Source organism: Novosphingobium sp. ST904 (assembly GCF_001298105.1).
In the GTDB taxonomy this organism is placed as follows: domain Bacteria; phylum Pseudomonadota; class Alphaproteobacteria; order Sphingomonadales; family Sphingomonadaceae; genus Novosphingobium.
Genome location: NZ_LGJH01000125.1, coordinates 1 through 49270, shown reverse-complemented (window position 1 = coordinate 49270; position 49270 = coordinate 1). Strand labels below are relative to the sequence as shown.

Below are 49270 nucleotides of genomic sequence, written 5' to 3'. Positions count from 1 at the left end.
AGTCCCATCAAGGACCCGCCGACAAAACAACCGGACAACCATCCGTCCCCGATCTTTACCTCGAGGAGCAAGTTGCCCGTAGCTGGTGGCGACCGCTGCAAAACTGTGTGGTCCGCTGCGGTGAGAGGCCCTCTAAGTCCCACCCTCGATTCGGTCAAACACATTCTTCAGAAAGTTATGCACAGCCCGAAGTTTGCGATGCCGACCTCAGCGCACGCCTGTCCCGGCGACGGATCTCCAGACTTCCATCGACGGGCCGAGATCGAGCCCCTGCCCCGTGATCGCCTGGATGCACGCATGGTCCGCACCTGCCGACCAATGTTCTTCCAGCCGCGCCGTGATCGCCGCCAGGTCTCCGCAGGCGAAGAGGCTGTCCACGAGGCGGTCGCTCATCGCGTCGATCTCCTCGACGGTAAAGCCGAGCCGCAGCCAGTTGTTGCGGTAGTTCGGATACTGGACGTAGCCCGCCAGCGCGCCCCGCGCCTTTTCGCGCGCACTGGCAAGATCGCTGTCCAGAACGATCCCCTGCTCCGGAGCGAGGAGCTTTCCCGGCCCCAGCACCTCACGCGCGGATCGTGTGTGATCGGGCGATACGAGATAGGGATGCACACCGCAGGAACGCTCCCGCGCGAGTTCCTGCATCTTCGGACCGAGCGCGGCGAGGCAGCGGGCCTCGGCGGGAAGACCTTCCTCGTCGAGCCGGTCGAGATAGGACGCCATTTTCGCGAGCGGCCGTTCGTATGCTTCGCCCACCAGATGGGAATGGCTCACACCGAGCCCGAGAAGAACCCGCTGCTGCCGGTCATCCGGCAGGCGCTTCCACCAGGACGCGATTTCGGCGGGATCATGCATCCAGATATTGAGGATGCCGGTCGCGATGGTCGCATGCGTGGTGCGCCGAGCAGCCGGTCGATGTCGCCGGTGATGTCTCCGCCGATACCGCCCGGAATCCACAAGGTGCCGTAGCCCAGCTCGTCCAGCTCCGCGGCGGCCAGTTCCGCCTGCGCGCGGTCTCCGAAGCGCAGTTCCATCGACCATATGCCGATGCGTCCGAGCGATGGCATCCCTTACTCTCCCTGTCTGCACGGAATTCGTCTGCGCGAATTCGGAATTTCGCAGCATAGGGGAGTTTATGCGGCGGTGCAGGCCAGGCGCCAACGCCCCGGCGGTATCGCGCCGGGACGAAGCAACGAGGGGGCCGGGCCCCGCTAGAAGAGGCCGTCGTCGAAATCGTCGTCGTCATCGAACATATCGGCGGAATCCGGGGCCGATGCGCCGGCTTCCCCTTCCGGCAGGAAGCCGCGATGGATTTCACGTTCCCGGGCCATGGTATAGCGCGCCGCGATCCGGTCGAGCAGTTCCGCGGATGGAGCGAGGCCCTCTTCCGGGATTTCCGCGCATATCCGGCCAAGGCCCGAGAGCCGTTCTGCCACCGCCATCAGCGGGCCGCCGACTTCGTCCTCGCAATCGATCTTGCCGGTCGTATCCTCAAGGATTTCAGCAACGGCCAGGGCGCTGCGGTCCAGCTCTGACAGGCCCGCGCCCATTCGCTGCCCGCCTTCGCGGATGCAGGTGAGCGATTCTGCCAGCGCCTGCCCCGCGTCCGCCGGTTCGTCTTCCTGTGAACCGCGAATGACGCCCGCAGCCGACGTCAGACCGTCGAAGGACAGCGCGATGGCGGAGGCGATCGTCTCCAGCGTGGCGGCAAAACCGCGAATCTCGGAGGCGACCACGGCCAGGCCCCGCCCCTCGGTTCCCATCCTGTAGCAGCGCAAGTCGGTATTCCACGCCATCTGCTGCACATCGCCGGTGATGCGGTGCACCGTGGCGAGGCGCAGCGCGAGATTTTCGGCGGTGGACGAGGCCCGGTTGCTCAGGCGGTTGGAGCGGGCATCGGCCTCGCGCAGTTGTTCGGTCACTGCGGCGACTTCGGCCACGCTGCGTTCGAGCACGTGAAGGAACACGCCCTCCTCATCGCCTTGTGGGCTATCGCCTGTCCCGCGCATTTCGAGCAGCATTACCGCGCTCGGCCCGATGCCGCGCAGGCTGCTCGCCAGCAGGCGGGATTCGCGCTGGAACGCCTCGAGCGTATCGAGGGCCTGCGCCGCAAGCAGCGCCAAGGCATGGCCGCCGACCGCTTCCGCCACTTCGGCACCGAACGCCGGGCCCTGTTCCAGAAATGCATCGACGTCGCTGAGCCCGTCGGCGACGTGTTCCAGCCGCTGGCGGGTGCTGTCGCCGACCTGCAGGGCGCCCAGCGCAGTCCCCACCTGCGTGCGGATATCCCTTGCCGCCGCAGAAATCCGCACGGCGCGGTCCGCCTGTTCGATCTGGTCGCGCTGCAAGGCCACGGCATCTTCGGCCAGCTTGCGCGGAATATGCGGAACGACCAGCGCGCATTCGGCCGCAAGCTGGCGTTCGACCTCGAACATGCCGGGAACGGCTTCGGCCAGCCAGGCGATCTCGCGCGAGATACTCTCCATCTCCTGCTCGCCAAGGTCGAGCTTGGTGAACATCATGTCCGCGAAGCTCGAAAAGTCGCCGGAACCGGCTGCGGCCACCTTGATGTTGAGGCCGCAGATGCGCAGGAAGCTAAGCGTGCGGTTGACCTGTTCGATCTGCACCGCCAGCGCCGCGCTGGCCTGTTCGATCATCTTCAGGGCATCGCGCCGCGCCGCCTGGATCGCGGGCAGGCACGTGAGACGGTCGGCGGTGCGGCGCATGTTGCCCACCGCGACATCGGCAGCGTCCCGCTCGAAGGCGTTGGTCACGCTTTCCAGCGCTCCGATCAGCCCTTCGACGATCTCGTAGGCGCGGCCGAGCGCCGTGCCCGCCGATACGAAGCGCGCGTCAAGACCGCTGGCGATCCCGGCCAGCGCATCGCGCAGTTCCGCCAGCGACGGAGCCGCGAAATCGGGCGCGGGATCGGCAGGGAGCGCGGCGAGCGGCAATCCGTCTGCCAGAGGGGCACCCTCCAGAAGGGCGCCTTCAGGCGCGCCGGGCACGGGTTCGGGGAAATGGGCGGTTGTCGTCATCGGGCGGTCGTTTCTATCGATTGGTGGCCGCGAGCATGTCGCGGGCAATGGCGCCAAGCGGGATCACGCGGTCTGCCGCACCGCGCGCAATGGCTTCCCTGGGCATGCCGAAGACGATCGAGGTCGCCTCGTCCTGCGCGAAAGTGCGGGCCCCGGCTTGCTTCATTTCCAGCAGGCCGCGCGCACCGTCATCGCCCATGCCGGTCATGATGACGCCGACCGCGTTCGATCCGGCCGCACGCGCGGCGGAGCGGAACAACACGTCCACCGAGGGGCGATGGCGCGAGACCAGCGGTCCGTCCTTCACCGAGACGTGATAGCGCGCGCCCTGCCGTTCGAGCATGAGGTGCTTGCCCCCCGGCGCGATCAGCACATGGCCGCGCAGCACCGGGTCGCCGTCGGCAGCTTCCTTCACGTCGACCTCGCAGAGACCGTCGAGCCGCCGCGCGAAGGCACGGGTGAAGTTTTCCGGCATGTGCTGCACCACCACCACGCCCGGCGCATTGGCGGGAAGCGCTTCCAGCACTTCGCGCAAGGCCTCGGTTCCGCCGGTGGAGGCGCCGAGGCAGACGACCATTTCGGTGGTACGGCTCATGGCGCGGCCGCTGGGCGGCGGCAGCACGGCATCGGCGGTGAGCTTCTTGGCCGGGCCTTCCGGCTTCGCCTCGCGCAGGGCCGGGCGGCCGCGAACGCGGGCGCGTGACGCGCCCTTCACGACATCGCGGATCTGCAGATGATGCTCGGCCAGATGGTCCGCCACGCCGATGCGGGGCTTGAGGATCACGTCCACCGCGCCGGCCTCCATCGCCTGGAGCAGCGTTTCCGAGCCTTCCTCGGTCAGCGACGAACACATGACCACCGGGATGGGGCACTGCACCATCAGCTTGCGCAGGAAGGTGATGCCGTCCATGCGCGGCATCTCGACATCAAGGGTGATGACGTCGGGCACTTCCTCCTGAATCCGGCGCGCGGCGCTGAACGGATCGGGCGCGGCGCCGATCACCTCGATCTCCGGGTCTTCCTGGAGGATCGCGGTCATCGTCTGGCGGACGCTGGCGGAATCGTCGATGACGAGGACGCGGATCTTCTTGGCCGCAAGCATGGGTCAGGCCTTCCGGAACACGGTGTTGGCGACTTGCGTGAGCGGCAGGTCATGGCCGGTGATCGATTCCGAATGCCCGAGGAACAGGTGCCCCCCCGGCTTCAGGCAATCGACGAGCTGCGAAACGACCTTGCGCTGGGTCGGTTTGTCGAAATATATCAGCACGTTGCGGCAGAATATCAGGTGCATCGGCTCGCCCACGGGGTAGCGGTCGTCCATGAGGTTGAGCCGCGCGAAGCCGATCGCGCTGCGCAGGGCGGGCACCATGCGCACGTCGCGCCGGGCCGGATCGCGCGAGGACATCACGTATTTGCGCTGGAGGGCATCGGGAACCGGATCGACCAGTTCGCGCGGATAGATGCCGCTGCGCGCCGTTTCGAGCACGTCGGTATCGAGGTCGGTGGCGAGGATGCCGTAAGCCGGGCCGTCATGGGTCTCGGCGTGATCGTCGAGCACCATGGCCAGCGTATAGGGTTCCGGCCCGGTCGAGCAGGCCGCGCTCCACGCCCGGATGGTGCGGACGCCGCGTGCGCCCAGTTCGGGAAGGACCACCTTGCTCAGGTATTCGAAATGGCCCGGCTCGCGGAAGAAATCGGTCTTGTTGGTGGTAACCGCGTTGATGAGCGACAGCCCTTCCCGCGCCAGGTTCTCGTCCGCGAAGATGTAGTCGCAATATTCGTCGAGCGTGCGCGCGCCCGTCGCCCGCTGGCGGCGCGCAGGCGCCCTTCGAGCATGGTCTTCTTGCTATCGGGCATCTTGATGCCGGAATAGTCGAAGATATAGGCCGCCAGCCGCGCGAAATTGCGCTTGCTCATCGGATCGCCGGCATGGGGCTGTGCGGGGGACGAACTGCGGATTGCGGGGGCGGCTGCTGACATCTGCGCGGTTCCGGGTCGTGAGGAGGGGAAAGGCGCGTCCCCGAAGGGACGCCGGGCTCAGGCGGCGGCCTGCGAGGACAGGCGCGTGGCTTCCTCGGCCGTGAAGATGCGCGCCATGTCCACCAGCACGGTGAAGCCCTCGTCGCGCTTCACCACGCCGCCGATATATTCGGAAGGCCAGCGCACGCCCACGTCCGGGGCGCCGCCGATCTGGTTCGCGCGGAAGCTGGTGACCTCGATCACGCGGTCCACCACCAGCCCGAGCACCAGCACGCGGTCCTCCAGCGGGATGTCGATCACCAGGATGCGCGTCGCCGGGGTCGGTTCCACCGGCGGCAGGCCGAGCCGCAGGCGGAAATCGATCGTGGTAATGCCCTCGCCGCGCATGTCTGTAAGGCCGAGCAGGTAATCCGGGCCGCCCGGAATACGGAAGGTTTCGCGGTAGTCGAGGATCTCGCGGACCAGTGTCACCGGCACCGCGAAGATCTCCGCCCCCAGACCGAAGGTCACGGCCTGGATTTCCTGCCCGTCCGTCATGCCGCGTGCATCCCGAAAGCGTCGTCGTGGTCGTCCGGGCCGCCCATGGCGAGGTCCAGCGCGAAGCCGTTGGGACGCGCCTGCCCGTTGCCGCTGGAAGGACGCTTCGCGCCGATCTTGAGCGGGGCCTTGATCGGCGCCGCCTTGCGCACCGGCGCAGCGGTCCGGCCCGGCGCCTTGCCGACGTTGTCGACGCGGAAGTAGGCGATGCTGGCCTGGAGTTCCTCGGCCTGCGCCGCCAGTTCTTCCGAAGTGGAGGAGATCTGCTCCGAAGCGCCGGCGTTCTGCTGCGTCACCTGGTCCAGCTGCTGGATCGCCTGGTTGATCTGGCCCGCGCCGATGTCCTGCTCGCGGCAGGCGGCGCTGATCTCCGAGATGAGTTCGGCGGTACGGCGAATATCGGGCACCAGCCTGGAGAGCATCTCGCCCGCTTCGGTCGCCGCGTCCACCGTATTGGCCGAAACCGCGCTGATCTCGGCGGCCGCGCCCTGGCTGCGTTCGGCCAGCTTGCGCACTTCCGAGGCAACCACCGCAAAGCCGCGTCCATGTTCGCCGGCACGCGCCGCCTCGACGGCCGCGTTAAGGGCCAGCAGGTCGGTCTGGCGGGCGATTTCCTGGACGATGCCGATCTTCTCGGCGATCGTGCGCATCGCGCCCACCGCACGGTCCACCGCGATACCGCTGGCTTCGGCGTCCTGGGCGGACTGGCGGGCGATCTTCTCGGTCTGGGCCGCGTTCTCGGCGTTCTGCTTGATGTTGGCGGACATCTCTTCCATCGATGCCGAAGCCTGTTCGGCGGCGGCGGCCTGTTCGGTCGCCCCCTGCGAGACCTGCTCGGACGTCGAGGAAAGCTCCTGGCTGCCGCTGGCGACATTGTTCGCCGCAACCGTGGAATCGCCGACGACACCGCGCAGGCGCTCGATCATGCGGACAAGGGCATGGCCCAGCTTGTCCTGCTCGGACAGCGGCTTGTGGCTGACAGTCAGGTCGCCGTCGGCGATCTTGTCGGCCAGACCCGCGCTGACGCGCAGGTTCGCGGTCATCTTGTTGACGGTATCGACAAGATCCCTGATCTCGTCGTTCGAGGTCACTTCCACGTCATTGTCGAGATCGCCGATTGCCACCGCGTTGATCGCGGTGCCGACCCGGGCAAGCCCGCGCGAGACGATCAGCGAAATCCACACCGCGCCCACCAGCGCGCCAAGGATGGCGACGATGGCAACCGTCAGCAGCGTGGCGCGCGCCGAGGAATAGAGCGCATCGGTCTGCCGGTCGACCTGCTGCATGTCTTCCCGCGCACGGGCGACCAGATCGTCGGTCTGCTTGGTCACGCGGTCCAGCACGTCGCGGGCGCTGCCCAGCGCCAGTGCGGCCGCTTCCTCGTTCTGGTTGGCCCGCGCAAGGGTGCGGATGCGCGTGTCCAGCGGCTTGAAGTTCTCGAACGAGGACCGCATTTCGCGCCAGGTCTGCTTGGTTTCGGGCAAGGCATTCGCATCGCCCTCGTCCAGCAGGCGCTCGAACTCGGACATCGACCGCGTGGCCTTGTCGTCGAATTCCTTCACCAGTTCCGGATCGTTCGTCATCGTCATGTTGCGCTCGTTGCGCGCAAGGGTGCCGAACACGACCTGCACCTGCTGGGCCCGGTCGAGCCGGGCGGCGGGGCCGCTGATGAGATCGCTGATCGCGGTGTTGAGCGTGCTCAGACGCGTCAGGCTGACGCCGACCACGACGGCCAGCAGGATCAGGATTATGGCGAATGTCACGCCCAGCTTCATTTTAATCGTAGCGCGCATGGGAAATGGAACCTTGGGACCCGGATGGGGGGAAAGAAACGGTAATCGGCGTCGGCGCGTCAGGCCGCGTGAGTGCTGAACGCCTCGTCCTCGCTGTCAGGCCCGCCGGTCGAGAGGTCGAGCGCAAAGCCGCGGGCGCGGGCCTGCTGGTCGGCGACCGAGAGCGAACGGGTATTGCGCGTGGGAGCGGCTGCCTTGCGGGCGGCGGCCACCGGCTGGCGGAATGTCACCGGCGCGGCCTTGCGGCGCGTGCCGTTCCCGTCGGTGCGGAAGTAGGCGATCGAAGCCTGAAGCTCCTCCGCCTGCGCGGCGAGTTCTTCCGACGTCGTGGAGATCTGCTCCGAGGCGCCGGCGTTCTGCTGCGTCACCTGGTCGAGCTGCTGGATCGCCTCGTTGATCTGCCCCGCGCCGATATCCTGTTCGCGGCAGGCCACGCTGATCTCCGAGACCAGTTCGGCGGTACGGCGGATGTCGGGCACCAGCTTCGAGAGCATGTCGCCGGCTTCGGCAGCAGCCTGCACGGTCTCGGTCGAGACGGCGCTGATTTCGGCTGAAGCCTGCTGACTGCGCTCGGCAAGCTTGCGCACTTCGGATGCGACGACGGCGAAACCGCGCCCGTGCTCGCCCGCTCGCGCGGCCTCCACCGCCGCGTTAAGGGCGAGAAGGTCGGTCTGGCGGGCGATTTCCTGGACGATGCCGATCTTCTCGGCGATCGTGCGCATCGCGCCGACCGCACGGTTCACCGCCACGCCGCTGGCTTCGGCATCCCTGGAGGACTGGCGGGCGATCTTCTCGGTCTGCGCCGCATTGTCGGCGTTCTGCTTGATGTTGGCGGCCATCTCTTCCATCGAGGCCGAGGCCTGCTCGGCAGCGGCCGCCTGTTCGGTGGCGCCCTGCGAGACCTGCTCGGAATTGGCCGAAAGCTCCTGGCTGCCCGCCGAAACGTTCTCCGCCGCGACCGTGGCATCGCCGACCACGCCGCGCAGGCGCTCGATCATCGTGTTCACATGGCCCAGCAGGTCGCTGATCTCGTCGTTCGAACGGATCTGGGCCGTGCGGGTAAGGTCGCCCTCGGCCACCTGGCTCATGGCATCCCCCGCCGACTTCAGGCCCCGCGAGATCAGCAGCGCGAGATAGGCCGCGGCGGCCACGGTGATGATGAACCCGGCAACACCCATGCCGATCATGAGCGAGCGCGCCGACCCGTAAGTGATCTCGGTGTCCGCGTCGGCCTTGGCCATCTTCTCCTGCTGGAGCTGGACGAGGTTTTCGACCGTCTTGGTCACGGCCTGGGCCCGGTCGCGCGATTCGCCCATGGTGAGAGCGGTGGCGGCGGCCTTGTCGCTGCGGCTGAGCTCGCTGACGTGCTGGTTCACCGGCTTGAACGCGTTCCACTGGTCGCGCAATTGCGCCCACGATGCCCGCGTCTCTTCCGAAGCGTTGGCATTGGCCTGTTCGACCTGTTCCTCCACCCGGTCGCGCCAGGTGACGATGCGGGTTTCGAGTTCGCGGATCTGCACCGGATCGTCCGTCAGGACGAGGTTCTTCTCGGAACGGACCATCATACTCACCCCGCCGTCGATGGCGCGGGCGCGGTCAAGCTGCTTTGCCGGCCCGGCCACGAGATCGCCGACCGAATCGTTCAGCGTCGACAGTCGGGAAATGCCGATCCCGATGATCGCTGCCATGATGATGAGGAGGAGGACGAAAGTACCTCCGAGCTTCAGCTTGATGGTTGCACGCATGATGGCCCCCCGGCTCAATGAAGTGTGGATGGCTGGATCGCGGCGGAATCGGTTCCGCCGACCAGTGAACGAAAGATGGCGGCAAGATCGGGCAGGACGACCACGCCGTCCTGCCGGCGAACCAGTTCGCGCACGAAGTCGCGCCGCCAGCGCAGGCCCACGGCGGGCGGGCTCTCGCTCGCGCTCTGCCGGAGCGTCGTCACCTCGTGGACCTTGTCCGTGCGGATGCCGATCTGGAACGTCTCGCCTTCGGCCTCGGTCTCGATCACGACGATGCGGCTGTCCACCGTGGCTTCGGCCGCGGGCATGGCGAAGGCCAGCCGCAAGTCGGCGATCGGGATGATCTTGCCGCGAAAGTTCACCACGCTGCCCAGCAGCGGCGCCGCGCCGGGAACGCGGGTTTCGGGCAGGAGATCAAGGATCTCGCGAACCAGCGTGGCCTCCAGCGCGAAAGTCTCCTCGCCGAGGTTGAAGGTCAGCACTTCGAGCTGGCCGGCGGCATCCCACCGGGTGGCTGCCTGGTCTTGGAACGGGTCGCTCATGGCTTATCCGGCGGCGCGAAGCCGCTCCTCCTGGTTCTGGCCCAGCATGACGAGCTGGACGACATCGAGGATCAGGGCGACACCGCCGTCGCCGAGGATGGTGGCCCCCGCGAAAGTGGCGACGTCCCGGTGCAGCGGCGACATCGACTTGATGACGGTCTGGTGGCTGCCGATGATCTGGTCCACCACCAGCCCGACGCGCTCGGCGCCAGTGGCGATGACGACGATCTTCTGATGCGGATCGGGCCGGGTGCCGGTGTCGAAGATCTCCCGCAGGCGCAGAAACGGCACCAGCCGGTCGCGCAGGGTGATGAAGCTGCGGCCGCGCGAACGCAGGTCTTCCTCAAGGCTGAGTTCGAGGCATTCCTCGACCGCGCCGAGCGGGATCACGTAGCGGCCGTTGCCCACCCGCACGAGCAGCCCGTCGATGATCGCCAGCGTCAGCGGGATGCGCAGCACCACGGTGGAACCCTCGCCCGGCGCCGACGTGATGTCGATCGCGCCGCGCAGGCTCTCGATGGTGCGCTTCACCACGTCCATGCCCACGCCGCGCCCGGACAGGCTGGTGACCTGCGCCGCCGTGGAGAAGCCGGGATGGAAGATCATCTGGAGCAGTTCGTGATCGGAAATCTGCTGGCCGGGCTGGATCAGCCCCTGCGCCTCGGCCTTGGCGCGAACGCGCACGCGGTCGATCCCGCGCCCGTCGTCGCGGATGGTGATGAGCACTTCGCCGCCCGCCTGATGGGCGGAGAGGCGAACCTGCCCAGCGGCAGGCTTTCCGGCGGCGATCCGGTCTTCCGGCGTTTCCAGGCCGTGATCGCAGGCATTGCGGATCAGGTGGACCATGGGATCGGCCAGACGCTCGATCATGGTCTTGTCGACTTCGGTGGTCTCGCCCTCGGTCGAAAGCTCGATGGTCTTGCCGGTCTCGCGCGCAAGATCGTGGACGAGGCGGCGGAAGCGGCTGAACAGGCTGGCCACGGGAACCATGCGCAGCACCATCATGGTATCGCGCAGTTCACCCGCGAGCCGCTCGATTTCCTCGGAGATCGAGCGCAGCGCCAGTTCGTTGCCGACCGCCGAACCGCTGCCGGCGGCAAGCTGCGAAAGGCGGCTCTGGACGATCACGAGTTCGCCCACCCGGTCCATCAGCTCGTCCAGACGCTCGGCGGGAACGCGCACGCTTTCGCCCGCCTTGGCCGCCGGACGGCCGGCGGGATTCGCGCCGTCCTGCGCCGGTGCGGCCTGAGGCGCAGGTGCAGCCTCCACGGCGGCGGGGAGCGCGGCGGGCGCCTGATCTGCCGGTAATTGGGCAACCGCCTCGGCAGGAACATCGTCCAGCGGCTCGATGGTGAGTTCCATGTCGTCCATCACGAAGATGAACACGTCATCGATGTCATCGCGCGAGATGTCGCCGCGAAGTTCGACATCCCAGCCGATGTGGCACTCGGTCGGCACCAGATCGGCCAGCGGCGGCACGGCATCGGTGCGCGCGGCGATCCGGCAATCGCCAAGATCGCGCAGCTCGTCCAGCAACATCAGCGGGTTGGTGCCGTTGGCCATGGCATCGGCGGGAAGCCGGAAGAACAGCCGCCAGCCGTTCCGGGCGGCGGAAGCGGCCGCAGGAACCGCACCGGCAGCGGCAGTGGCAGTGGCAGTGGCAGTGGCGGGCACCGTGTCCGCGCCGTCGATCGCGGCCTGGAGCTGGGCGAGGATCGCCGTGCCTGCGGCCTCCAGCCCGGCGCCGTCGCCTTCGATCAGCGCGCGCATGTGGTCCCGCGCCGAGAGGATCACCGCGACCAGTTCCTGCGTCGCCGGGGCCAGCCCCTTGCGCACGCGGTCGAACGCGGTCTCGCAGTGGTGAGTGAAATCGGCCAGCGCATCGAAGCCGAACATCGCGCCCGAGCCCTTGAGCGTGTGCAGCCCCCGGAACACTTCGTCGATGAGCGCGCGGTCCTCCAGCCGGTGGCCGAGGTCCAGCAGGCCCTGCTCGATCTGGTCGAGCAGGTCGCCCGCCTCGACGCGGAACGCCGCGACCGGATCCTGCGTATTCAACGGCCCAGCACCTTGCGGGAGACCTTGATGAGCTGCTCCGGCACGAAGGGCTTCACCAGCCAGCCGGTGGCGCCGGCCGCCTTGGCCTGCTGCTTCATCGCGTCATCGCTCTCGGTGGTGAGGAAGATGATCGGAATTCCGGCCTGCTCCGGCGCCTTGCGCAGTTCGCGGATCATCGTCAGCCCGTCCATGTTGGGCATGTTGAGATCGGTGATGATAAGGTCGAACCGCTTGGCGCCGGCCGCGTTCAGCCCCTCGACGCCGTCTCCCGCTTCGGTGACGTCGTAGCCCGCGCCGGTCAGCGCGATGCGGATCGCCATGCGCAGGCTGGGGGAATCGTCGACGGTAAGGATCGAGGCAGTCATTGCGGCAGTTCTCCGTGGAACCAGAATTCGAGGTCCTGGGGGGTGGGGTCCGTCAGGAAGCCCGCGCGTTCGAGCAGCGCGGCAACCGGACCGCCGGCAGGATGCGCCAGACGCAGTTCACGGCCCGCGCGCATCCAGTGATCCCGCGCAGAGTAGACGATCTCAAGAAATGCAAGATCGACTTCGACAAGTGACGACAGGTCAAGATCAAGATCCTGCCCCGCATCGAACCCGGCAAGAATATCCTGCCTGAACTGATGCGCGGAACGCACCGTTACGGAACCTGGAACTGCTACGACCTGGCGCATCGCTTCCTCTTGGTATTGCCCATGAGCGCGATCGTTTCGGCGCAGCGGGCGGCCTTGTTATTTCTAGACGAAATCCCGCCGCGCCGGACTTTCCGGATCGGATTTTTTAATCGTTTGCGGCAGATCTTGTCATTTGCGGAAAATGGCGTGCCCGCAGCGAAATTTCCGCGCGGCGGCGCGGTTGCGGGGCGGACCGGGTTCGCCGATGCCCAAGGCGCTGGACCGGCGGCGGCATTTCCAATAGGCCTCTGCCCTGATGACGGCTCACCTTGCAGAACCCGACCTCCGGAATCACCGGAACAAGCGCCTGAAGGCGATCCTCGGCGGTTCCACCGGCAATCTCGTCGAATGGTACGACTGGTACGCCTATTCGGCCTTCACGCTCTATTTCGCGCCGCACTTCTTCCCGAGCGAGGACCGCACCGCCCAGTTGCTGAGCGCGGCGGCAATCTTCGCGGTGGGGTTCCTGATGCGGCCGATCGGGGCATGGCTGATGGGCGTCTATGCCGACCGGCACGGACGCAAGAGCGGGCTGACCCTGTCGGTCGCGCTGATGTGCGCGGGATCGATGCTGATCGCGGTGACCCCGTCCTACCAGACGATCGGCATCGGCGCGCCGCTGCTGCTGGTCCTTGCCCGGCTGATGCAGGGCCTGTCGATCGGCGGCGAATATGGCGCCAGCGCCACTTATCTCTCCGAAATGGCGGGCCGCAACAACCGGGGCTTCTTTTCCAGCTTCCAGTACGTCACCCTGATCGCGGGGCAACTCGTGGCGATCTGCGTGTTGCTGACGCTCCAGGCGGTGCTGAGCGAGGCGCAGCTTGACGCGTGGGGCTGGCGCATTCCCTTCGTGATCGGCGGAGCGCTGGCGGTGATCGTGTTCCGCGTGCGGCGCGGCATGGCGGAAACCGAAAGCTTCGAGAAGGCCCGCGCCGAAGGGGCGCCGCAATCCGGCTTCCTCGAACTGATCCGCAGCCACCCGCGCGAAACGCTGACCGTGATGCTGCTGACCGCGGGCGGGACGATCGCCTTCTACGCCTATTCGATCTACATGCAGAAGTTCCTCGTCAACACGAGCGGGCTCAGCCGGGAAACGGCCTCCGCGATCAACGGCATCACGCTGTTCGTGTTCATGCTGCTGCAGCCGCTGGCGGGCGCCCTGTCCGACCGGATCGGGCGCAAGCCGCTGATGATCGGTTTCGGCGTGCTGGGCGTGCTGTTCACCTATCCCATCTTCGCGACGCTGGCGACCACCAGGAACCCGGTCACCGCCGGATTGCTGGTCATGGCCGGACTGGTGATCGTGACCGGATATACCTCGATCAACGCGGTGGTGAAGGCCGAACTGTTCCCCGCCCATATCCGCGCGCTGGGCGTGGCCCTGCCTTATGCGCTGGCCAACACGCTGTTCGGCGGCACCGCCGAATTCGTCGCGCTGTGGTTCAAGCAGGCCGGGGTCGAACACGCCTTCTACATCTACGTCACCGTGATGATTGCCATCTCTCTGGCGATCTACATCCGCATGCGGGACACCCGCCAGCACAGCCGTATCCTGGAAGACTGACGGACAGGATCAGGAGCGCCTCCGATGTTGCTTACCCAATTGCTCGTTCCCACCTACACGCAGATGCTGCGCGGGCTGGCCGCATGGCTGGACAAGGCTTCCACACAGGAAACGGCCGCCGGCGGCGATGCCGAGGCGCTGCTGTCCGCGCGGCTGGCGCCCGATATGTTCCCGCTCGCCGCGCAAGTGCGATTTGCCTGTTTCCAGGCGCAGGAAGCCGTTCATCGCCTGAAGGGCGAACCCGTGCCCGAGGCCCTTCTCGAAGTGCGCCGCGAAGGCTGGAACGCCGCAGAGCAGCCCGGCACCATCGCGCAGGCAAAGGCCCGCGTGGCCGAGGCGCTCGACCTGCTGAGCGCGCAAGGGGCCGACACGCTTGAGGGCGGCGCCGATCTGCCGATGACGATCGAACTGCCCAACGGCATGAAATTCGACATGACCGGCAGCGAATTCGCGCGCGACTGGTCGCTGCCGCAGTTCTATTTCCACCTCAACGCGGCATACGCGATCCTGCGCAGCCATGGCACCGAACTGGGCAAGGCCGACTATGTCTCGCACATGTTCGCCTACTTGCGCCCGGATACCGCGCCGCAGGCCTGATACCCCCACTTCGGCGCGCGATTGTCTCCCATGAGGAGACAGTCTGTAGCCTGACCGCAGACTAGTGGCATGGCTCCGCAGCCCATAGCGCCGGAGCCATGCAGACCCAGACCGCATCACGCCGGACCTGCTCGTCCCGCCCCAAGCCCGCCAAGGCGGGCGAGGCACGATGACTCCGTCCATCGCCGACCGTTTCGGCGTTACCGATGCGCTGTTCTCGCTCAAGTGCCTGGCGGCGGCGGCGCTCGCCTATTACCTTGCGCTCACCTTCCAGTTTCCCAAGCCGTTCTGGTCGGTGATGACCGCCTATATCGTCGCCAGTCCGATGACCGGCGCGGTCCATTCCAAGGCGCTGTTCCGCCTTTCCGGCACCGCGATCGGCGCGGCGGTGGCGGTGATCCTGCTGCCGAACCTGCGCGGATCGCCCGAATTCCTCACGCTGGCGCTGGCCGGCTGGCTGGGCCTGTGCATCTACCTCGCCGTGATCGACCGCACCGCGCGGGCCTATATGTACCTCCTGGCCGGGTTCACCGCGATCCTCGTTTCCATGCCGATCATCGACCGCCCCGAAGCCGTGTTCACCACCGCCGTCTCGCGCGTGCAGGAGATCGCGCTGGGCTTCTTCTGCGCCGGACTGGTCCATTCGCTGGTTTTCCCGCGCAGCGTTTCCGACCGCCTGCTGGCCCGCGTCGACGCGATCGTGCGCGATGCCGAGCGCTGGTCGATCGACACGCTGGACGAAGCGGGCACCGTCCGCCTCGCGCGGGACCGGCGCCAACTGGCGCTCGACATTGCCGAACTGCACCAGCTTTCCATCCACCTGCCGTTCGACACCGGCCGCAGGCGCCTGCGCGTCGGCGCGGTGCGGGCGCTCCAGCAGCAACTGGCGATACTCGCACCGCTTGCCGCCGCCGTGGAGGACCGGCTTCACGAGCTTCGCGGCGAAGGCCATGCCGATGCCCGGCTGGACCGGCTCGCCGCGCAGGCCCGCGACTGGCTGGACCGCGATGACGGCGGCTACCGCGAGGAAGCCGCAACCTTGCGCAGGCGGGCACAAGCGCTGGAGCCCGAGGTCGGCCCGGACATGGCAGCGCCGGACTTGCTGAAGCTGGGCCTGCTCGTTCGCCTCGGCGAACTGATCGAGGCGCATTGCCACTGCCGGGACTTGCGCCGCCAGCTTCACGCCCCCTCGCGCGCCGCCGTCAGCACGGACGTGCCCGCCCTGCTCGGCAGCGCGGTGCCGCGCGCCCTCCACGAAGACCGGGGCATGGCGCTGCGCTCCGGCCTCAACGCGGTGGCCACGGTCTGCATCGCGGTGGCTTTCTGGCGGCTCACCGCATGGCCGAGCGGGGACGGCGCGGTGATGATCGCGGCGATCTGCTGCTCCCTCTTCGCCGGGTTCGACCAGCCCGCCGTGCTGCTCAACAAGTTCCTCGCCGGCTGGGTGATCGCCACGTTCGCCGCCATCGCCTATACTTTCGCGATCCTCCCGCGCGTGACGGAGTTCGGCGTGCTGATCGCCGTTCTCGCCCCATACCTGCTGGTGGGCGGATCGCTGCTGGCCAGGCCGCCACGGGCGCTCATGGCAACCGGGCTGCTGCTGGGCCTGCTCAACACGGTCGGCCTCAACGAGGAATATGCCGAGCATTTCCCGACCTTCATCAATGCCGCCATCGCCCAGCTTGCCGGCGCGGTGCTGTCGTTGGTGATGCTGCGCATCTTCTCCACGGTGGGCGCAGGGCGAAGGGCGGAGCGCATCGTGCAGGCGAGCTGGCGCGACATCGGCCGGTTCGACGCTCCGGGCGCGCCCGCGCCGGGTGCCTGGATCGGCGTGGCGCTCGACCGGATCGGCCTGCTCGCGCCGCGCCTTGTCGCCACCGGACGCGATCCCGGCGCGGCCCTGCTGGACGGACTGAACGATCTGCGCGCCGGAGCCGCCCTGCTGCGGCTGGGCAAGCTCGAACGCTCGTTACGCGGGGATGCGGCGTCGGCACTGGCCGCGGCAAGGCAGGCCGTCGCCGCGCACTACCGCGCGCAGGCCGCCGCCCGCATGGCCATCACCCCGCCAAAGATGCTGGAAAGCACGATCGATCACGGCATCCGCACCCTCGCCGCGTGCGAACCTGCCCATGCGCGCGAAGGCGTGCTGGCGCTGCTGACGCTGCGCCGCGTGTTCTTCCCGCACGGCCATCCGCCGGGCAGGCCGCCCGCCCCGGACGGCATTCTCGACCGCGCGGCCTGACCCCCTCGCCATGGCCGCTTCGCGAAATGCTTGTAATCCGGCGCCGGTCCGGGAATGGCAGCCTGAAGGATCGGAACGCGGCAAAGGGGAGCGCGGCATGGAACTCGAAGACTTGCGCAGCTTCGCCATGGTCGTGCGGCATGGCGGTTTCTCGGCCGCCGAACGCGCCACCGGCGAGGCGCGCGGAAAGCTGTCCAAGCGGGTCGCCAAGCTGGAGCGCGAACTCGGCACGCGGCTGCTGGAACGCTCCACCCGCAACGTGCGCGTCACGGATGTCGGCCAGGAAGTCTACCGGCAGTGCGAAGTCATCGCCGATGGCCTCGCCGCCACCCGCGCCATCGCCGAGCGGGCACGCGAAGACGTTTCCGGGCTGCTGCGGATCAGCTGCCCGCCGGGCCTTGCCCGCTATCTCGGCGCGGAGGGGCTGGCCTCGTTCCTCGCCCGCTATCCGCAAGTGCGGCTGGACATGCACCTCACCAGCCGCCGGGTGGACATCATCCGCGAAGGTTTCGACATCGCCCTGCGCGTCGACGTGGAGGAGGAGACCGATCTTTCGCTGACCATGCGCCAGCTCGGCCGCAGCCAGCGCATCCTCGTCGCCAGCCCGGAATTCCTCGCGGGCCTGCCGGCGATCGGGATCGACATGCTCCAGAGCCTCCCGACGCTCACGATCGGCGAACACGCCGAGCATCACCGCTGGGACATGACGAGCGAAACCGGCGAACGCGCCCGCATCTTCCACCGGCCCCGGCTGTGCAGCAACGATTCCACGATCGTGCGCGAAGCCGCGCTCGACGGACTGGGGGTGGCGCTGCTCCACGAACAGGGCTGCCGCGCGGACCTGCTACAGGGGCGACTGCTGCGGGTCCTGCCGCAATGGCATACGCGCGAAGGCATCGTCCACATGGTCTTTGCGGCGCGGCGCGGCATGTCGGCAGCGCAGCGCGCCTTCATCGACCACTATGCCGCCCAGCCGTTCTTCCCGCCGCTGCCGGACACTCCTGATTGCCCGTCTCCCCGCGCCACGAACCGATAGATCGCAAGCGCGAAACCAGCTACTGCCCAACCGGGCTCTGGTACGTTTAGGTGTCGTTCAACATGATTACGAACTAGCCATGACGCAAGCTTTTGCGTATAGTCCCCAGATCACCGTCCAGAAACGCGCGTCGGTGACTGAGAGACACACTGCGCTCCCCGCAAACAGGAGAGCCGGATATGGACCTCAATCAACTTCTCTTTCACCATCAGATCGCCGTTATGCGCGGCCATCCCGGCGAAGCTCCCTCGCGGGGCTCGCGGTTCGATATCGTTGCTCACTACGAGCGGCGCATCGCCGCCTGCGGCGGGAAACGGGCACTACACCTTACCCGGACTGGTCGCGTTGATGAGGCTGGAAACCGCTTCGTCCGGGGGCGCGAGCCGATCCTAGACCTCGTGGAAACGCCGTTGCCGGCGACGTCGCCTGACCGCGCCGTCGTCCCCGAAGCAGTGGGCCGGGCCCACCGGACGCTGATGCACGCCTGCGACTTCTGGGTGCGCCATGCCCGGCTCGCCCCCGCGCCTTGTTCCGCAGCACCGCGCTTTCCGGGGCGGCCCGTGCCGGCAATCCCTTCGTCTCTGGCGCTGTCCGCCTTTACGCGGATGAGCGGCAACCGGCTGCACGAACTCGACCGCTTCCTTTCCGTCCTGCTGGATGCCGTGGCCGCGGGACATGGCGGCGACGATCACGATGACCGCCATTTCGCCAGCCGGCACAACACCTCCGGCAAGATGCTGGTCGTCGAAGGCATGCTCGGGATGGAACGCCATGCCCGCGCGCGGCTTCTGGCCATCGGGCGGATTTCCGCGCTATTGCGCCATTGCCCCAGCCCCGCCGATACACCCGCCCTGCGCGCGGACCTGCAACTGGCACTGGGCCGCGACACACCCTGTCCGCCGCGCGCAGCGCCCGATTCCCCGATCCTGACCCGCGATTCCGTGCTCGTGATCTGCCGGTTCTATGCCGCGCTGGGCGACCGGGTCCTGGCGGCGGCAGCCCGATAAGCGAGAACCCGGCGAATTCGCTGGGGACTCCGCCAAGGCGATGTTAGGCTCTCTCGTCGGGTGCGATTCCCGGCAGGCGGATCAAGAGGTCTTTCGAACTCCAGTACCAAGGAACAGGGCATTGCAAGCGGACATGGTCACCCTCGAAGCCCTGATAGTCGGAACGACTATCCTCGTTCTCATCTTCGGTTCACGGGCGGTCTCGTCCCGCTGGCAGCAAGCCCGGGTGCGGCGCGCGGTCAGGGTTTCCAAGTAGGCCGCCGGAGGGGCCGGCAGGCCCTTCTCGCAGGCTCAATCAACTTTCGGCGAGCAGGGCCAGTTCCTCTGCGCTGAACACCCGCCCCCGCGTCAGGAAGCGTTGCTCGCGGCCGTTGTCGAGGCTGAACATCCCTCCGCGACCGGGAACGACGTCGAGGATGAGTTGCGTGTGGGCCCAGGCTTCGCCCTGCGCGCGGCCGATATAGACCGGCGCTCCGCCCACTTCGCCGAGAAGCCGATCGCTTTCGCCGATGCGGAACTCCCCTTGCGGATAGCACATCGGCGAAGATCCATCGCAGCACCCGCCCGACTGATGGAACAGCACAGGACCGTATTCGGCTGTCAGTTCGGCGATCAACGCAAGTGCCGCCGGGGTTGCGGCGACCCGTTCTACCTCATTCGTCACCCCGGCGAACTCCTTCCAAATCCGCTGCGTCGGCCCCGTCCGGAGACAACGGACCGGCGCAGCGTCGCTGAATTCAACCGGCCATATCGAGAACCACGCGTCCTTCGATCTGGCCCTTGTGCATACGGTCGAATATGGTGTTGATGTCTTCGATCCGCGCGGTCTCGATCGTCGCCTTGACCTTGCCCTGCGCGGCAAAGTCGATCGATTCCTGAAGATCGAGCCGGGTGCCGACGATCGAACCCCGCACGGTAATGCCGTTAAGCACCATGCCGAAGATGTTGAGCGGGAAATCGCCCGGCGGCAATCCGTTGAGAGCCACGGTGCCGCCCCGCGCGACCACGCCGACTGCCTGCGCGAAGCCTTCTCGCTCACCGCCGTAACCAGAGCACCGTTCACTCCGCCGCCGGTTTCGCGCTTGATGATCGTTGCCGGGTCTTCGTTTCGCGCATTGACGGTGATCGTCGCGCCAAGCCTGCGGGCAAGGTCGAGCTTGGCATCGTCAATGTCGATGGCCGCGACATTGAGGCCCATTGCCACTGCGTACTGCACGGCCATGTGGCCCAGCCCGCCGATCCCGCTGATCGCCACGTAATCGCCGGGTTTGGTATCTGTCATCTTCAGGCCCTTGTAGACCGTGACACCGGCGCAGAGCACCGGTGCGATCTCTGTGAAGCTGATGTTGCCCGGCAAGTGGCCAACGTAATTGGGATCGGCGATCACATAGTCGGCGAAACCGCCATTTACCGAATAGCCGGTGTTCTCCTGCGTCTCGCAAAGCGTTTCCCAGCCGCCAAGGCAATGGACGCAGTGCCCGCAGGCGCTGTAGAGCCACGGCACCCCGACCCGGTCGCCTTCCTTCACATGCTTTACGCCCGCGCCGACCTGGCTGACAAAGCCGACACCTTCGTGGCCCGGAATGAACGGCGGGTTGGGCTTGACCGGCCAGTCCCCCTCCGCGGCATGAAGGTCGGTATGGCAAACGCCCGACGCCTGGATCGCGACCTGTATTTGGCCGGGGCCGACTTCGGGCACCGGCACTTCGTCGATCGTCAGCGGCTTTCCGAATTCACGCACGACGGCAGCCTTCATGGTCTTGGCCATTGGGTAATTCCTCTCGGGACTAGGTCCTGTTTTCGGGATTGGGGGCGCGCCCGCCCATCGGGAGAGAGCGGAGCGAGGCGCGCCGGGGGGGCGAAGCTCAGAAAAATCCGAGCTTCCGGGGGCTGTAGCTGACCAGCATGTTCTTCGTCTGTTGGTAGTGGTCGAGCATCATCTTGTGCGTTTCGCGCCCGATACCGGACTGCTTGTAGCCGCCGAACGCCGCATGGGCGGGATAGGCATGATAGCAGTTGGTCCAGACCCGGCCGGCTTGATCTCGCGGCCGAAACGGTAGCAGGTATTGGCATCGCGGCTCCACACGCCGGCACCGAGGCCGTAAAGCGTGTCGTTGGCGATGGCGAGCGCCTCGTCGGCGTCCCTGAAGGTGGTAACGGAAACGACAGGACCGAAGATCTCCTCCTGGAATATCCGCATCTTGTTGTGTCCCTTGAACACCGTCGGCTTGACGTAGTAGCCGCCCGCAAGCTCGCCTTCGAGTTGCGCGGCCTCGCCCCCGATGAGGATTTCAGCGCCTTCCTGGCGGCCGATATCGAAGTAGGAGAGGATCTTCTCGCGCTGCTCGGAAGATGCCTGCGCGCCGATCATCGTCGCGGGGTCAAGCGGATTGCCCTGCACGATCGCGGCCACGCGCTGGAGCGCACGTTCCATGAAACGGTCGTAGATCTTCTCGTGGATCAGCGCGCGGCTCGGACAGGTGCAGACTTCGCCCTGGTTGAGCGCGAACATCACGAAACCTTCGATCGCCTTGTCGAAGAACTCATCGTCAGCCGCGGCCACGTCCTCGAAGAAGATGTTGGGCGATTTGCCGCCGAGTTCCAGCGTGACCGGGATCAGGTTCTCGCTGGCGTATTGCATGATGAGACGGCCGGTTGTCGTCTCGCCGGTGAAGGCGATCTTGGCGATGCGGCTGGACGAGGCCAGCGGCTTTCCGGCCTCCAGGCCGAAGCCGTTCACGATGTTGAGCGTGCCGGGAGGCAGCAGGTCGCCAACGATTTCCGCCCAGACCATGATCGAGGCGGGGGTCTGCTCGGCCGGCTTGAGCACCACGCAGTTGCCCGCCGCCAGCGCGGGAGCCAGCTTCCATGCCGCCATCAGCAGCGGGAAGTTCCAGGGAATGATCTGCCCGACCACGCCCAGCGGTTCGTGGAAGTGATAGGCGACGGTATCGTTGTCGATCTCGCTGAGCGTGCCTTCCTGGCCTCGGATCACCCCCGCGTAATAGCGGAAATGGTCGATCGCCAGCGGCACGTCGGCGGCCATTGTCTCGCGGATCGGCTTGCCGTTGTCCCAGGTCTCGGCCGTGGCGAGGCGTTCCAGGTTCTCCTCCATCCGGTCGGCCACGAGATTGAGGATGCGGGCGCGTTCTGCCACCGAGGTCTTGCCCCAGGCATCCTTGGCGGCATGGGCAGCGTCCAGCGCGGCCTCGATGTCGGAAGCGTCGGAACGGGCGATCTGGCCCACGACCTTGCCGTTGATGGGGGAAGTATTGTCGAAATAGCGCCCGGCGTTCGGAGCGACCCAGCGACCACCGATGAAGTTGTCATAGCGGGCGGAGAAAGGAGCCTTGAATGCGGCCCGTTCCTGAACAAGTGCGTCCACGGATATATCCTCTCTTGCGGCGCCTGATGGCGTCTCGTCGTCAAGGAGTGTTGCGCAGTTGAAACGATTGCGGAAGCGGGGGGCCGTGTTGCTAGCCGCCCTGCTGTCTCATCGGCGAGACAGTTTCACCGAACGGATGATCTGCCTCAGCGCGAAAGCCCGGCCTTCGCCATGCGGCGATAGAGAGTTGCCCTGCCGACTCCGAGAATGCGTGCCGCCGCACTGGCGTTTCCGCCAGCTTGCGCCAGCGCGCGGCGCAGGATCGTGCGGTCTCCGTCCTCGAACGATGGGCCGCGCGTGTCGGTGCCGAGCAACTGGTCCAGCGGGCGTGGCTGTGCCAGCATCGCGTCGGTCAGGCGCAGTTTCATCCTTGCGCCGCGACTGGCGCCGATCACCAGATCGTCACGATCCGTCGCGAGAAGCGCGGAGCCATGAGTCGGGTCCTCGGCCAGGAACACGATCCGCGCACCGGCGAAATGCTGGCAGAAATAGTCCCGCTCGATACGCCGCGCGGCATCCCGCACGAGCGCCGACACCAGTTCCGCCATCGCCGGGCCATGATCCTGCCGATAGCTCGACACGTCGAGCGCACCAATCAGGCGGCCGCTGTGATCGTGAAGGGGGGCATCCATGCAGCTTATGCCGACATTGCGGCTGGCGAAGTGCTGGTCCCGGTGGATGACGACCGGCTGATCCTCGAACAGGCAGGTGCCGATGCCGTTGGTGCCTTCTTCCGCCTCTCCCCAGCGGCCGCCCTCGACCAGCCCGACGGCATTGAATTCATCGGCATCGCCGTCGCACACCCGGCGATCGAGCACGATGCCGGTCGGGTCGCTGAGGATGACACCGCAGCCAGATCGGCCCACCGAACGAAACATCTGGTCAAGCACCGGCTGCGCCACCGTGAGCAAGGCGGCATGTTCGCTGCGCCGATGCGCCAGCAGGGCGGCTTCGACGCGCGAACGCTTGGCTCCGGTGCCGGGATCAAGCCCATGATGCAGGAGCGAGCGGCACCAGGATGCAGTAACCGCAGAAGTGCCGGCGCTGCTCGGCGAGCGCACCGCGTCGAGTACCACGTCGATATGGCGAGGGCCGTTCCGACTCATCTCATCTCCTGCCGGGAAGATCACCGGCATCCCCCGCGAAGTCAAACGCTGAGGGATCAGTACGTGACCGTCACCGTCACCGTGTCCGTGTAGGGGCCCGGTTTTACGTACTGGTGCGTCGGAATCCGGCCGTAGGCGGTAACGGTGGCGGTATAGCTGAGCAGTCCATTGAAAGGCAGCGATACCCCGGCCGTGCCCCCCGAACCATCGCCCCACAGGGTGGTGTAGGTCGCGTCGGAATAGATGTTGTAAACCAGTTGTTCGCTGCCCTGTACCATGCGCCGAAGCGGGATGCTGCTCGCCCCGCCCGGGCTCAGGGCCACTTCGATATTGCCCAGCAAGGCGGCCACGCCCGAACAGTTTATCGTGACCGTGGCATTGGCATCGCGGGGGCCGGGCGAACTGGGATCGTATGGCCCGAAGGCAAGCCCGGTCGTCGAAGCGGAGCAGGTGCACAGGACGCAAAGCGCCTGCGCCGGCGATGCGAGGGACGATCCGGCGGCCATCGCCAGAAGCAGCAGGGTTTTACGCATCATTGTCCAGTCTTCCATGGAACTGCCGTGCAGGTAACGGCCAGCGGCGTCGCCAAGGCATCGGCAGGAGCGCTGGACGGCAGCAGGACACGGCATCGGCTCCCGCCAGCCCTCTCCACCGTCAGGATCGCGCGCGCCTGATAATCGGCAAGGAAGACCTCCCCGTCGTAACCCGTGAAAATGGCGTCTCCTTCCCCCCCGGTCACGACAAGGCCGGGTGGCAAGGGAGAACCTCCCTCATCCACCAGACGCAAGCGGACGGGATGCACCTCGCGACTGCCGAACGAGACCCGCGCGGCCTGTCGCCACCCCGGCGCGACGACCTGTTCGGCAGCGCCGAGTTCGCCCGAAATCGGCAATTCGGACGGATCGATCGATATCCGGTTGGCGACATAGGGCTGAAGACCGGTCACCACGGCCAGCCGCCCTCCCCCCGCCCTTCTGGCAATGGGCTGGTTTTCGAGCATGACGTCCACCGCGCTGGAGCCCGGCACCTCCACCACCGCCAGGGCATTGTCGACGCTGGGCGTGGCGACCAGCCCTCCGCCCGTCACGACGAGAGCGCCGCGCGCCTCAAGCCGCGCCATGATATCGCCGCCCCGCCGGGCCGCAGCAATATCGAGTTGCCCCGCAGCCGCGCGCAGGGTTGCCGCTCCCTCCACCCAGACACCGCGATCGTCTTCATATCCGCCCGCCGCGCGGTACCCCAGCCCCCGACCCGATGGCGCCGCCTTCTCATACGTCGCCGCGGCGCTTTCCTGGTCGGCATAGAAACCCACGTGGCGCCCCTGGCCCAGCGGCAAGGTCAGGCTCGCGAATCCCGATGTCACGGTGCCGTCGTCGCTGTCGAAACGCTGCGCCCCGAGGGACAGAAAAACCCGGCCCACGTTGGTCGAATACCCCACCGACGAAATCGACTGGTGGCGACGGCCCTCCACGATGCGCAGGTAGCTTGCATTGAGCCCGCCCAGCCTGCCCAGCACCAGACTGCCCGAGACGGCGAGTTCCCGCCGCGCTTCCCGCTCGCGCACATTGTCGCCCACCTGCCTGAAGCCCGCATCCGCAGCCCGGTAGCTCGCCGTGATCGAGTAGCCCGGCGTCAGGCGCTGGAACTGGACCTGATAGAGGCGGCCGTGCCCGGCATCGCCCTGCGAGGCGGCCGCGCTCAGCCGCATTTCACCGATGGGCTGGATCACCAGTGTCGCCGCGCCCCCTGCCATCCGCGTCCGCCCGCTGCCCTCGGCGCGGCCTTCCAGGGTCAGGACCGGGGTGAGGCCCCGGCGATAGGAGGCAGCCGCAAAGGCTTCGCCATAGGCGAAACTGCGGTAGCCATAGTCCTGCCGCAGCGCTCCGGCCTCCAGCGAAAATTCCGATAGGCCGGGGCGCAGCAGTGCCGTGCTTGAATAGAAGCTGCGGCTTACGGTCCGCTCGTTGCCGGCAATATCGCGCACGATCATCGTCACTTCCCCCGCTCCGGTGAAACGGGGCCGGTAATCGAACGCGAACCGGCCGGGTTCGACTGCGAGCGACTGGCTGGCGGCTCGCGATGCAAGCTCGACCGTGGAAGGCAGCAGTGCGCTGCCGCTGACAGAGGGGAGCGGATAGGTTATCCGGGCGGGATCGAGCGAGAAATCGGTTCCGAAGCGAATACCTCCGAAGCGGGCCGACTGGCTCCATGCGGATCCTCGCGTAAATGTGTCCCCCACCGAAAGGCGCTGGTTTTGTTCGGGAAAATCGCGGACAAAGGTGCTGTCGAGGCGGGTAACGGATGATCGCGTGCTTTCGGCCAGTGCGCTCGTGCCCGCCACGCCCCACGGGCCGGATACTCCGGCATCGACCACGGCGGAGGCAAAGTTATCCCGCTTTTGCCGCGTGAAATGAAGTTCGTAATCGATGAAGGCCACGGGGACCGCCTCCGCAACCGGCACCGCGCGCTCGCTGGCGCCGATGCGCGTTTCCGGCAGATGAGCCGGATCGACGTCGAGCAACAGGTTTGCGCCATCGGGATCGAGGCGGCCGGAAATGCCCTGTTCGCTGCCGATCTCCAGATAGCTTTCACCCTCGAGCTGCACCTCGGTACGAAACGCGGTGACTATGCCCCACTCGCGCAGGTCGGACACGCGAACGAAAATTCGTTCACCATCCACGACGACGAGACCCGGCCGCTGGAGATCGCGGCCGTTCAGCACGATTCCCACCGGCATAGGCGTCTCGCCCTGCTGCGCCTCGGCCGCCGTGCCGCAAAGACAGGCTGCGACGGCAAATGCCGTCCATGCCGGACGATAGCGTGAACGCCTCGCCATGGCGCCTCCCTGTCACTGGCCCGCGCCGGCCGAAACGGCGGCTCGTGACGGGGTGATCGATCCTTCGTCGGTCTGGATGAGGACCTCGGCGATCGGGCTGGCCTGTGAAAGCGCTACAGGAATCTCGAAGTGCCCTCCCGCCAGGAGGTAAAATCCGCGCTCGACCCGCTGCCCCGCGCCGGAAGACGGTTTGAGTTCCAGTGAGATAGCCCGGATGTGCCGGCTTCCGCTATTGGTGAGAACAACCGATTGCCCTCCTTCAGGCGTCCTCACCAAGGTCCACGAGATATCGGGGGAGGCCCCGTCCGGCGCCCGAAACACGGGCACGCTGATGCGCAGGAGCGCGCGGATTTCCCCGGGCACGGTAACGCTAACCGGCGTGAGCAGTTCATCGAACACCAGCCGCCAGGTCTGTTCGATGGCACCTTCGGCCGGGGGCAGGCTGCAGCGGATGAGGCGCGACTCCTGCGCCTTTAGCGTCACGATCGTCGGATTGATCTGAAATCCCACCGCCGTATCCAGCACGTCCGCGCCGCGTTCGTCCTTGGACCAGCGATAGCCGCGAACCTGAACGCTCACCGGCTGGTCTCCGTCATTGGCGATGCTGAGCGAGCAGAACTGCTTGCCGGCCTGCACCTCCACCCGGATCGGCGTCACCCGCAAGGCGCTGGCGCCCGCGCTTGCGCCGAATGCGGACAATGCCGCCAAGACGGCCAGCGCGCCGAGGACGAACCGCCGGGGACCGGAAGGCCCCATGTTCAGTAATTGACCGTGACGGTCACACTGTCGGTATAGGCGCCGGCCGGGACGTTCTGCGACGCCGAGATACGGCCGTAGACGGTCAGGAGCGAAGGCACAGCGGTAGCCGTGGTCGCGGTGGGCGTATCGGTGCCGGGCGTGTTGCCCCAGTTTGTCGTGTGGTTGATGTCGCTATAGAGAGCGTAGGACAGCCGGTTGGTGCCGTTGGCCATCTGCCGGGTGGTGACGGTCGCGCCGCTCGTCGAACCCGGATTGAGGCCCACGGTGAAGGACGTGCCGCTGGTACAGGTGACGGTAATTGTGCTGTTGGCATCCTTCACCGATCCCGAGGTGGGATCGTAGGTCCCGAATGCCAGCGGGGTGGCCACCACGATGCAGGCCGACTGGACGGTGGCAGTGACAGCCATCGGCGCGGTCGCGGTGGCCGCATGGGCGCCGGTGGTCATGAAGGACGCGGCGAGCATGGCAATCGCGGTGGCTGCGAAACACGTCCCGGGGCGGAATGAGATGCGATGTGAGTTCATGTCGCCGCATCTAACGGAAAGGCTTTGAGAATCTCATTCGCACCGGGTTTCGGTCTTTGCGGAGAAGCCAGACATCTTTGCTTCAGACCCACGCTCGCCCAAAGGCAAGGGCCAGGCCCTCGCGCGAAGGTCCTATGCCCCTAATCTGTTTGTACTAATGCGGAAGCGCTGATACCGTCCAGGTCATCCGGGCGGCTTGGGCAAAGGTCCAGCGCGCTTCATTTTTCGCGGTGCGCCGATTGATAACAGGACAGCTTTGATGACCCTTCGCCCCGTCGCAAGGCACCGCCGCCACTATGTCATGGCGGGGCTCGCGCCGCTCTGCATCCTTGCCTCCATCGCGCCGATGCCGGCCATGGCCGACGAGCCGATGGAAGCCTTGATCGGCAAGGCCGGCGAGCGGGACTCGGACGGCGCCGTGCTGATCGACCTGCGTTTTCTCAACACCGCCGCCACTCCCGCCACAACCACGTTGCCCGATCGGGTGGAAGCCCTGATCGTGCCGAAGGCCGGCAAACCTCGGTATCGCTCGAACGTGCACCCGGTACGCCCGCGCAGATCACCGTCGCGCCCGGCGGCTTCGGCCGGGCGCGCTACCGGCTTCCGGCAGACAAGGCCCCCGATGGAGCGCTCGTTTCGATCCCGCGGTGGAGCGGGCAACAGATTGCCCTCCATCTTGCCCCGCCGCCCCCGCCATCATCGCAAGCCTCGCCCCCGGCACAACTCGCGCAGAACGAGCCTGTAACCCATCCTGTCGCCGCTCCCCCGTCCGACCGGAGCGCGGGCAATGCCTTCGTTAACAATCTCGCACCCTACGAACCGATCTACGCCGTCTACGGGCCTGGCACCAATACCGAGGCCCGTATCCAGCTCAGCTTCGAATACCGGCTGTTCGGCTCCCGCCACGCTGCCGACCTTCCCGGTTCCTGGCGGGACGGCCTTCATCTGGCCTACACCCAGCGCATGTTCTGGGACCTGCGCGCCCGCTCGATGCCGTTCCGCAACATCGACTATCAGCCCGAGATCATCTACGTCACGCCCAGCAAAGTGCTGGAAAACGGCATTTCCCTGGCTCTGCAGGGCGGCTTGCGGCACGAATCGAACGGCCGCGACGGGGACGATTCCCGCAGCATCAACAGTATCTACATTGCCCCGATGGCCGCGATCCCGCTTGGCCAGGACCGCCGCCTGATGATCGCGCCGCGCCTGACGTTCCCGGTCGGAAGCACGTCCGGCAACCCGGACATCCTCCACTACCGCGGCAATACCGGATTGTTCGTGCAGTATGGCGAGGAAAACGGCTGGCGGCTATCTGCCACCACGCGCCTGAACCTGTCCTCGGGCAAGGGCGCGGTCAACGCGGACCTGTCCTATCCGCTGCCCCGCCTGCTGGGCGGCGGGCCCGATCTCTACCTCTTCGTTCAGGGCTTTGCCGGCTACGGCGAGAACCTGCTCGACTACAACCGTTCCACCACACGCCTGCGCATAGGCTTCGCCCTGGTTCGTTAACTGCCCAGGGCAGCCCGCTCGATATCTTCCGCGGCGGAGGAAACGAGCACGTCCAGCGTCCTGACCACGACCTGATCCCGTCCCTGACGCTTGGCATCGTAGAGTGCTTCGTCGGCAAGGCGATAGAGCGAACGGAAATCCGCGCCGGTCGCGGCTTTGGCCAGCCCGATGCTTACGGTGACGTTGCGCCTTCCGATCGCCTCGCCATGATCGCATGCGGCGATCTCCCGGCGAACGTCCTCGGCAAAGCGCTTGAGCGCGAAGTCTTCGAGACCGGCCACCATCATCGCGAATTCCTCGCCGCCGAGCCGCGCGACGGTGCAGGTCCGGCTTTCGTGAGGGCCGATCTGCCGGGCGATCGTGGCCAGCACGACATCGCCTGCCTCGTGTCCGTAGACATCGTTGATCGACTTGAACCAGTCGACATCGATCAGCAGCAGGGCAACCGTGGCCCCCTGTTGCTGCGACTGTTCGAGGACAGTGCCCACCCTTTCGATGAAGCCGCGCCGATTGGGCAAGCCGGTCAGCGAATCGCGGCGGGCCAGTTCCTGGGCCTGCGCCTCGGCCTGGCGCGCCATATCGCGCTCGATCCGCAGCCGGGCGTGCGAACGCGATGCGGCAACCGAAAGCCACAAGGTCTGCCACGCCGCCGCAAAAAGGATCAGTATCTGCGAGCCGCCGCCCCAGAACATCGTGTTGGTGTCGATGAACTCGATCGAACCGAGGACGACCATCGGCACGGACCATGCCCCCGCGAAGCTGCGCGCCTCGTGGCTGCCCCGGCGCCAGGCCTGCGCGATGCAGAATGCAACCGCCAACAGGTTGGCCAGCACGAGGATGCCCAAAACCCCAGCCAGCGCATCGATTGGCCCCGAGCGCATGAAGGAAAGAGGCACGCCCAGCAGCGCCACGCAGCCGGTCAGGACCAGTGCGGCCCGCCGTGCCCAGCGGCTGACATATCCTTCGTCCAATGCGGTTACCGCGCTCAGGGTCGCCAGCGAGATCGCCAGGCATGAAAGGCCCGTGCAGATCTGCGCGGAAACAGCGCCCGCCATGCCCGGGAAGAAGAACAGGTGGAGCTGGGACCAGCAGGCGCCCCACACGATCATGCAACTGGCCCAGGCCGCCTGCCAGGCCGAAAACTGCCGCCGCACCGCCACGGCCAGCGATGCATTGTAGATGGCTCCCGCCAGCAGCAGCACGAGCGCGGCGCCGATCGACGTCGCCAGTCCGGTCGTTTGCGTGCTCTCCTCGCCGCGGCCTACCAGCCTCATGCGAAGCAGGTTCGCGCTGGCCACCTTGTCGAACCGCATCGTCACGCCCACCAGCGAAACATCGCGGTGCGGCGCACGAAAGGCGAGCTGCCGCCCGCACGCCAGTGCGAGCCGAAATCGCCGCTGCGCACGTCCTGCCGTTCCATCGCGCCGTCGGCATAAGTGAAGTAGACGAAGAGCCTGTCGAACCGGGAACTGTGGATGATAAGAGAGAGATCGTCCTGCTCGTCGGCCCCGATCGGCAGCATGTCATGCAGCCAGAGCGTACCTTTCTGATAGCCTTCCGGCTTTCCGGTGCAGGCGAAGTTTTCCGGGATCGCGTCGCCCGCGGGCACCACGGAGCTGACGGCGTGGCACAGGGGCTGCCCCAATCGCAGGACTTCCGCCGATGCGACGCCCGCCGATCCCATGCACAGAAATGCGCAGAGGAAAGTCAGGGCCCGCACGGCACGACGGAAGAATGGCGATTCGCAAACCATTGCGCAGCGACCTATGGCACATCCCCTAGTTCAACAAGGTTACTCGATTAACCAAAATCAATTGCATGGACTAACCGGCAGGGAACAGCGCCAGGGAGGGATGCTCCTTGATGGCCGCACGGGAATAGTGCTCCTGTTCAACGCCATACTCGGGCGAGAACGTTGGCGCCCCCGGCACCTTGAGGGCGCTCGAGCATTACATGGATATGCCGATATCGCGGCAGTCCAGAGCGAGTTCCGATGACCCTGAACCAGTGGCTTTCCATCGCCACCCTGTGCGGCATGATGATTCTCTTCGTCTGGGGCCGTTTCCGCTACGATGTCACGGCGATCATCGCCCTCCTTGCCGCGCTGGCGCTGGGCCTCGTCCCGCCGGAGAAGGCATTTTCGGGGTTCTCCGACGATATCGTCATCATCATTGCCTCCGCGCTGGTGCTTTCCGCTGCCGTGCAGCGGACCGGTGTCGTCGAGCAGGCAGTGAACTGGGTCAGCCAATGGGTACGACGGCCCGGTTCGCAACTGTTCGTGCTGACGGCGTCCGTCGGCGTCGTTTCCGGTCTCATCAAGAACATCGGCGCATTGGCGATGATGATGCCGGCCGCCTCGCAGATGGCCCGGCGCAGCCATTCCAACCCCTCCCGCTTCCTTATGCCCATGGCGTTCGCCTCGCTGCTCGGCGGGTTGACCACCATGATCGGCACTTCGCCCAATATCATCGTCAGCCGCGTGCGCGAGGAGCTGACCGGCGAGCCCTTCCGCATGTTCGACTATCTGCCGACGGGGCTCGGCATGCTGGTGATCGGGCTCGTGTTCCTGCGCTTCGGCTACCGGCTCGTGCCCGCGGACCGGCGCGCCGCCGCGACCATGGGAGAAGCGCTCAACATTTCGGACTACACGACCGAGGCCACCGTCTCGGAACTGTCGAGTGCCATCGGCGAGACGATCGGGGAGTTCGTCGACCACCACGACGGCGAAGTAGAAGTGACGGCCCTCCTGCGCGCCGGCCTGCGCGGAGACGTGCATCCCGACACGCACATCGCGCAGGGCGACGTGCTTATCCTCTCCGGCGATCCCGACGCGCTGGAACGGGCCATCGTCCGCTCGCAGCTCACCCTCGACGATCATGAGGAGGACGACGAGCATCAGCGCGCCCGTGACGAGATCGGCGTGATCGAGGGCGTGGTAACGACGGAATCGGCCTTTGTCGGAAATACGGCCGGCCGGTTGATGCTGAAGGAGCGGATGGGCCTGCGCCTCGTGGCAATATCGCGCCGCGGCGAGAGCCTGCGCAACAAGCCGGGCAATGTCGTGCTCGCAGCCGGCGACGTGGTTGTGCTTCAAGGCGTCCTGGAGGAGATGCCCGGCCGCCTCCAGCAACTTGGCGTACTTCCGCTGGCACAGCGGCATATCCGGCTCGGCATGAGCCGCAGCGGCTGGCTGGCACTGGCGATCCTCGCGCTGGCGATGATAACGACGGCAACCGGGCTCGTTCCTGTGGCTGTCGCGTTCTTCGCGGCGGCTGGCGCGGTCATCATCACCGGTGCCCTGCCGGTGAACGATGCCTACGAAGCCATCGAATGGCCGATCCTGGTGATGCTGGGCGCCCTGATCCCGGTCAGCGAAACCCTCCAGACAACGGGCGCATCCGACATTCTGGCGAGCGAGTTGTCGAGGCTCGCCCGGGACATGCCGCCATGGGGCGCGGTGGCGATGGTACTCGCCGCTTCGATGGCGGTTACGCCGTTCCTCAACAATGCGGCAACGGTGCTGGTGGTGGCTCCCATCGCCGCCGTCTTCGCGACCGACCTCGGCTACCGGCCGGACGCCTTCCTCATGGCTACGGCGATCGGTGCCGGGTGCGACTTCCTCACCCCGATCGGGCACCAGTGCAACACGCTGGTGATGGGGCCGGGCGGCTATCGGTTCGGCGACTACGCCCGGCTGGGCGCCCCGCTTTCCCTGCTCGTGCTGGGTGTCGGGACGCCGCTCATCATGTACTGCTGGCCGCTGTAGCGGCTATTGCGCGAACGGACGGTCGATGGCGACCTGCGGCTGCGTGAACCACTGCGCGCCGGTTTCGGTAACGAACATGTGATCTTCCAGCCGCACGCCGAACTTCTGCGGAACCACGATCATCGGCTCGTTGGAGAAGCACATGCCCGGCTCCAGAGGCGTCTTGTCGCCGCGCACGAGATAGGCTGGTTCGTGGATCGAAAGGCCGATGCCGTGGCCGGTACGGTGCGGCAGGCCCGGCAGGTTGTAGTCAGGCCCCAGCCCGGCCTTTTCGAGCACGACACGCGCGGCATAGTCGACCGCTTCGCAAGGCTCGCCGGGACGCACGGCGTCGAAGGCGGCCTGCTGGGCTTCCTTCTCGATGTCCCAGATGCGGCGGATATCCTGCGAGACATCGCCGAAAGCGTAAGTGCGGGTGATGTCGGAATGGTAGCCCTGGATGGTGCAGCCCGTGTCGACGAGCACGAGCTGGCCTTCCTTCAGCTCACGGTCGCCCGGAAGCCCGTGCGGATAGGCGGTCGCCTCGCCGAACTGGACGATGCAGAAGCTCGACCCGCTGGCGCCGAGCTTGCGATGCGCGGCATCGATGAAGTGGACCACCTCGCTCTGGCGGATACCGGGGCGCAGGATGCGCGCGGCAGCCTGATGGACCAGCAGGGTCATGTTCTTGGCCTGCTGCATCAGCGCAAGTTCCGCGGCGGACTTGACCATGCGGCACTGCTTGATGACCGGCATCGCATCGACCGGCCTGGCCGAACCGCCCTGCCGGATGCGCTCGGCGAAGTGGAAGGGCAGTTCCGGGTCAATCGCCACCGTCTTCGCGCCGATTTCCGCAAGCACCCGAACCACCAGTGCGACCGGATCTTCGTCTTCCTGCCACGAACGGATGTCCACCGGAATCGCGAGATCGGCTTCCAGCGTGCCGATCTCGAAATGCGGGCAGATCATGATCGGCTTGCGTCCGGGGACGAGCAGCATGGCGACAAGACGTTCGGTCTGCCCCCAGGGCAGGCCCGAGAAGTAGCGCAGCGAGGCTCCGGCATTGACCAGCAGCGCATCGGCGCCGAGCCGGTCCGTCAGTTCCGCCGCGCGTGCCATCCGCGCCTCGCGCTCGGCCACGGCGATGGCCGGGGCGCGGTCGGCCCAGGCTTCGAGCCCGGCCAGTTCGATCTCTGCGGTCGATCCGCCAATCATGTCGTTATTCCTTTATGCGAAGCGCTGGATATCGAACGGCGCGAGCGGCAGCTCCGGCTGCTTGCCCGCGACCATCGATGTGACCAGCCGCGCCGTGATCGGCGCAAGTGTAAGCCCTAGGTGCTGATGACCGAAGGCATAGAAGAGATTGGATGCCTTCGTCGAGCGGCCGATGGCGGGAAGATAGTCCGGCAGGGTCGGGCGGCAGCCCATCCAGCGGCGGAACGGCCCTCCGATGGGCAGGCCAAGCTCCGCGACATGGCGCTCCAGCCGCTCCCACTTGCGCGGATCGGCAGGCGCATCGACCGTCCCGAGTTCGACGAAACTCGCCGCCTGCACTGCGCTTCGATAGCGCGTGACGATCATCGAGCGTTCCTCGAAGACCACCGGCGGCAGGTCGGCAGCCCACACGCCGGCATCGGCGCGGACGTGATAGCCGCGTTCGGCGATCATCGGCACCTTGTGGCCGAGATGCTCCATCAATTCGCGCGAGCGCACGCCCGCACAGACCAGCACCTGCTCGGCATCGACACCGCCGATCTCGACGCGGCCTCCCGCCATCCGCAATTCCCCGCGCCGGGCCACGAAAGTACCACCCCGCTCGGCGAAAGCCTTGCGCAAGGCAGTCCGCAAATCGCCGAGGTCCGCGATCTGGCCGCTACCGGAGAAACGGATCGCGCCGGCTACCGGCTGCTTGCCGAGACCGGACAGCATCGCCAGTTCGGCCGGTGTCGCCTCATGCACTTGCGCGGTACCGGTTTCCGCCGCCTGCCATGAAGCACGGCCTTCGCGAGCGGCGCTTTCCCCGTGCCAGAGCACGAAATGGCCATCCTGGCGAAGCAGTTCCGGCGCCCCGATGCGCTCGGTCATCGAAATCCACGCAGGCATCGAGCCGGCCAGAAGCGGTGCCAGGGCCTCGCAGCCCTTGCGGAACCGCGCCGGACGGGCGGCGGCAAGCAGGCGCAGCCCGAAAGGCACCCATTCCGCCATGGCGGCAGGCGGGAAGCCCAGCGGTCCGCCGCGCAGGAACAGGCGCTGCGGCAGGCTGCGCACCATGTCCATAGAGGCAAGCGGTTCCACCTGTTCGACCGCGATGTGCCCCGCGTTGCCCCAGGATGCCGCCTTGCCCTCGGTATCGTCATCGACAAGCGCAACCTGGTGCCCTGCTTCGAGCAATTCGATGCCCGTGCAGAGCCCGACCACCCCGCCACCGACAATTCCAATGGACCCCACAAAAACTCCGTTGCATAAGTCAGACTATATCGTATACCATATATCAATCACCGCCCGTCCGCACAAGGCTTTGCACCGCGCCATGAACGTCTCGATCCACCGAAATCACAACGTCCCGGTTCGCCCGGGCGGTGAAGGGTCGCGATTAACAAAACGCAATCGCTGGTCGGAAAAGGTCGCATTGCAGCGTCATTTGGGATCATCTACCGTATACGTTAGATCGAAGGCGTATCGCGCCGTCGAGAGTTGTATGGAGATTCATTGGTGACAATCGTCGTCCGCACCCTTGCTGAACGCATTTTCGACGTGATCCGCGAAAGGATCGTCGAAGGAAAGCTCCCCGTGATGGAGCCGGTCCGGCAGGATGCGCTGGCCGCAGAACTGGGCGTGAGCAAGATCCCGCTGCGTGAAGCGCTGGCGCGGCTCGAACATGAGGGTCTGCTGACCAGCCAGGCCAATCGCGGCTGGTTCGTCCGCCCGATGTCGAGCGATCAGGCCGAAGAGATCTATCTCCTGCGCCTTGCGACCGAACCCGCCGCCGCAGCCTATGCCTGCACCAAGGCCGATGATGCCGACCGGCAGGCCGCCATCAAGGCCTTCGAAGTGCTTGACGCCGCGGCCAAGGAAAATCTCAGCGACGTTGCCGTGCGCAACCGCGAATACCACGTCGCCCTGGTCCGCCCGGGCAAGCGCCTGCTTACCACGCAGCTTGTCGAGCGCCTCGAAGTGCTCGCCGAACGCTATGTGATCGCCCACCTCGAACCGGCGGGCCGCGGCGACCGCGCGCATATGGAACACCGTGACCTGCTCGATGCCTGGCTCGCCGGAGAGGCGGACAAGGTGCAGGGCCTGCTCACCCAGCACATCGCCAGCACGCTTGACGACTTGCGCGCTCATTTTACCGCCAGCCAGACAACCGGCTGAGACCATAACCAGGGGGATCCATGCTCGGACCGCGTAAATCGATAGAAAAACTCTCACAACGCGACTCCGGGCATTCCCTGGCCAAGACCCTGAGCTGGCCTCACCTGATCGCCCTTGGCGTCGGCGCCATCGTCGGCACCGGCATCTACACCCTGACCGGCGTCGGCGCGGAGCGCGCGGGACGCCGTGATCCTCGCCTTCGCGATCGCCGGCGCGGTCTGCGCCTGCGCCGCGCTTGCCTATGCGGAAATGGCGACGATGATCCCGGCCGCCGGCAGCGCCTACACCTTCTCCTATGCCGCCATGGGCGAAACCATCGCCTGGATCGTCGGCTGGAGCCTGATTCTCGAATATTCGCTGGCCTGCTCCACCGTCGCGGTCGGCTGGTCCGGCTATCTGGTCGGCTGGATCCAGTCGGCGGGCATCCATCTGCCCCACGCGCTGCTGGTCGGCCCGCACGGCGGCGGCATCGTCAACCTGCCTGCCGTACTGGTGGCGCTGGCCGTCATGGGCATGCTGATCGCCGGCACCCGCGAAAGCGCCACGCTCAACATCGTGCTGGTCATCATCAAGCTCGTCGCGCTCACGATCTTCGTCGTCATGGCGCTGCCCGCCTTCCAGGGCGGCAACCTTGAACCCTTCATGCCCTACGGCTTCGGCAGCACCGAGGTGGAAGGGCAGAAGCGCGGGGTCATGGCCGCCGCCGCCATCGTGTTCTTCGCCTTCTACGGCTTCGACGCGGTCGCCACTTCAGCCGAGGAAGCCAAGAACCCGGGCCGCGACCTTACCATCGGCATCATCGGCTCGATGGTCGTCTGCACCGCGATCTACATGGCCGTTGCGATTACCGCGATCGGTGCCCTGCCCTTCCAGCAGCTTGCCAACTCGCCCGAACCGCTCGCCCTCGTGCTGCGCCAGCTCGGCCAGCCGGTTGCCGCGCACCTGATCGCCTTTGCCGCCGTGCTCGCCCTGCCTTCCGTTATCCTCGTGATGATGTACGGCCAGAGCCGCGTGTTCTTCGTCATGGCCCGCGACGGCCTGCTGCCGCGCAGCCTCGCCAAGATCAGCCCGCGCACCGGCGCCCCCACCCGCATCACGCTGATGACCGGCATCTCGATCGCGGTCGTCGCCGGTATCTTCCGTCTCGACGAGATCGCGGAACTCGCCAATGCCGGCACCCTGATCGCCTTCATCTCGGTCGGCGCGTGCCTGATGATCCTGCGCCGCCGTGCGCCGGACCTGAAGCGCCTGTTCCGCTGCCCGCAGCCTTACGTTGTCGGTACGCTGACGTTCCTGGGCTGCGCCTACCTGCTGTTCAGCCTGCCCGAGAGCACGCTGGTCCGCTTCGGCGCCTGGAACGTGATCGGCCTCCTCGTCTACTTCCTCTACGGCCGCAGCCGCAGCGAAGCCGGACGCGAGGCGGCGGCGGCAGTGGCCTGACACGGCCGGGCTGCCGCCCCCTTCACCCGTAACGATACCGATCCCAAGGAGATCGCGATGAAACGCGCCCTCGTGCTGGCTGCCGCCCTGCTTGGCACCGCCCTTTCGCCTGCTGCGCCTGCCCTTGCCAAGACCGCCTACGACGGCGTCTGGCTGTTCGACGACACCCCGCCCACGCCGGGCGTGACGATGATGGAAGTCACCTCGAAGGGCGGCAAGATCGCCGGCACCGTAACCACCAAATGGTACGGCCCGGTCGAGATGATGAACCCGCGCGTCGAGAACGGCGAACTGAAGTTCGAGGCCCGCAACCTCAACGACAAGGAGCACCTTACCCGCCCGTGGAGCGTCGCGCTTGAAGGCGGGCAGGCCCATCTCAAGGGCAGGATCTGGGAATCCGAGGTCGACAGCAAGGGTTACAAGGGCAAGGCGAAGGACGCCAGGGCGCGCGCCTTCCAGTTCGCCGCACTGCCCCCGCTCGGCACGCCGATCCCCAACAGGCTGGCCGCCACCCCGCCGATGGGCTGGAGCAGCTGGAACAAGTTCGCCGAGCACATCGATGACAAGACCGTGCGCGCGCAGGCCGATGCCATGGTCTCTACCGGCCTTCGCGATGCCGGCTACCTCTACATCAACATCGACGATGGCTGGCAGGGCAAGCGCGACGCCAATGGCGTGCTACAGCCCAACGAGAAGTTTCCGGACATGAAGGCGCTGACCGACTATGTCCATTCCAGGGGACTGAAGATCGGCATCTATTCCTCGCAGGGGCCGCGCACTTGCGCCGGCTACGAAGGCAGCTACGGCCACGTCGCGCAGGATGCGAAGACTTATGCCGAATGGGGCTTCGACTACCTGAAGTACGACCTGTGCTCGGGCGAGTGGTTCTATGCCGATGCCGATACCGTGAAGCGCAGCTACTACGAAATGGGCGCCGCCCTTCAGGCGACGGGGCGCGAGTTCATCTTCTCGCTCTGCGAATATGGCCGCTTCGACGTGGGAAGCTGGGGCCGCGACGTCGGCGGCCAGCTGCGGCGCACGACCGGCGACATCACCGACGACTATCCGACAATGGCCAAAATCGGCTTCGACAAGAACGGCAAACCCGATTGGGCCGGGCCGCATGGCTGGAACGATCCGGACATGCTCGAAGTCGGAAACGGCGGGATGAGCGCGGACGAATACCGCACGCACATGACGCTCTGGGCCATGTCCGCCGCGCCGCTGATGATGGGCCATGACTTGCGCGAAACCAGTGCCGAAACGCTGGCGATGCTGACCAACAGGCGCGTCATCGCCGTGGATCAGGATGCCAGGGGCGTCCAGGGCAAGGCCGTGCGCAAGGCGGGCTCAATGGAAGTCTGGGCCAAGCCGCTGGCAGACGGCCGCGTTGCCCTGGCCCTGTTCAACCGCGGCGAGACCGCGGCCTCGCTCTCGCTGACACCTGCCGATGCCGGTCTGGCCGCAATCTCGCAGGTCGAAGACCTGTGGACCGGGGTCAAGGCCGCGAAACTGCCCGCAAGCTACACGGTCCCCGCTCGCGGTGCGGTGATGCTCACCGTCGGGGGCTGATCCCCGACATCCTGCCGGCACGCGCAAAGTCCCACCCTGGGCGCTTGTCGGCAGACCTGCCGCCGGAAGCCGGTTCGGCATCCGGCGGCATTCGCCGCTTGCACGATCCCTTCACCTCGATTTGCGCTTTGTTATTGCGAGGCATTCGCACTTGCGATAATGGCAGCGGCACAGGGGGGGCCGGGACTCGATTCCGCATCGCTTTTTGCGCGACTCCCGTAGACCAAGGGAAACGTGCAAGTTGGGCGGTAACGGCGAAAGTCTCGATGTGCTTGATGGGGCGGACCGTGCACCGCCTGCTGCGCGGACAGAACCGCCTGCAGATCCCGGGCAAACCGTGCGTCCTGCCGCCGCCCGCCGCGCTCCCGCGAAGAAGAAGAACAAGAAGGCCCGCGCCTTCTGGCTCAAGCAGCTTCACACCTGGCACTGGGTGAGCGCCGCGGTTTCGCTTGCGGGAATGTTCCTGTTCGCCATCACCGGCATCACGCTCAACCATGCGGCATCGATCGGTGCGGAACCCAAGGTGGTACAGAGCGAAGGCAAGATCGCGCCCGGCCTCCTGCGTAGCCTGCCCCCCGCCGGAGACGGCACCGCGCCGCTTCCCGCCGATGTCGCCAGGGCAGTGGCCGCCGCCGTTCCCCTCGATCCCGCCGGTTTCCCGGCGGACTGGTCCGCCGAGGACGAGGTCTATGTCGCCATGCCCGGCCCGGGCCGCGACGCATGGGTCAGCATTGACCGTTCCAACGGCGCGATTTCCGCCGAAGTGACCAATCGCGGCACGGTTTCCTACCTCAACGACCTGCACAAGGGCCGCAACACCGGCTCGGTGTGGTTCTGGTTCATCGATCTCTTCGCGGCGGCCTGCGTCGTGTTCACGGTGACCGGCCTGTTCCTTCTCCAGCTTCACGCCAGACATCGGCCCTCGACCTGGCCGCTGGTCGGGCTGAGCCTGCTGATCCCGCTCGCGATCGCCCTGATATTCATCCACTGAGACAAGAAGGCACCGATGACGACATCGAAGGTACTGCCAGCGCTTCCACTTCTGGCCCCGGCGCTCGTCGCCGGGACCATCGCCACCCCGGCTGCCGCGGCGACCGTGAGCGTGACGATCCCGCGCATCAACGTCGCGGAATACCATCGTCCCTACGTCGTCGGCTGGCTCGAACCGCCGCCGGCGGCCCGGCCCGCACCGTTTTCGTGTGGTACGACGTCAAGAAGGCCGGCCGCGAGCCCGGCACGAAGTGGCTGGCGGACCTGCGCACCTGGTGGCGCAAGGGCGGCCGTTCGCTCAACCTGCCCGCAGACGGGCTGAGCGGCGCCACCCGCGCGCCCGGCACCTACCAGATCCCCCTGCCCGCCAATCTTCCGGCGGGACAGTATGTCTTCAAAGTGGAAGCCGCGCGTGAAACCGGCGGGCGCGAACTCGTCTCGGTTCCGGTCACCGTTCCCGTCAAGAAGGCCGGCTCGGCATCGGGCAGTTCCGAACTGGGTGCGATCACCATCCGCTGATCTCAAATTCTCGAACATTCACGATTTTTCAAGGACATGACATGCGCTACAGCCATATCCTGATCGCCTCGGCCGCCGTGGCCGCCGCTCTTGCCTCGCCCGCTTCGGCGCACCGCCAGTGGCTCCTGCCGTCCACCACCACGCTCGCCGGCACCAGCGAATACGTGACCGTCGATGCGGCGGTATCGAACGATCTGTTCTATCCCGACCATTTCCCGATGAGCCCCGAACAGGTCACCGTCTGGGCTCCTGACGGCAGCGAAGGCAAGATCGAGAACCCGGCCACCGGCCGCTACCGCGCGACGTTCGACGTCAAGATCGACAAGCCCGGCACCTGGAAGATCGGCACCCAGCGCTCGGCGATCATGGGCAGCTTCAAGGTGAACGGCGAAGACTGGCGCCTGGGCGGACGCGGCCGCCCGATGGGCGCCGGTGGTCCCGGTGCAGGCGGCCCCGGTACAGGCGGCCCCGGTGCGGGTGGTCCCGGAGGGGCGCCCGGCGCCGGCGGCGCGCCGGTACGCAGTGTCGCGACCGTGGCGGACATTCCGGCCAATGCCACCGACGTGAAGCTGACCGAATCGATTTCCGGCAACTACATCTACGTGACCGCCGATGCGCCGACGAAGACCGTCTTCACGCCCACCGGCAAGGGCCTGGAAATGATCCGATCACGCACCCGGACGAGCTGGTGTCCAACGAAGAGGGGCAGTTCCGCTTCCTGATCGACGGCAAGCCCGCCGCCGGCGTCAAGGTTACCGTGGTTCCCGGCAGCAAGAAGTACCGCAAGGCCGAACAGGCCCAGGAACTGACGACCGGCGCCGACGGCGTGCTCCACGTCAAGTGGCCGGTCGCCGGAATGTACTGGATCAACGCCAGCGCCAGCGACAACAAGCCCAGCGAAAAGCGCGCCACCGAGCGCCGCATGAGCTACACCGCCACCGTCGAAGTGGTCGCGCCCTGAACGGCACCTAAAGCGACCTGAACGACACCAAGCCTCCCTTGGCCTCCCCCTTGCGACTGGCCGTGCCGCTCGACATCGATCCGGGCGTCCTTGCCGACTGGCGACAGGACGCCCCGGTCATCGACCTCGGCGGGGAGACCATGGGAACGACCTGGCGTCTCCGCCTGGCGGCGCCCGAAAACTTCGACCGGGACGCGATCGTCGAGGCGATCGAGGCCCGGCTCGAGGATATTCTTGCCCAGATGAGTCACTGGCGGGCGGACTCGGTGCTCGGCCGGTTCAATCGCGCTGCGGCGGGAACGTGGATCTCGCTGCCGCCCGCCTTTGCCGGTGTCATGACAGCAGCGTTTGCCATCGCCGAAGTGACCGATGCCGCCTTCGATCCCGCGATCGGTGCCATCGTCGATCTTTGGGGTTACGGCCCCGTCCCGGTCGCGGCACCGCCGAGTGCGGACGCGCTTGCCGGGGCCCGTGCGGTTTCCGGCTGGCGGAAGCTGACCTTCGATGCCGACAGCCACCGCCTGCTCCAGCCCGGCGGCCTGCGGCTGGACCTTTCCGGCATCGCCAAGGGCCATGCCGTCGATGCCCTTGCCGCGCTGCTGCGCGAAAGGGGCTGCAACCATTTCCTTGTCGAGATCGGCGGCGAGCTCGTCGGTTCGGGGATGAAGCCGGACGGCGATCCCTGGTGGGTCGATCTCGAAACGCCGACCTGCGATATTCCGCCCTTCCGCATCGCCCTGCATCAGCTCGCCGTGGCGACCTCGGGAGACTATGTGCGCGGCCGCCACACCATCGACCCGCGCAGCGCCCTGCCCGTGGAACATGCCATGGCCGTCAGCGTGGTCCATCGCAGCGCCATGCTGGCCGATGCCTGGGCCACTGCGCTCTGTGTCGAGCCGCCCGAGGCCATGCGCGAACGGGCCATCTGCGAGAATCTGGCGGTTCGCGCGCTTTGCCGCGCGGGAGACCACGGTGAGGGCCGGATCGAGGAATGGATCAGCCCGGCCCTTGCGGCCCTCCTCGTCGTGCCCTGAGCGGCCTTACCCGCCCCTTCGAGAACCCCCGCCCCGACGATTTTGCAACATAAGCGTTACACTTGTAACAAAGTATATTGCGAATGCGAATGACTCTCATTATCGGAGCCGCCAAAGGAATTCCAAACATGAGGGGAATTATGTCTTCCAAGCCTTCGTCCTCGGCTGCGCGCCGCACGTTCCTTGCGCTGTCCTGCATCGCGCCCGTGTTCAGCGTTGCCCCCGCCCATGCCCAGCAGTCCGACGGCCAGCGCGTGCTCGGCGGCGTCACCGTCAGCGATTCCGCGATTGACGAGCAGCCCGGCCGCAAGCTCGAATCCCCCAAGCGCACCCGCCCCGTGCTCGATACGCCGCAGACCATCACCGTGCTTTCCAGCGAAGTGATCGAGCAGCAGAACCTGCTGACCCTGCGCGACGTGCTCTCCACCGTCCCCGGCATCACTTTTGGCGCGGGCGAAGCGGGCACCGGCCCCGGCGACAACATCACCTTCCGCGGCTACAGCGCCGCGAACGACATCACCATCGACGGCGTGCGCGACAGCGCGCAGGTGACGCGCACCGATCCGTTCAACCTTGAGCAGATCGAAGTCACCAACGGCGCGAACTCGGTGGTTTCCGGCGCCGGTTCGACCGGCGGCAACATCAACATCGTCAGCAAGCGCCCCAAGGCCGATGATGCCTATGTCGCCACGGCCGGCGTCGGCACCGACAATTATTACCGCGCCACCGTTGATCTCAACAAGCGCGTGAACGACCTCGTCGCCTTCCGCCTCAACGGCATGTGGCACCGCAACGACGTGCCCGGCCGCGACGTGGAAGACTACAAGCGCTGGGGCGTGGCGCCCTCCGTCACCATCGGCATCGACAGCCCGACCAGCCTGACGCTCCAGTACTTCCACCAGGAGGACGACAACGTCCCGCAGTACGGCGTGCCCTATTACAGCGGCACCGTGCCCGGCGTTCACCGCAGCGACTACTTCGGCTATCGCAACGTCGACAAGCAGCGCATCAACATCGACCAGATGACCGCGATCTTCGATCATGCGTTCAGCGACACGGTCTCGATCCGCAATCTCGCCCGCTGGCAGGATTCGCGCCAGCTTACCGTGGTCAATCCGCCGCAGGGGACCTACTGCCTGACCACCGGCGTGACGCCGACCGGCGGCAGCTGCGGCACCGTGCCGGCCGGTTACTATCAGCCTTCAGGCCCCCGCGGCACCACGCGCGACATCCGCAACCAGCTGCTGTTCGACCAGTTCGACATCAAGGCCGTGTTCAACACCGGCGCGATCGAGCACACCATCGATCTGGGCGGCTCGGCCACCTGGGAAAAGTATGACCTGAACAACGGCAACTCGCTGCGCAATGCCGATGGCACTTCGGTCACGCTTCCGCTCATCAACATCGACAACCCGAACGATGTCGTGACCGGTCCGACCGGGTTCACGTACGGCAGCAACCTCTACACCGGCCCGGTCAACTTCATCCGCACCGGCCACACGCTGGGCGAGCAGACCAACGTGGCCGCCTACCTGTTCGACACGATGAAGCTGGGCAAGCTGGAACTCAGCGCCGGCGCCCGTATCGAGCGCAACGTCGGCACGACCCGCGCCGACACCATCGCCGCCTCCACCACGTCCACCGTGACGCAGGGCCAGGTCACGCCGGGCACCGAGACGCGCAGTGCCGACACGCTGTTCTCCTACCGCGTCGGCCTGAACTACAAGCCGGTCGAGGCGGTCAGCCTCTATGCGGCCTATGGCAATTCGCGCACGCCCTCCAAGAACTCGGTCAACGGTTCCTGCACCACGGCGGGCGAGAACGGCGCCACCACCTCGACCTGCAACGTGAACCCGGAAAGCGCCCAGAACTACGAGATCGGCGCCAAGGCCGAACTGTTCGACGGCGGCCTGCTGCTGACGGCGGCGGCATTCCGCAACGAGCGCGACAAGTACGCCGTGATCTCGGGCGATCCCGCCGTTCCCAACCAGCAGCTCGACGGCAAGTCGCGGGTGGACGGCATCGCGCTGGGCGCCAGCGGCAAGATCACGCCCGACTGGTCGATCACGACCAATTACACCTACCTCAAGAGCAAGCTGCTCCAGTCGGTGTCGGACTACTGCCTTGCCAACCCCGGCGCCGTCACCGGCACGCGCACCTGCACCAACACGCCCACCAACCCCAATCCGGGTGCCGGCCAGTACCTGACCCAGACCCCGAAGCATTCGGCCAGCCTGTTCACGACCTACCGCCTGCCGTTCGGCCTGACGCTGGGCTACGGCTTCACCTATCAGGGCAAGTTCCTGCTTTCCGCCGCCGTTCCCGCCACCGCGACAGCAGCCGCCGTCAAGGCGATCTCCTCGGACGACTACCTGATCCACCAGGGCTTCCTGTCCTATGACTTCAGCCCCAACCTCTCGGCGCAGCTGAACGTCAAGAACATCGGCAACAAGCTCTACTACCAGCGCATCCGCAACAACGGCTGGGCCACACCGGGCGATGCCCGCTCGGCGGTCCTGACCCTCACCGCGAAGATGTAAGCGGGAAAACCTCTCCCAACGGCCGCGGGCGCGCATCAGGGCGCCCGCCGGTTTCTCTTTTTGATGCGCGTCCCGGTTTCTCTTTTTGATGCGAGTCATTGTCAGGAGCGCCGTCCTCGGCAAGAAGAGCGCCCATGGTCATCGAAATTCCCGAACTTTTCTCCGCCGACGAAGTGCGCGCATTCCGAGAGGCGCTGGAAGGCGCCGACTGGGCGGACGGCCGCGCCACCGCCGGTCATCGCGCCGCGCAGGTCAAAGACAACGAGCAGCTTCCGCTGGGCCATCCGCTGGCGCAGCAGCTTGCGGACCGCGTGCTGGCCCGCCTCATGCAGACGCCGCTGTTCATCGCCGCCGCCCTGCCGAGCCGCGTGCTCCAGCCCCGCTTCAGCCGCTACGACGGGCGCGGCCACTACGGCAACCACGTCGACAACGCGATCTTCCCGATCCCCGGCACCGGCGAACACTTGCGCAGCGACATCTCCAGCACCCTGTTCCTCAGCGATCCCGACGAATACGACGGCGGCGAACTGGTGATCGAGGACATGTTCGGCAGCCACACCGTCAAGCTTCCCGCCGGGCATCTGGTGGTCTATCCCGGCAGCAGCCTCCACCGCGTGGAGCCGGTGACACGCGGCACGCGCTTCGTCTCGTTCTTCTGGACCCAGAGCTTCGTCGCCGCGCCCGAACGCCGCCGCCTGCTGCTCGAACTCGACGGCGCGATACAGGGCATCGCGGGCGACCATCCCGAACATGGCTCGATCGACACGCTCACTCAGGTCTACCACAACCTGCTGCGCCAGTGGTCGGTGACGTGAGCGACGCGCCGCTTCCCGCGCTGACGCAGATCCCGCCCGACCTGCGCAGCCTTGCCGATTACGAACGCCGCGCCCCCGCCCATCTTTCCGCCGAGGCGTGGCATCATATCGAGGAAGGTTCGGGCACCGGACAGACCCTGCGCGCCAACCGCGAGGCCTTCTCGCGCCGGGCCCTGCTTCCGCGCGCCATGGCCGACCTGCGCGGCGGCGGCACCGCCATCGACCTGTTCGGCCGCAGCCACGCAGCGCCGCTGATGATGGCCCCGGTGGCCTACCAGCGCCTTGCCCATCCCGACGCGAACTCGCGGTGGTGCGCGCCGCCACCGCGCTCGATACCGGCACGATCGTCAGCACCCTGTCCAGCGTGCCGCTGGAGGAGATCGCCGAAGCCGCCCGCTCCTTCGCCCGCGAACTGGGCCGGCAAGCCGCGCCGCTCTGGTTCCAGCTCTATCTCCAGCCGGACCGCGAACACAGCCTCGCCCTCGTCCGCCGCGCCGAGGCGGCGGGATACGAGGCGATCGTGCTCACCATCGATGCCGCCATCAAGCTTTCGGGGATGACCCTGCCGCCCGGCGTCTCGGCGGCGAACCTCGCGGGGATGCCGCTGCCACGGCAGACCGCAACGCTGGGCGGGCGCATCCTGTTCGGCACCCCGCTCGCCGATACCGCGCCGCGCTGGGAAGACCTCGCCTGGCTGCGGGAGGCCACCTCGCTTCCCGTGCTGGTCAAGGGCATGGTGCTGGGAGAGGACGCCGCCCGCGCGGTGGACATGGGCGCAGACGGGCTCATCGTCTCCAACCATGGCGGCCGCGTGCTTGACGGGCTGCCCAGCGTGCTCGACGTGATCGAGGATGTGGCCGGGGCAACCGGGGGCCGCGTGCCCCTGCTGGCGGACGGCGGCTTCCGCTCCGGTACCGACGTGGTCAAGGCGCTGGCGCTGGGTGCACGCGCGGTGCTGCTCGGCCGCCCGCAGCTTCATGCCCTCGCCGTGGCGGGGATGCCGGCGTCGCCCATGCGATTCACCTGCTGCGCACCGAACTCGAAGCGGCGATGGCCCAGCTCGGCTGCGCCACCGTGGCCGAAGTGACGCGCGAACGGGTGACCGGCACGCGCTAGGGCATGCAGGCGGGCCAACTGCTCATCTTCTGTAAATCTCTGGAATTGCATCGCCGGCGCGCCGCCCGGTTCTTCGGCGCGACAATGGTGCGAAGCTGTCACCAATTAATACAAATTGCGACGCCCCAAAAAGCGCGAAGTTTTGTCATGGCGATGGCAAAACAAGATGAGGGAATTTCGAAGTGGTGCGATTTCGTTTCGGCCTGATGGCGTCGGCTGCCCTGTTCGCGTGGCCCGGTGCTTCCGCTTATGCCCAGTCAGGCTCCACCGGGGCCACCACGTCCACGCAATCCACGCCCGAGGAACCCGGCGAGGAGAACGAGATCGTCGTCTCGGGCCAGAAGCCGCGCGGCTCGGTAATCGGCGACATCGCCCCCGAAGTGACCTTCGATGCCGGCGACGTGCGCGCCCTTGGCGTTTCCAGCGTCACCGAACTGCTTGAGGAACTCGCCCCGCAAACCGAAAGCGCGGGCGGCGGTTCGCCCGTCGTCCTGCTCGAAGGACGCCGCATCGCCAGCTTCCGTGAAGTCGGCACGATCCCCACCGAAGCGATCCAGCGGGTCGAGATCCTGCCCGAGGAAGTCGCCCTCAAGTATGGCTATGCCGCCACGCAAAAGGTCGTCAACATCGTGCTGCGCCAGCGGTTCCGCGCCTATACCCTCGAAGGCGGCGCCAAGCTCGGCACCCAGGGGGACGGGCTGAGCGTCAATCCCAAGGCGGACTTCCTCGCGATCCGCCGGGGCGAGCGGCTCAACCTCGACGTGAACTACTCGCAGGCCAATTCCATCACCGAGGCCCAGCGCGGCCTTGCCACCAGCGGCGGCGACGGCCGCAATCGCACGCTGCGCCCGGAAACGCAGGCCTTCACGCTCACCGGCACCTGGGCCAAGCCGCTCTCCCACGTCTGGCTGGCCACGGTGAACGGCGAGCTGACCACGACCGACAGCCGCGCCCTGCGCGGCAGCGCCCTGTCCTCGGTGACGATCCCGGGCGGCACGCCTTACGCCAGCGGGGCCGAGGAGAGACGTTCCTGCCCACCGTGGACGGCCTCTCGCCGCTGACCAACACCAACAGCAAGCAGACCGGCCACCTCGGGCTGACGCTCAACGGCACCACGCAGAAGTGGCAGTGGACGGTCACCGGCAATTACGACCGCACCGACACCCGTTCGATCCAGCAGCGCCCGCTCAACCTGGCCGACTATGCCGCCGCCGTGGCCGCCGGCGATCCGCTCGCCGATCCCTCCCTGTCGATCGCGAGCGAATTCCTCGATTTCCAGGCTCCCAACCAGACCCGCAACAGCACCGACAGCGTCGACCTGAACTTCGTGGCAACGACCACGCCGCTGCAGATGCCCGCCGGCGGGATCACCACGACCTTCAAGCTCGGCGGCACTTTCGACCGGTCCGACAGCACCGTGACCCGGCTCGGCATCGACCGCGACACCGGCGTCGACCGCGATCAGGGCGAGGCGTCGGTCAATATCGACATCCCGCTCAGCAGCCGGGGCGTGCCGCTGTTCCCCGGCGCCGGGCGCATGTCGATCAACGCCAACGCGGCGGTGCGCCAGATCGGCGACTTCGGCACCCTGCGCACGCTGGGGGGCGGCTTCAACTGGAGCCCGACCAACCGCTTCAGCCTGATCGCCGCCTACCGCGACGACCAGAGCGCGCCCAGCGCCGCACAGCTGGGCGACGCGGTGATCTCCACCGCCAACTTCGACCTGTTCGACTATACGACCGGCCAGTCGGTCCGCGTCACCGCGCTGACCGGCGGCAACCCCGACCTCGAAGGCTCGCGCCTGCGCAACTTGCGGCTTGGCGGCACGTTCCGGCTGAACGACCCGAACATCACCCTCAACCTCGATTACAACCGCACCTGGCAGCGTAACCAGGTCGTCGCCCTGCCCGGCGCGACGCCCGGCGTGGTCGCGGCCTTCCCCGAGCGCTTCACCCGCGATGCCGATGGCAATCTCGTCTCGGTGGACCTGCGCCCGATCAACATCGCCAGCGAGGACAAGTCGCAGCTGCGCATGGGGATCACTTTCACCAAGACGCTCAAGACCCCGCAATCCCAGATCGACGCCATGCGCGAGAGCTTCCAACGCCGCTTCCCGAACGGGTTCCCCGGCAGGGACGGAATGGGCAGGGACGGGGCTGGCCGGGAAGGCGGCGAAGGCGGCCCGCCGCCGCAGGGCGAAGGCGAGAACGCCGCGGCCCAGCAGGGCGGCGCCGCCACCGG

Annotated in this window: 37 protein-coding genes and 8 pseudogenes; 20 read left to right on the top strand and 25 right to left on the bottom strand. The window is 66.7% G+C overall.

The window, feature by feature from the left end; all coding sequences use genetic code 11:
- Nucleotides 1-207: 207 nt before the first annotated feature.
- The 12 genes and pseudogenes from ADT71_RS07100 to ADT71_RS07050 form a co-directional block, all read right to left on the bottom strand.
- Entirely contained in the window at nt 208-852 is a 645-nt protein-coding gene (locus tag ADT71_RS07100; RefSeq protein WP_231635668.1) for a TIGR03620 family F420-dependent LLM class oxidoreductase, read from the bottom strand.
- Complete coding sequence (locus ADT71_RS33110; protein WP_231635667.1) at nt 768-1064, bottom strand: hypothetical protein; 297 nt, start codon at nt 1062-1064, stop codon at nt 768-770. Before ADT71_RS33110 ends, ADT71_RS07100 begins: the two co-directional genes overlap by 85 nt.
- Nucleotides 1065-1208: 144 nt before the next feature.
- Nucleotides 1209-3035: a hypothetical protein gene (locus ADT71_RS07095; RefSeq protein ID WP_231635666.1), complete on the bottom strand. Its 1827-nt coding sequence runs from the start codon at nt 3033-3035 to the stop codon at nt 1209-1211.
- A gap of 13 nt (nt 3036-3048) precedes the next feature.
- Nucleotides 3049-4137, bottom strand: coding sequence for a chemotaxis response regulator protein-glutamate methylesterase (locus ADT71_RS07090; protein ID WP_054435954.1), 1089 nt, complete (start codon nt 4135-4137; stop codon nt 3049-3051).
- Between the two features lie 3 nt (nt 4138-4140).
- Nucleotides 4141-4952: pseudogene (locus tag ADT71_RS07085) on the bottom strand (protein-glutamate O-methyltransferase CheR).
- A gap of 120 nt (nt 4953-5072) precedes the next feature.
- On the bottom strand, nt 5073-5552 hold the full coding sequence (locus ADT71_RS07080; RefSeq protein WP_054435953.1) for a chemotaxis protein CheW: 480 nt from the start codon (nt 5550-5552) through the stop codon (nt 5073-5075).
- A complete protein-coding gene (locus ADT71_RS07075; RefSeq protein WP_054435952.1) occupies nt 5549-7345 on the bottom strand; it encodes a methyl-accepting chemotaxis protein in 1797 nt (598 codons plus the stop codon). Before ADT71_RS07075 ends, ADT71_RS07080 begins: the two co-directional genes overlap by 4 nt.
- 59 nt (nt 7346-7404) lie before the next feature.
- Nucleotides 7405-9090: a methyl-accepting chemotaxis protein gene (locus tag ADT71_RS07070; RefSeq protein WP_054435951.1), complete on the bottom strand. Its 1686-nt coding sequence runs from the start codon at nt 9088-9090 to the stop codon at nt 7405-7407.
- A gap of 14 nt (nt 9091-9104) precedes the next feature.
- Nucleotides 9105-9632, bottom strand: coding sequence for a chemotaxis protein CheW (locus tag ADT71_RS07065; RefSeq protein WP_054435950.1), 528 nt, complete (start codon nt 9630-9632; stop codon nt 9105-9107).
- Nucleotides 9633-9635: 3 nt separating this feature from the next.
- Complete coding sequence (locus ADT71_RS07060) at nt 9636-11687, bottom strand: chemotaxis protein CheA (protein ID WP_054435949.1); 2052 nt, start codon at nt 11685-11687, stop codon at nt 9636-9638.
- A complete protein-coding gene (locus ADT71_RS07055; RefSeq protein ID WP_054435948.1) occupies nt 11684-12052 on the bottom strand; it encodes a response regulator in 369 nt (122 codons plus the stop codon). The genes ADT71_RS07060 and ADT71_RS07055 overlap by 4 nt, the downstream gene beginning before the upstream one ends.
- A complete protein-coding gene (locus tag ADT71_RS07050) occupies nt 12049-12360 on the bottom strand; it encodes an STAS domain-containing protein (protein WP_082370197.1) in 312 nt (103 codons plus the stop codon). The genes ADT71_RS07055 and ADT71_RS07050 overlap by 4 nt, the downstream gene beginning before the upstream one ends.
- A 256-nt stretch (nt 12361-12616) precedes the next feature.
- On the opposite strand from ADT71_RS07050, the gene ADT71_RS07045 reads away from it, so the two are divergent.
- The 5 genes from ADT71_RS07045 (at nt 12617) to ADT71_RS07025 (ending at nt 18806) form a co-directional block, all read left to right on the top strand.
- Nucleotides 12617-13924, top strand: a complete 1308-nt coding sequence (locus ADT71_RS07045) for an MFS transporter (RefSeq protein ID WP_054435947.1) — start codon at nt 12617-12619, stop codon at nt 13922-13924.
- A gap of 24 nt (nt 13925-13948) precedes the next feature.
- Nucleotides 13949-14521 carry a DUF1993 family protein gene (locus tag ADT71_RS07040; RefSeq protein WP_054435946.1) on the top strand — a complete coding sequence of 191 codons (573 nt, stop codon included), beginning with the start codon at nt 13949-13951 and terminating at the stop codon, nt 14519-14521.
- 169 nt (nt 14522-14690) lie between these two features.
- Nucleotides 14691-16763 (top strand): FUSC family protein, encoded by a 2073-nt coding sequence (locus ADT71_RS07035; RefSeq protein ID WP_054435945.1) that lies wholly within the window; start codon nt 14691-14693, stop codon nt 16761-16763.
- 97 nt (nt 16764-16860) lie between these two features.
- On the top strand, nt 16861-17799 hold the full coding sequence (locus tag ADT71_RS07030) for a LysR substrate-binding domain-containing protein (RefSeq protein WP_082370198.1): 939 nt from the start codon (nt 16861-16863) through the stop codon (nt 17797-17799).
- A gap of 179 nt (nt 17800-17978) precedes the next feature.
- On the top strand, nt 17979-18806 hold the full coding sequence (locus tag ADT71_RS07025) for a hypothetical protein (protein ID WP_054435944.1): 828 nt from the start codon (nt 17979-17981) through the stop codon (nt 18804-18806).
- 295 nt (nt 18807-19101) lie between these two features.
- On the opposite strand, the gene ADT71_RS07015 is transcribed toward ADT71_RS07025, so the two are convergent.
- The 8 genes and pseudogenes from ADT71_RS07015 to ADT71_RS06980 form a co-directional block, all read right to left on the bottom strand.
- Entirely contained in the window at nt 19102-19470 is a 369-nt protein-coding gene (locus ADT71_RS07015; protein ID WP_054435942.1) for a DUF779 domain-containing protein, read from the bottom strand.
- A gap of 73 nt (nt 19471-19543) precedes the next feature.
- Nucleotides 19544-20574 (bottom strand): annotated as a pseudogene (adhP, locus tag ADT71_RS07010) (alcohol dehydrogenase AdhP).
- Between the two features lie 97 nt (nt 20575-20671).
- Nucleotides 20672-22191: pseudogene (gene adh / locus ADT71_RS07005) on the bottom strand (aldehyde dehydrogenase).
- Nucleotides 22192-22337: 146 nt separating this feature from the next.
- Nucleotides 22338-23297, bottom strand: coding sequence for a GAF domain-containing protein (locus tag ADT71_RS07000; RefSeq protein WP_054435956.1), 960 nt, complete (start codon nt 23295-23297; stop codon nt 22338-22340).
- Between the two features lie 56 nt (nt 23298-23353).
- Nucleotides 23354-23833, bottom strand: coding sequence for a spore coat U domain-containing protein (locus ADT71_RS06995; protein WP_054435941.1), 480 nt, complete (start codon nt 23831-23833; stop codon nt 23354-23356).
- Nucleotides 23830-26133, bottom strand: coding sequence for a fimbria/pilus outer membrane usher protein (locus ADT71_RS06990; RefSeq protein WP_054435940.1), 2304 nt, complete (start codon nt 26131-26133; stop codon nt 23830-23832). Before ADT71_RS06990 ends, ADT71_RS06995 begins: the two co-directional genes overlap by 4 nt.
- A gap of 12 nt (nt 26134-26145) precedes the next feature.
- Entirely contained in the window at nt 26146-26889 is a 744-nt protein-coding gene (locus tag ADT71_RS06985) for a molecular chaperone (RefSeq protein WP_054435939.1), read from the bottom strand.
- A 2-nt stretch (nt 26890-26891) separates the two neighbouring features.
- Nucleotides 26892-27416 (bottom strand): spore coat U domain-containing protein, encoded by a 525-nt coding sequence (locus tag ADT71_RS06980; protein ID WP_054435938.1) that lies wholly within the window; start codon nt 27414-27416, stop codon nt 26892-26894.
- 259 nt (nt 27417-27675) lie between these two features.
- Between ADT71_RS06980 and ADT71_RS33105 the strand changes: the two genes are divergently transcribed.
- Both ADT71_RS33105 and ADT71_RS33100 read left to right on the top strand, forming a co-directional pair.
- Nucleotides 27676-28161 (top strand): hypothetical protein, encoded by a 486-nt coding sequence (locus ADT71_RS33105; protein WP_054435937.1) that lies wholly within the window; start codon nt 27676-27678, stop codon nt 28159-28161.
- Nucleotides 28056-28925, top strand: a complete 870-nt coding sequence (locus ADT71_RS33100; protein WP_369818193.1) for a phospholipase A — start codon at nt 28056-28058, stop codon at nt 28923-28925. Before ADT71_RS33105 ends, ADT71_RS33100 begins: the two co-directional genes overlap by 106 nt.
- Here the strand turns inward: ADT71_RS33100 and ADT71_RS06965 are convergent.
- Both ADT71_RS06965 and ADT71_RS33095 read right to left on the bottom strand, forming a co-directional pair.
- Nucleotides 28922-30250 (bottom strand): GGDEF domain-containing protein, encoded by a 1329-nt coding sequence (locus tag ADT71_RS06965; RefSeq protein ID WP_231635665.1) that lies wholly within the window; start codon nt 30248-30250, stop codon nt 28922-28924. The two genes, ADT71_RS33100 and ADT71_RS06965, sit on opposite strands and share 4 nt — an antisense overlap.
- On the bottom strand, nt 30241-30609 hold the full coding sequence (locus tag ADT71_RS33095; protein WP_231635664.1) for a hypothetical protein: 369 nt from the start codon (nt 30607-30609) through the stop codon (nt 30241-30243). Before ADT71_RS33095 ends, ADT71_RS06965 begins: the two co-directional genes overlap by 10 nt.
- Nucleotides 30610-30918: 309 nt before the next feature.
- Between ADT71_RS33095 and ADT71_RS06960 the strand changes: the two genes are divergently transcribed.
- Nucleotides 30919-32691 (top strand): SLC13 family permease, encoded by a 1773-nt coding sequence (locus ADT71_RS06960; protein ID WP_054435935.1) that lies wholly within the window; start codon nt 30919-30921, stop codon nt 32689-32691.
- A 3-nt stretch (nt 32692-32694) separates the two neighbouring features.
- Here ADT71_RS06960 and ADT71_RS06955 read toward each other — a convergent pair whose 3' ends face one another.
- Both ADT71_RS06955 and ADT71_RS06950 read right to left on the bottom strand, forming a co-directional pair.
- The gene (locus tag ADT71_RS06955; RefSeq protein ID WP_054435934.1) at nt 32695-33885 is read right to left on the bottom strand and encodes a Xaa-Pro peptidase family protein; all 1191 of its coding nucleotides are present in this window, start codon (nt 33883-33885) and stop codon (nt 32695-32697) included.
- 12 nt (nt 33886-33897) lie between these two features.
- On the bottom strand, nt 33898-35118 hold the full coding sequence (locus ADT71_RS06950) for an FAD-binding oxidoreductase (protein WP_054435933.1): 1221 nt from the start codon (nt 35116-35118) through the stop codon (nt 33898-33900).
- A gap of 264 nt (nt 35119-35382) precedes the next feature.
- Here ADT71_RS06950 and ADT71_RS06945 point away from each other — a divergent pair, with 264 nt between their 5' ends.
- From ADT71_RS06945 to ADT71_RS06905, 9 genes and pseudogenes are all read left to right on the top strand, one after another.
- A complete protein-coding gene (locus ADT71_RS06945) occupies nt 35383-36042 on the top strand; it encodes a GntR family transcriptional regulator (RefSeq protein ID WP_054435932.1) in 660 nt (219 codons plus the stop codon).
- A gap of 20 nt (nt 36043-36062) precedes the next feature.
- Nucleotides 36063-37482 (top strand): annotated as a pseudogene (locus ADT71_RS06940) (amino acid permease).
- A gap of 57 nt (nt 37483-37539) precedes the next feature.
- The gene (locus ADT71_RS06935) at nt 37540-39054 is read left to right on the top strand and encodes a glycoside hydrolase family 27 protein (RefSeq protein WP_054435931.1); all 1515 of its coding nucleotides are present in this window, start codon (nt 37540-37542) and stop codon (nt 39052-39054) included.
- A 337-nt stretch (nt 39055-39391) separates the two neighbouring features.
- Nucleotides 39392-40045: a PepSY-associated TM helix domain-containing protein gene (locus tag ADT71_RS06930; protein ID WP_054435930.1), complete on the top strand. Its 654-nt coding sequence runs from the start codon at nt 39392-39394 to the stop codon at nt 40043-40045.
- A gap of 15 nt (nt 40046-40060) precedes the next feature.
- A pseudogene (locus ADT71_RS06925) lies at nt 40061-40563 on the top strand (DUF2271 domain-containing protein).
- A gap of 41 nt (nt 40564-40604) precedes the next feature.
- Nucleotides 40605-41524, top strand: a pseudogene (locus ADT71_RS06920) (DUF4198 domain-containing protein).
- A gap of 38 nt (nt 41525-41562) precedes the next feature.
- On the top strand, nt 41563-42558 hold the full coding sequence (locus tag ADT71_RS06915) for an FAD:protein FMN transferase (RefSeq protein ID WP_231635663.1): 996 nt from the start codon (nt 41563-41565) through the stop codon (nt 42556-42558).
- A 128-nt stretch (nt 42559-42686) separates the two neighbouring features.
- A complete protein-coding gene (locus tag ADT71_RS06910; RefSeq protein WP_369818192.1) occupies nt 42687-45098 on the top strand; it encodes a TonB-dependent receptor in 2412 nt (803 codons plus the stop codon).
- Nucleotides 45099-45232: 134 nt separating this feature from the next.
- Nucleotides 45233-45913 carry a Fe2+-dependent dioxygenase gene (locus ADT71_RS06905; protein WP_054435928.1) on the top strand — a complete coding sequence of 227 codons (681 nt, stop codon included), beginning with the start codon at nt 45233-45235 and terminating at the stop codon, nt 45911-45913.
- On the opposite strand, the gene ADT71_RS35510 is transcribed toward ADT71_RS06905, so the two are convergent.
- Entirely contained in the window at nt 45877-46155 is a 279-nt protein-coding gene (locus ADT71_RS35510; protein WP_369818194.1) for a hypothetical protein, read from the bottom strand. The two genes, ADT71_RS06905 and ADT71_RS35510, sit on opposite strands and share 37 nt — an antisense overlap.
- Between ADT71_RS35510 and ADT71_RS06900 the strand changes: the two are divergent.
- From ADT71_RS06900 to ADT71_RS06890, 3 genes and pseudogenes are all read left to right on the top strand, one after another.
- Nucleotides 46051-47029, top strand: a pseudogene (locus ADT71_RS06900) (alpha-hydroxy acid oxidase). The gene ADT71_RS35510 and the pseudogene ADT71_RS06900 overlap by 105 nt on opposite strands.
- A 182-nt stretch (nt 47030-47211) precedes the next feature.
- Nucleotides 47212-48090: a hypothetical protein gene (locus tag ADT71_RS31965; RefSeq protein ID WP_054435927.1), complete on the top strand. Its 879-nt coding sequence runs from the start codon at nt 47212-47214 to the stop codon at nt 48088-48090.
- A pseudogene (locus ADT71_RS06890) lies at nt 48069-49270 on the top strand (hypothetical protein); the annotation flags it as partial. The gene ADT71_RS31965 and the pseudogene ADT71_RS06890, both read left to right, overlap by 22 nt.

What these genes read in the sequence shown, in the direction of transcription:
- ADT71_RS06990 (WP_054435940.1), bottom strand. Translation starts at nt 26,133, where the DNA reads ATGGCGAGGCGTTCACGCTATCGTCCGGCATGGACGGCATTTGCCGTC.
- ADT71_RS07055 (WP_054435948.1), bottom strand. Translation starts at nt 12,052, where the DNA reads ATGACTGCCTCGATCCTTACCGTCGACGATTCCCCCAGCCTGCGCATG.
- ADT71_RS07030 (WP_082370198.1), top strand. Translation starts at nt 16,861, where the DNA reads ATGGAACTCGAAGACTTGCGCAGCTTCGCCATGGTCGTGCGGCATGGC.
- ADT71_RS06980 (WP_054435938.1), bottom strand. Translation starts at nt 27,416, where the DNA reads ATGAACTCACATCGCATCTCATTCCGCCCCGGGACGTGTTTCGCAGCC.
- ADT71_RS07035 (WP_054435945.1), top strand. Translation starts at nt 14,691, where the DNA reads ATGACTCCGTCCATCGCCGACCGTTTCGGCGTTACCGATGCGCTGTTC.
- ADT71_RS06960 (WP_054435935.1), top strand. Translation starts at nt 30,919, where the DNA reads ATGACCCTGAACCAGTGGCTTTCCATCGCCACCCTGTGCGGCATGATG.
- ADT71_RS06995 (WP_054435941.1), bottom strand. Translation starts at nt 23,833, where the DNA reads ATGATGCGTAAAACCCTGCTGCTTCTGGCGATGGCCGCCGGATCGTCC.
- ADT71_RS07075 (WP_054435952.1), bottom strand. Translation starts at nt 7,345, where the DNA reads ATGCGCGCTACGATTAAAATGAAGCTGGGCGTGACATTCGCCATAATC.
- ADT71_RS07100 (WP_231635668.1), bottom strand. Translation starts at nt 852, where the DNA reads ATGCATGATCCCGCCGAAATCGCGTCCTGGTGGAAGCGCCTGCCGGAT.
- ADT71_RS33105 (WP_054435937.1), top strand. Translation starts at nt 27,676, where the DNA reads ATGACCCTTCGCCCCGTCGCAAGGCACCGCCGCCACTATGTCATGGCG.
- ADT71_RS06935 (WP_054435931.1), top strand. Translation starts at nt 37,540, where the DNA reads ATGAAACGCGCCCTCGTGCTGGCTGCCGCCCTGCTTGGCACCGCCCTT.
- ADT71_RS33095 (WP_231635664.1), bottom strand. Translation starts at nt 30,609, where the DNA reads ATGGGATCGGCGGGCGTCGCATCGGCGGAAGTCCTGCGATTGGGGCAG.
- ADT71_RS06955 (WP_054435934.1), bottom strand. Translation starts at nt 33,885, where the DNA reads ATGATTGGCGGATCGACCGCAGAGATCGAACTGGCCGGGCTCGAAGCC.
- ADT71_RS07080 (WP_054435953.1), bottom strand. Translation starts at nt 5,552, where the DNA reads ATGACGGACGGGCAGGAAATCCAGGCCGTGACCTTCGGTCTGGGGGCG.
- ADT71_RS33110 (WP_231635667.1), bottom strand. Translation starts at nt 1,064, where the DNA reads ATGCCATCGCTCGGACGCATCGGCATATGGTCGATGGAACTGCGCTTC.
- ADT71_RS07050 (WP_082370197.1), bottom strand. Translation starts at nt 12,360, where the DNA reads ATGCGCCAGGTCGTAGCAGTTCCAGGTTCCGTAACGGTGCGTTCCGCG.
- ADT71_RS06910 (WP_369818192.1), top strand. Translation starts at nt 42,687, where the DNA reads ATGAGGGGAATTATGTCTTCCAAGCCTTCGTCCTCGGCTGCGCGCCGC.
- ADT71_RS07025 (WP_054435944.1), top strand. Translation starts at nt 17,979, where the DNA reads ATGGACCTCAATCAACTTCTCTTTCACCATCAGATCGCCGTTATGCGC.
- ADT71_RS07095 (WP_231635666.1), bottom strand. Translation starts at nt 3,035, where the DNA reads ATGACGACAACCGCCCATTTCCCCGAACCCGTGCCCGGCGCGCCTGAA.
- ADT71_RS07065 (WP_054435950.1), bottom strand. Translation starts at nt 9,632, where the DNA reads ATGAGCGACCCGTTCCAAGACCAGGCAGCCACCCGGTGGGATGCCGCC.
- ADT71_RS06985 (WP_054435939.1), bottom strand. Translation starts at nt 26,889, where the DNA reads ATGGGGCCTTCCGGTCCCCGGCGGTTCGTCCTCGGCGCGCTGGCCGTC.
- ADT71_RS07045 (WP_054435947.1), top strand. Translation starts at nt 12,617, where the DNA reads ATGACGGCTCACCTTGCAGAACCCGACCTCCGGAATCACCGGAACAAG.
- ADT71_RS07070 (WP_054435951.1), bottom strand. Translation starts at nt 9,090, where the DNA reads ATGCGTGCAACCATCAAGCTGAAGCTCGGAGGTACTTTCGTCCTCCTC.
- ADT71_RS07000 (WP_054435956.1), bottom strand. Translation starts at nt 23,297, where the DNA reads ATGAGTCGGAACGGCCCTCGCCATATCGACGTGGTACTCGACGCGGTG.
- ADT71_RS07040 (WP_054435946.1), top strand. Translation starts at nt 13,949, where the DNA reads ATGTTGCTTACCCAATTGCTCGTTCCCACCTACACGCAGATGCTGCGC.
- ADT71_RS07090 (WP_054435954.1), bottom strand. Translation starts at nt 4,137, where the DNA reads ATGCTTGCGGCCAAGAAGATCCGCGTCCTCGTCATCGACGATTCCGCC.
- ADT71_RS06905 (WP_054435928.1), top strand. Translation starts at nt 45,233, where the DNA reads ATGGTCATCGAAATTCCCGAACTTTTCTCCGCCGACGAAGTGCGCGCA.